Origin of the sequence: Streptomyces aurantiacus (assembly GCF_001418335.1) — a bacterium.
GTDB lineage: Bacteria > Actinomycetota > Actinomycetes > Streptomycetales > Streptomycetaceae > Streptomyces > Streptomyces aurantiacus.
Map to the genome: position 1 here is coordinate 1 of NZ_LIPP01000234.1, position 47,438 is coordinate 47,438.

The following is a 47,438-nucleotide window of genomic DNA, read 5'->3' on the forward strand; positions in this document are numbered from 1 at the left end:
GTGTGGGGGAGGGGGGCGGGCTGAGTGGTGGCGTGGACGCGTGCCGTCGGTGGGCGGGTGTTTTCATGCGCGCAGGCGTAGTCCGCGGGGGGTCGCGTGGAATCCGGCACCTTCCAGGAGGGTGCCGAACTCGGACGTCAGCGCGGAGGCGCCGTTGACCCGCTCCACCGTGACCGTGCCGAGGGAACCCGCGCGGGCGGCCGAGGCGAGCGCCTCGGCGGCCGTGCGCAGGCGTGCGTCGTGCAGGGCGGTCTCGTCCGGTGCGGAGGGCCAGGCCAGGAGTGTCTTGCCGCCGCGCTCCATGTAGAGGGTCAGCTCGCCGTCCACCAGCACGACCAGGGAACCTGCCTTGCGGCCCGGCTTGTGGCCCGCGTCGGTCGGGGGCTCGGGCCAGGGGAGGGCCGCGCCGTAGGCGTTCGCGGGATCGGCCGCGGCCAGCACGACGGCGCGGTTCGCGCTGTTCGCGCGGGTGCGGGCGGCGGGGCCTCCGGGGAAGGCGTGCGGGGCCGAGCGGGGTGAGTCGGCGTAGGGGGACGCGTAACTCCGTGGGGAGCCGGGTGGTGAGGGTGCTGAGGGTGTCGCGGCGTTCCAGGTGGTCGAGGTGTCGGGGGCGAAGGGTGGGCCTGAACCGTCGCCGCCCAGGAAATATGGGTCGTTGTCCGGCCTCATGGCATCGGGGGACGGGAAGCCCATGTCGTCGGCGAAGGGATCCGGGTGGCCGGCGGGGCCGTCGAAGGGGCCCGGCGTGCCCGGCGTGTGCGCCCCCGAGTGGCCGAGCGAGGGAGCCCCCGGGAAACCGGCGTCGGGCAGCGACTCACCCCGCTCGCGGGCGGTGGCCGCCGCGCGCAGCCGGTCCACGGCGCCGTCCATCGCGAACTGCGCGGCCCCGAGCCCCTCCACCACGTAGCCGCGGCGGGCCTGGCCGCTCTCCTCGAAGACGGACAGGATGCGGTAGACGGCGGAGAAGCCGCCTTCCACTCCCTCCGCGGCGACCGCGCCCCGGGTGACCACACCGTGCCGGTCGAGCAGGGTGCGGGCCAGGGCGTGGGCGCGCAGCGTGGCGTCGGGTTCCCGGTCGGGCAGCAGCGACCAGCGGCCCGCGACGGTCGGCGGGCCCGTGCGCGAGGTGGGACGCGCGGCGGCCGTGAGGCTTCCGTACCGCCCGCGGGGCACCGCGCGCTTCGCGCGGTGCGCGGTGGAGCCCGCGGTGCGGCCCGAGCCCAGGAGGGAGCGCATCGGGCCGAGTGTGTCGTTCGTCAGGCGGCCCGACCACGTCAGGTCCCAGACGGCGTCGGCCAGCTGGGGATCGGTGGCGTCCGGATGCGTGGTGGCCCGGACCTGGTCGGTGATCTGGCGGAAGAAGAGGCCGTAGCCACCGGAGAGGGCGTCCAGGACCGACTGGTGGAGCGCGGTCAGCTCCAGGGGATGCGCGGGAGGCAGGAGGAGCGGCGCCGCGTCCGCCAGGTACAGGGAGACCCAGCCGTCCTTGCCGGGCAGTGCGCCGGCTCCGGCCCAGACCACCTCGCCCGCGGCGGTCAGCTCGTCGAGCATCGCGGGAGCGTAGTGCGAGACGCGGGACGGCAGGACGAGCTTCTCCAGCGCCGACGCGGGCACCGAGGCGCCCTGCAACTGCTCGATGGCGCGCACGAGTCCGTCGAGTCCGCGGAGCCCGTGCCCGCTGCCCAGGTGCTGCCACTGCGGCAGGAACTGCGCGAGTGCGGCGGGCGGCACCGGCTCCAGCTCGTGGCGCAGCGCCGCGAGCGAACGGCGCCGCAGTCTGCGCAGTACCGCCGCGTCGCACCACTCCTGGCCGATCCCCGCCGGATGGAACTCGCCCTGTACGACACGGCCGCTCGCCGCCAGCCGCTGCAGGGCGCCCTCGGTGACCGCCGTACCGAGGCCGAAGCGTGCCGCCGCGGCGGTCGACGTGAACGGGCCGTGTGTACGGGCATACCGGGCGAGGAGATCGCCGAGCGGGTCCTTGACCGGCTCGGTGAAGGCCTCGGGGACGCCGACGGGCAGCGCGGTGCCGAGCGCGTCCCGCAGCCGGCCCGCGTCCTCGATCGTCGCCCAGTGGTCGGCCCCGGCGAGGCGGACCCGGATGACACGGCGGGTCGCGGCCAGCTCGCGGGCCCACTCCGGCTCGGCTCCGCGCTCGGCCAGTTCGGCGTCGGTGAGCGGGCCGAGCATCCGCAGCCGGTCCGCGACCCCCTCGGCGTCCTTGATCCGGCGGTCCTCGGTCAGCCACTGCAGCTCGCGCTCCAGCTCGGTCAGGACGTCCGCGTCCAGGAGCTCGCGCAGCTCCGCCTGGCCGAGGAGCTCGGCGAGCAGGCGCGAGTCCAGTGACAGGGCCGCGGCGCGCCGCTCGGCGAGGGGCGAGTCGCCCTCGTACAGGAACTGGGCGACGTAACCGAACAGCAGGGAACGGGCGAACGGGGACGGTGCGGGAGTCGTGACCTCGACGAGCCGTACCCTGCGGGACTCCACGTCGCCCATCAGCTCGACGAGCCCCGGTACGTCGAAGACGTCCTGGAGGCATTCGCGGATCGCCTCCAGGACGATCGGGAAGGAGCCGAACTCGCTGGCCACCTGGAGCAGCTGGGCGGCGCGCTGGCGCTGCTGCCACAGCGGGGTGCGCTTGCCCGGGCTGCGGCGCGGCAGGAGCAGGGCGCGGGCCGCGCACTCGCGGAAGCGGGACGCGAACAGCGCCGAGCCGCCGACCTGGTCGGTGACGATCTGGTTGACCTCGCCCTTGTCGAACGTGACGTCCGCCGCGCCCACTGGAGCCTGTTCGGCGTCGTACTCCGTGCCCAGCTTCACGGGTTCCTGGTCGAGCAGGTCCAGGCTCATCAGGTCGGCGTCCGGGAGGCGCAGCACGATGCCGTCGTCGGCGTGCATGACCTGCGCGTCCATGCCGTACCGCTCGGAGAGACGGGCACCGAGCGCGAGCGCCCAGGGGGCGTGGACCTGGGCACCGAAGGGGGAGTGCACGACGACCCGCCAGTCGCCCAGCTCGTCGCGGAACCGCTCGACGACGATGGTGCGGTCGTCCGGGATGTGGCCGCAGGCCTCTCGCTGCTCGGCGAGGTAGGACAGGACGTTGTCCGCCGCCCAGGCGTCCAGGCCCGCGGCGAGGAGCCGCAGCCGGGCATCGTCCTCGGGCATCGAGCCGACCTCGCGGAGGAACGCGCCCAGCGCGCGGCCCAGTTCGAGCGGGCGCCCGAGCTGGTCGCCCTTCCAGAACGGCAGCCTGCCCGGCACACCGGGCGCGGGGGAGACCAGGACACGGTCGCGGGTGATGTCCTCGATGCGCCAGGAACTGGTGCCCAGAGTGAAGACGTCCCCCGCCCGGGACTCGTAGACCATCTCCTCGTCGAGCTCGCCGACCCGGCCGCCGCCCTTCTTGGGGTCGGAGCCGGCGAGGAACACTCCGAAGAGGCCGCGGTCCGGGATCGTGCCCCCGGAGGTGACGGCGAGGCGCTGTGCGCCGGGGCGACCCGTGACCGTACCGGCGACCCGGTCCCACACCACGCGCGGGCGCAGTTCGGCGAAGGCGTCGGACGGGTATCGGCCCGCGAGCATGTCGAGCACCGCCGTGAACGCCGACTCGGGGAGTGAAGCGAACGGTGCCGCCCGGCGGACCGTGGTCAGCAGGTCGTCGTACTGCCAGGTGTCGAGCGCCGTCATCGCGACGATCTGCTGGGCCAGCACGTCCAGCGGATTCGCGGGGACGCGGAGGGACTCGATGGAGCCGGTGCGCATCCGCTCGGTGACGACGGCGGCCTGGACGAGGTCGCCCCGGTACTTGGGGAAGACCACGCCCGTGGAGACCGCCCCGACCTGGTGGCCCGCGCGGCCCACGCGCTGGAGGCCGGAGGCCACGGAGGGCGGGGACTCGACCTGGATGACGAGGTCCACCGCGCCCATGTCGATGCCCAGTTCGAGGCTGGAGGTGGCCACCACCGCGGGCAGGCGGCCCGCCTTGAGGTCCTCCTCGACGAGGGCGCGCTGCTCCTTGGAGACCGAGCCGTGGTGGGCGCGGGCGATGACCGGCGGGGCGCCCTGGGCCGCGCCCGAGCCGCCCATCAGCTCGGCCGGCGAGTGGTGCTCCTCCAGGGGCTCGCCCGTCGCCCTCTCGTACGCGATCTCGTTGAGCCGGTTGCAGAGGCGCTCCGCGAGGCGGCGGGAGTTGGCGAAGACGATCGTCGAGCGGTGGGACTGGACGAGGTCGGCGATCCTCTCCTCGACGTGCGGCCAGATAGAGGGCTTCTCCGCGCCCTCGTTGGAGTCGGCCACCGGGGAACCGCCCAGCTCGCCCAGGTCCTCGACGGGCACGACCACGGAGAGGTCGAATTCCTTGCCCGACGGGGGCTGGACGATCTGCACCTTGCGGTGTGGGGAGAGGTAGCGGGCGACCTCGTCCACCGGGCGGACGGTGGCGGAGAGACCGATCCGGCGCGCCGGGCGCGGCAGCAGTTCGTCGAGCCGCTCAAGGGTCAGGGCGAGGTGGGCGCCGCGCTTCGTGCCCGCGACCGCGTGCACCTCGTCCAGGATCACCGTCTCGATGCCCGTCAGCGCCTCGCGCGTGGCCGACGTGAGCATCAGGAACAGCGACTCCGGAGTCGTGATCAGGATGTCCGGCGGGCGGATGGCCAGCGCCCGGCGCTCGGCGGGCGGGGTGTCGCCGGAGCGGATGCCGACCTTCACCTCCGGCTCGGGCTGCCCCAGGCGCACCGCTTCCTGCCGGATGCCGGTGAGGGGGCTGCGCAGGTTTCGTTCCACGTCGACCGCGAGGGCTTTGAGCGGGGATACGTACAGGACCCGGCAGCGCTTCTTCGGGTCGGCCGGTGGCGGTGTCGAGGCCAGCTGGTCCAGGGCGGCGAGGAACGCGGCCAGGGTCTTGCCGGAACCGGTCGGGGCCACCACCAGCACGTCCGAGCCCTCGCCGATGGCCTGCCACGCGCCGGCCTGGGCCTCGGTGGGCGCGTCGAAGGCCCCCGTGAACCAGGCGCGGGTCGCGGGGGAGAAGCCGTCCAGGGCTCGGTGTGCGGAGCTGACCATGCGTCCATCCTGCACCCGGGCACTGACAATGGCGCTGACCTGCGCGGATCGGCCGCGGTCGTGGCTTGCGAGGGGGGCTACCGCTGTGATCTGTGATCTGTGACGTGATCGGTCGCTACCGGTGCGTTTGCGCCTGCCGTCGGCCTGGGTCGGGGCCGGCCCGGGGGTGTCCGTCCTCGGTCTGGCGCGGAATCGGCTTGCTAGCAATGGGGCACGAGTCGACGCGCCATCCGCTGCGGGCGGACACCCCCGGACCGTCCCCTTCGGTCGTCGGGCGGCTGCGGGGTCTCTGGGGCGACTGCGGCAGCGGGGAGGCTGCGCGTGTTCGCTGCTGTCCGGCGCGATGGCGGAGAATGAGGGCATGGCTGGTACGGGGAAGGAGCGGGCTCGGCACTGGCAGTATGCGGAGTTGCCCGGTGTCGATCTGTTGCGGGCCCGGTATGTCCGGAAGACCTTCGTCCGGCACACGCACGAGAACTTCGTCATCGCCGCCATCGCTGACGGCGTAGAGGTCTTCCATCACGGTGGTGCCGATCAGTACGCCGGGGCCGGCGCTCTCGCGCTGGTCAATCCCGACACCCCGCACACGGGGCGTGCCGGTGTTCCCGAGGGCTGGCGGTACGGGGCGGTCTACCCGTCGCCCGAACTGGTGGCGGAGATCGCCGCCGAGACCACCGTCCTTCGTGGCGCTCCCGGTTTCGTGAGCCCGGTGGTCGACGATCCGTACGCCGTGACGCTGGTCCATCAGGTGCTGCGCGCCGCCGACGAGGGCAACGCGCTCGCCGCCGACACGCTGCTGCGGGTGGCCGTGACCCGGCTGCTGAGGACGAACGGCGGAACGCTGCCGCAGCGGGTGCCGCGGACGGCCGGGGCTCAGATGGCGGCACGCGCGCGTGCGGTTCTCGAAGAGCGGATCGTACGGCCGCCCACGCTGGAACGGCTCGCCGGTGATCTCGGGACCAGTCCCTTCGCGTTGCTGCGCGCCTTCAGGGACGCCTACGGCATGCCCCCGCACGCGTGGCTCACCGACATCCGTGTGCGGCGCGCACGCCGGCTGCTGGACGCGGGAGTCCTGCCCGCTGAGGCGGCGCTCACCGTGGGGTTCACCGACCAGCCGCACCTCAATCGGCACTTCTCCCGGATCGTGGGCGTGCCTCCGGGCGCATACCAGCGCGAGCGCAAGAACGTACAAGACCCGCGGGAGACGTCCCGCCTACGGTCCGAGGCGTGGCAGAAGAAACAGCTCTCGCGGACATACGAAGTGAAGACGGCGGAAAACCCGACGCCGCCGTCGTACGGGACGCCCTCGGCGTCGGGGTGGCCGTCGGACTCTCCGGCTTCGCCTTCGGGGTGACCTCGGCGGGCAGCGGACTCACCGTGCTGCAGACCTGTGCCCTCAGCCTTCTGGTCTTCACCGGCGCCTCGCAGTTCGCCCTCGTGGGGGCGCTGGCCGGCGGGGGCAACCCGTTCACGGCCGCCGCGGGCGCGTTCTTCCTGGGAGTGCGCAACGCGTTCTACGGGTTGCGACTGTCGCAGTTGCTGGCCCTCCCGCGCGCGGTGCGCCCGTTCGCCGCTCAGTGGGTCATCGACGAGACCACGGCCGTGGCCCTCGCCCAGCCCACGCGACGCAGCGTGCGGATCGGGTTCACCGTCACGGGCCTGTCGCTCTACGTGCTGTGGAATCTGACCACGTTGCTCGGCGCGCTGGGCGCCGAGGCCATCGGCGACACCGACGCGTGGGGTCTGGACGCGGCCGGACCCGCCGTCTTCCTGGCGCTTCTCGCGCCGATGCTCAGGACCACCCTGGAACGGGCGGTCGCGGGCCTCGCGGTCCTTCTCGGGCTCGGCCTGCTGCCTGTACTACCTGCCGGTGTCCCCGTCCTGGCGGCCGCGCTGGCCGCCCCGTTCGCACTCTGGGCCGACGGTCGCCGCAGGACGCGCGCTCAGGCCGCGGACGAGCCCGACACGGCGGAGGAGAAGAGTTGAACATCTGGATCGCCATCGCGGTGACCGCCGTCGGTTGCTACGCCGTGAAACTCATCGGGCTGCTGATCCCCGCGGGCGTTCTGGAGCGGCCGCTCGTCCAGCGGCTGGCCGCCCTGCTGCCCGTCGCCCTGCTGGCCGCCCTGACGGCCCAGCAGACATTCGCCGACGGCCGCGTCCTGGTGCTGGACGCCAAGGCGGTGGGGCTCGCGGCGGCGGCCGTGGCGCTGCTTCTGCGTGCCCCCTTCCTGCTGGTCGTGGCCGCCGCCGTGCTGGTCACGGCAGGGGTGCGGGCGATGACGGGCTGAAGGCAGGGGGGAAGGGGAGGAAAAGGGCATTGAGGAGAGGGCAGGGTGAAGGCTTCAGCCGATGGGCGGCCCGTACGCCCGTAGGGTGCGCAGCGCCTCGATCGTGACGATCGGGCGTGCCTCCAGGGCGGTACCCGGTGCCCACTGGCGCCAGCGGATCGGCCAGCCGCCGTCCTCCTGCTGCTGGGCCTCCAGGAAGTCCAGGGAGCGGGTCATCTCCTCGTCGGTGAACCACGCGCGCGCGAGGGAGCCCGGGGTCTTCGCGTAGTCGTGCGGCAGATGGCGTTCCCCCGGCGCGTAACCGGGTGCCACGGGGAACGCCTCGATGTGCTCCGGATCCAGCACCGCGAGCCGCTGTTCGCGCACCAGACGGCCGAGCCGGTCGGCGGCCGCCTCCGCGCGCGGGCGGTCGGGCGCGGAGTCCAGGAAGGCTACGGCGGCCTCGATCTCGTACGGATGCGTCTTCTCCAGGGACTCCACCGCCTGCCAGCAGAAGTCGGTGGCCCGGAACAGCCAGGCGTGCCACACCTCGTTGCGGTGCAGCAGGCCCACCACGGGGCCGGTGGCGAGCAGTTCGCTGGGCGGGTCGTCCACGATCGGCACGAAGGGCGCCGACGGATAGCCCCGCTGGCTCGGGTGGATCGCCGGCAGCGCGCCGTCCTGTGTCGAGACGGAGGTCAGATAGCGGCACACGCGTTCCACCCGCTGTCCGCCACAGCGCCCGATCGAGTCCAGGACGCGCAGCGCGTGCCCGACGTGCAGGGGCTGGCTGACCGGGCCGCGCAGATCGGGTTCCAGCGCGTGGCCGTACCCGTCGTCCTCGTTGCGGTAGGCGGACAGCGCGGTCTCGACCGCGTCCGCGCCGCCGCCCAGGAAGTGGTACTCGAAACGCCGCTGCTCCAGCACGCGCGCGGTGAGCCACACGAAATGCTCGGCGCGGGCGACGGGAGTGTGCGCCGGGGGCGTCGGGGGGAGTGGGGATGCTCCTGATTCGGCCATGGGTCAGACCGTAGGACGGAAAGCGTTCTCGGCAAGCGGTCCCGGCTCGGGCCCACCCTCAGGGGCGGGATACTGGAGGCATGCGGTTGACGGTCTTCTGGGAGCGGATGGCGGATCATTTCGGTGCGGAGTACGCCGACACCTTCGCGCGCGACCACGTCATGTCGGAACTCGGCGGACGTACGGTGCAGCAGGCGCTGGACGCGGGCTGGGAGGCGAAGGACGTGTGGCGCGCGGTCTGTACGGCGGTGAACGTTCCCCCCGAATCGCGCTGAGCGACCACGAAGATCCCCGGGAACGGGTTCGATTGTCGGTGGCGTGGGCGAGACTTGGCCCGTGGCATCGACAGATGAGAGCGCGCAGGTCGGACAGCACGCATCCCCGCTCGGTACGACACCTCCCGGGCCGCCGGCCGCAGGGGCGGTCGCGAGGGGTGGTGGCATGCCGCGCTGGCTGCCGCGGGCCATGGTGCTCGCGCTCGCCCTCATCGCCTGTTTCCAACTGGGCAGTTGGGCCTTCCACCAGCTGACCGGGCTGCTGATCAACATCCTGATCGCGTTCTTCATGGCCCTCGCCATCGAGCCCGCGGTGAGCTGGATGGCCTCGTTCGGCATGCGCAGGGGACTGGCCACCGGGCTCGTGTTCCTCATCCTGCTGATCGTGAGTGCCGGCTTCATCGCCCTGCTCGGCTCGATGCTCGCCGGGCAGATCATCGACATCGTCGAGGACTTCCCGAAGTACGTCGACTCGGTGATCAGCTGGATCAACACCACCTTCCACACGGAGCTCAGCCGCGTCGACATCCAGGACAGCCTGCTGCGCTCCGACTGGCTGCGGAAGTACGTGCAGAACAGTGCGACCGGCGTCCTGGACGTGTCCGCGCAGGTGCTGGGCGGCCTCTTCCAGCTGCTGACGATCACGCTGTTCGCGTTCTACTTCGCCGCCGACGGCCCGCGGCTGCGGCGCGCGCTGTGCTCGGTGCTGCCGCCGGCCCGGCAGGCGGAGGTCCTGCGCGCGTGGGAGATCGCCGTCAGCAAGACCGGCGGGTACATCTACTCGCGCGGCCTGATGGCCCTCGTCTCCGGCCTGGCGCACTACATCCTGCTGGAGTCCCTCGGTGTGGACTACGCGCCCGTGCTCGCCGTCTGGGTGGGCCTGGTCTCGCAGTTCATCCCCACCATCGGTACGTATCTCGCGGGCGCCCTGCCGATGCTGATCGCCTTCACGGTCAACCCCTGGTACGCGCTGTGGGTGCTGGTCTTCGTCGTGATCTACCAGCAGTTCGAGAACTACGTGCTGCAGCCCAAGCTGACCGCGAAGACCGTGGACATCCATCCGGCGGTCGCCTTCGGGTCGGTCATCGCCGGCACCGCCCTGCTCGGAGCCGTCGGCGCACTGATCGCCATCCCGGTGATCGCCACACTGCAGGCCTTCCTGGGGGCGTACGTGAAGCGGTACGACGTCACGGACGACCCGCGGGTGCAAGGGCGCCCGCGGGCGCAGGGGCGCCGTGAACCGGGCTCAGGCACCCTCCTCAAGCGCATACGACGCCTGCTGCGGGGCAGCTCCCAGGGTTCCCAGGAGCCCAGACCTCCCTCCTAGACCCCTCTCCTGGACGTCCTGGCACCGTCTCGCACTGTCCGTCCGCCCCTGGAACAGCCGGGCGGCGCGGGCCGCGACACACTCCGGCCGGAGCGTGTGGTGCGCTTGACACTGAAATCGAACATCCATTCTTATGGAGGCTCCGGCGAAGCCTGAGGCGGGATGCAAGCGGGGATTTCATGCGGAAGTGCCCGAGTTATCCACAGGCTGGACGGGCGTCGGGGCGGATTGTCAGTGGCAGGCGTTAGCGTCTTTGACGTGAAGCGATCGACTCAAGCAAATCGGGTGGAACCCATGGCAGGAACCGACCGCGAGAAGGCGCTCGACGCCGCACTCGCACAAATTGAACGGCAATTCGGCAAGGGCGCGGTGATGCGCCTCGGCGAGCGGCCGAACGAGCCCATCGAGGTCATCCCCACCGGGTCGACCGCACTCGACGTCGCCCTCGGTGTCGGCGGCCTGCCGCGCGGCCGAGTGGTGGAGGTGTACGGCCCGGAGTCCTCCGGCAAGACGACCCTGACCCTGCACGCCGTGGCGAACGCGCAGAAGGCCGGCGGCCAGGTGGCCTTCATCGACGCGGAGCACGCCCTCGACCCCGAGTACGCGAAAAAGCTCGGCGTCGACATCGAGAACCTCATCCTGTCGCAGCCGGACAACGGCGAGCAGGCCCTGGAAATCGTGGACATGCTGATCCGCTCCGGCGCGCTCGACCTGATCGTCATCGACTCCGTCGCCGCCCTTGTGCCGCGTGCGGAGATCGAAGGTGAGATGGGCGACTCGCACGTGGGTCTGCAGGCCCGTCTGATGAGCCAGGCCCTGCGGAAGATCACCAGCGCGCTCAACCAGTCGAAGACCACCGCGATCTTCATCAACCAGCTCCGCGAGAAGATCGGCGTGATGTTCGGCTCCCCGGAGACCACGACCGGTGGCCGGGCCCTGAAGTTCTACGCCTCGGTGCGCCTCGACATCCGTCGTATCGAGACCCTGAAGGACGGCACCGACGCGGTCGGCAACCGCACCCGCGTCAAGGTCGTCAAGAACAAGGTGGCGCCGCCCTTCAAGCAGGCCGAGTTCGACATCCTCTACGGGCAGGGCATCAGCCGCGAGGGCGGCCTGATCGACATGGGCGTGGAGAACGGCTTCGTCCGCAAGGCCGGCGCCTGGTACACGTACGAGGGCGACCAGCTCGGTCAGGGCAAGGAGAACGCGCGCAACTTCCTGAAGGACAACCCCGACCTGGCCAACGAGATCGAGAAGAAGATCCTGGAGAAGCTGGGCGTCGGTGTGAAGCCGGAGCAGCCCACCGCCGAGCCCGGCGCGGACGCTGCGGTGTCGGTCGCTCCCGGCGAGGCCGCGAAGACGGTCCCCGCTCCCGCGGCCAAGACCGTCAAGCCCAAGGCCGCGGCGGCCAAGAGCTAGTCCGTGACACGACGAACGGACTGGGCCGAGCACGTCTACCCCGTCGCCTCCCAAGGGCAGGGCCACGGGGGAGACACCGGTGCTGCCGAAGACAGGGACAGCGCGTACGGAGACGGCGGACCGTATGGAGACGGCGGACCGTACGGCGGTGACGAGCCGTTCGGGACCGGCGCCGCGGACGCGGGCGACCAGGGGGACGACCGTCGGCCGGTCGGCGGTTCGCGACGCCGTGCCGGCAGGACCTGGGGTGACGGTCGGCGGGAGGCGCAAGGCTCGCCGGGCGGCGGCTCAGGGCGCGACACCGGCGACTGGCCGTACGGGGACGACGAAGAGCGGGACGGCGGGCCGGGGGACGAGAGCGACCCGAGCCGCGGAGGCCGTGCTCGACGGGCGCGCGGTCGGCGGCGTGGCTTCGGGGAATCGTCCGGCGGCACACAGGACGGAGGCATCCCTCCCTCGTCGAGGGCCGAGAAGGGGGAGTCTCCGGGGGACCCGGTCGAACGGGCGCGCGCGATTTGTCTGCGCCTGCTCACCGGGACCCCGCGCACGCGCAAACAGCTCGCGGACGCGTTGCGAAAGCGCGAGATCCCGGACGAGGCGGCGGACGAGGTGCTGTCCCGCTTCGAAGAGGTCGGGCTGATCAACGACGCCGCCTTCGCGGACGCGTGGGTGGAGTCCCGCCACCGCGGCCGGGGCCTCGCCCGGCAGGCGCTCGCCAGGGAACTGCGGACCAAGGGCGTGGACTCCACGCTGATCGACGAGGCGGTCGCACAGCTCGACTCCGATCAGGAGGAGGCGACCGCACGCGAGCTCGTGGCCCGCAAACTGCGTGCCACACGCGGCCTCGACCGCGACAAGCGCATACGACGCCTCGCCGGCATGCTCGCGCGCAAGGGTTACCCCCAGGGCACAGCTCTCCGCGTGGTCCGGCAGGCGCTGGAGGAAGAGGGCCAAGAGGGCGCAGAGGGCGAGGACACGGAGTTCCTCGGCGATGAGGGGCTCTGAGGGGGAAGCTGCGAGGGGGGCTGAGGGGAGCTTCGAGAGGGAAACTCTTTGGGGCTTCGGCTTCGCAGGGTTCCGAGACGGGGCTTCGAGGGCGGATGGCGCTGCGCTGCTGGTTCGCGAGGTAATCGGCTCGATGCGAGCGGCTTCGAGGTGAGCGGCTTTGAGGCGAGCGTTCAGGTCAGTCGGCTCGCGGTTGGGCGGTGCTGAGTCGGCGGTCGGCTTGGGGTGGTTGGCTCAGGGACCGCTGGGTGTGGACCCGTCAGTTCTGGGTCCGTCAGTTCCCGGTCCGACGGTTCCGGTCCGACGGTTCCGGGCTTCGGGCACGGTGGGCGCGCGGGGGCGCCCATCGCGTTCGGGCCCGGAACCGTGCTGCGGGCCGCCGCAAGGGTGGGGTGGGGTTAACCCCCTGCCCCGGACGCCGGACCACCGCAGTGCACAGATACCTGTGCACAGACGACTGTGTACGCATGGCACAGCAACCCGGCGCCGCAGGCCCCACGGAACCAGGACGCGCGTCTTCCGCACCCGAGGAGACCGGCCGCGGCCCGGTCGAGCTCTCCGACCTGGCCGCGCTCAAAGCACTCGCACAGCCCCGCCGACAGCGGATACTGCAGCACCTCACCGTGCACGGCCCGGCCACCTCCGCGACGTTGGCCCGAGCACTGGGACTCAACACCGGGGCCACCAGCTACCACCTGCGTGAACTCGCACGCTACGGCTTCGTCGAGGAGACGGATGCCCACGGGCAGGGCCGGGAGCGCTGGTGGCGGGCCGTTCCCGGCGACCGCCGCTTTCCGCCCCGCAGCCGCCAGAGCCCCGAGATGCGGCTCGTGATGGACGAGCTCAACCACCACGCCTACGCCGCCGACCTCGAACTCTTCGAGCAGCTCCAGCGGCACGCGGGCGACGAACCATGGGCCGACGCCTTCCCGTACTCACGCGGCACGATCCGGCTGACGCTCCCCGAACTCCGTACGTTCTTCGAGGAGTACATCGCCCTCCTCAACCGGTACAAGCGCCCCGAGGCCGACACCCCGGCCGGCGCCCGCACCGTACTCACCCGGTTCCTCGCCTTTCCCGCCCGGACCGACGCCGCGGGCGATCTCCCACCCGGTGCCGCCCCCGACGGCGAACCCAACGAAGACGAAGACGACAGAGACGAAGACGACAGAAAAGAGGCCGGGACGCCATGATGCTGCGCTACGCCCTGCAGACTGTCCGGCACCGCAAAGGCGGCTTCCTCGGCGCCTTCCTCGCCCTGATGTGTGCCGCCGCCCTCATCTCCGCCTGCGGCACCCTCCTCGAAACCGGGCTGCGCGGCACCATCCGTACAGAGCGGTACGCCGCCGCTCCCGTCGTGGTCTCCGCCGACCAGAACGTCCACCGAACCACCGTCAAGCACAAGAAGGGCAAGACAAAGACCAAGCACAAGGCCAAACCCATCGCTGAACGGGCCTGGTTGCCGGAAGACCTCACAGCGCGGCTCGGCGCGGTCCCCGGCACCGCTCGTGTCGTCCCCGAACTGACCTTCCTCGCTCAGCCCTTGACACCCACCGGCACAGGCGGGCGGACCGCCTACGGCCATGCCTGGGACTCCGCGGCCCTCACCCCGTACACCCTCGCCACCGGCACCCCTCCCCGAGCGGCGGGTGATCTGGTCGTGGACCGCTACCTCGCCGACCGCGCCCGGATCGAGCCGGGCGACCGCCTCACCGTCCAGTCCACGCAGAGCCCGCGCACGTATCGCGTCACCGGCATCGCGGTCCCGGCCGGAGACGGCGTACGGCACCAGACCTCCCTCTTCTTCTCGGCCGCCGAAGCCCGGCGCCTGGCCGCGCATCCCGGCAAGGTCACGGCCTTCGGCGTCGTCCCGGCCAGGGGCACCGACACCGCCACCCTCGAATCGGCCGTGACCAAGGCGCTGCACGGCACCACCGCGCAGGTCAGTGTGGGGGACGAGCGGGGCCCCGTCGAGTTCCTGGACGCGGCCGCCGCACGGATCAAGCTCGTCAGCATGGGAGGCGCGATGGGCGGTACGTCCCTCCTCGTCGCCGTCCTCGTGGTCGTCGGCACCTTCGCGCTCTCCGTCCAGCAACGGCACCGCGAACTCGCCCTGCTGCGCGCCCTCGCCGCCACCTCAGGACAGGTCCGCAAGCTCCTCGGCCGGGAGGCCCTGTTGGTCGGCGCGGCCGCAGGCGTCACCGGAGCGCTCGCCGGGCTGCCGCTGGGCGGCTGGTTGCACGGAAGGTTCGTCGACCTGGGTGCCGTTCCCGCCACGCTTCAGCACACGGTCAGCGTGTTCCCGCTGTTCGCCGCGGTCGCCGCCACCCTCGGCGGTGCCTGGGCGGCCGCGCGTGTGTCGTCCCGCCGCATCGCCCGTATTCGCCCGGCCGAGGCACTCACCGAGGCCGAGGCCGGGTCCGCGCTCACCCGACCCGCCTGGGGCCGTGTCCTCGCGGGGCTCGTGCTGCTGGCCGGAGGCACGGCTCTCGTCGCCGTACTCAGCGTGCTGCGCACCGAGCCGGCCTCGACGCCCGTGACGTTCCTGGCCGTTGTGGTCCTTGCCTCCGCCGTCGCGCTGCTCGGCCCGCTCCTGGTGAGGGCGGCCGCGGTGATCCTGGGCGGCCCGCTGCGACTCACCGGTCCGGGCGGCAGGCTCGCCACCGCCAACCTGCGCGGCAACGCCGCCCGCATGGCCTCCGTCGTCACCCCGCTCACCCTCCTCATCGGTATGACCTGCACCGTCCTCTTCGTCCAGCCGACCCTGGGGGACGCCGCCCGTGGCCAGGCCCGTGAGGGCATCCGCGCGGACTGGGTCCTCGCCGCGCAGGGTCCCGGCGTCCCGGCGAAGGCCGCACAGCAGCTCCGTACGGACCACGACGTCGCCACCGAGGTCGTCCGCACGACCGTCCGTGCCGGGCTCGCCAAGTACGCGGCGCAGGGCGTCACCCCCCAGGGGCTGACGCGCACCTGGGACCCCGATGTCACCGCCGGCTCCCTCACCGAGCTCGCCAAGGACACCGTCGCCGTCAGCGAACTGGCCGCGGACCAGCTCCACTTGAAGCCCGGCAGCACACTGAAGCTCACCCTGGGCGACGGCACGCCCGTCACCCTCACCGTCGCCGCCGTCTACGCCAAAGGGCTGGGCTTCGGTGACCTCACCATGGCCCACGACCTGATCGCCCGGCATGTCGACAACCCGCTCGCTGCCGCGGTCCTCGTCTCCACCTCCCGTTCGGAGGAAGAACTGTCGGCCGTGGTCGGGAAGTTCCCAGGGGTCCGGGTCGTCTCACCGGCCACCGCGGACTCGTTGCAGGCCGCACGGCAGCAGGCGAACGCCGAGGTCAACTACTTCGCCATGGGCCTCGTACTCGCCTTCACCGCCATCGCGGTAGTCAACACGCTCGCCATGTCGGTCTCGGCACGCGTCCGGGAGTTCGCGCTGCTGCGTCTCGCCGGCGCCACCCGCCGTCAGGTGCTGCGCATGCTGCGGACCGAGGCGCTGTCGGTTCTGCTGCTCGCCACGGTCCTGGGCAGCGGAATCGCGCTCGCCGTCCTCACGGCCTTCAGCGTCGGGATGACAGGCAGTGCGGCCCCGGCTGTCACGCCGCTGGTGTACGTCGCAGTGGTGGCCTCCGCCGGACTGCTCGCCCTCGTCGCCACCGCGCTGCCCGGCCGCGTGGCCCTCAGGGTCCGACCCGTCACGGCGGCGACGGCCAGGGAGTAGGAGGTAAGGGGCGGTACGCAATGGTGGGGGCCCCTTACGTGAAGGGGCCCCCACCGCTAGCTATGCCCAAGGAGCCGACCGGATACGCGTGACGGACGGCTCCTCTGTGTGTTTGGGCTTTGACAGCCGCAGCCGCAGCCGCAGCCGCAGCCGCAGCCGCAGCCGCAGCCGCAGCCGCAGCCGCAGCCGCAGCCGCAGATGTAGCCGCAGATGTAGCGGCAGCCACAGCCGTAGCCGCAGCCGCAGGCATCTGCAGGCGAGGCCGACAGCGAGGCCGTAGCTGCCTCGGGCGAGGCTGCCCAGGCCGTTGCCCTGGCCATGCCTAGGCCGTGTTCACCTGTTCACCGGCAGTCCGGCGGTTCGCCAGGCCTGGAAGCCGCCCACCAGGTCCGTGGCCCGGTGGAGCCCCAACTGCCGCAGGGACACGGCCGCGAGGCTCGACGCGTAGCCCTCGTTGCAGACGACCACGACGCGCAGGTCGTGGCTCGTGGCCTCGGGAGCGCGATGGCTGCCCCGGGGATCGAGCCGCCACTCCAGTTCGTTGCGCTCGACGACGAGCGCTCCGGGAATCAGACCGTCGCGCTCGCGCAGCGCCGCGTACCGGATGTCGACGAGCAGGGCGTCGCCCGATCGCGCGGCCTCGTGGGCGGCTGCCGCCGCCACCCGGTCGAGGCCCGCACGGACCCGCTCCAGCAACTCGTCGATCCCCACGGGAGGTTCGACGGTCGCAGGACGTTCGGTTGCCACGGGACGTTCGACCGTCACTGCCAGTCCACGGGACGTTCGACCTGCTCCAGGCGCAGGATCTGGCCGGTGCGGCTGTAGCGGCTGATGCGCGGCAGCGGCGGGTAGTACGCGTGAACGGAGACGGCGTGCTCCTCGGCGGACTCGTTGAGGACCTCGTGCACGTGGTGGCGGCCGAAGGCACGGCCCTTGCCGGCCGACAGACGCCGCTCGCGGTCGATCCCCTCGTTGAGTTCGAGGGTCTTCCAGCCGTCGGTGGGCAGCCGCGCGACGAGCGAGTTCTCCTTGAGCTCGCCGGACGCGGTGAGGAAAGCGCCCACCGACTCGGCGTGGTCGTGCCAGCCGGTGCCCGTGCCGGGCGGCCAGCCGATGAGCCAGGCCTCGCTGCCACCGGGCCCTTCCAGGCGTACCCACGTACGGCCCTCGGGATCGAGCGGCAGGGAGGCGATCAGCTCGGCGTCGGCGGCCGTGCGCCGCACGAAGTCCAGCAGCTCGGCCTGTGTGGGAGCACCGGCCGGCGCGGAGACCGCAGAGTCGACGGAGGCGGCAATGGAAGCCGAGGTGGAAGCGGAGATGGCGGTGGAGGTGGAAACAGAAGGTGACACAGACACGGGTACCGTCCTGACGAGCGTTCGCGTGGGTGCGCGCGGCAGTACAGGGCCTCGCGCGCGGGATGGAGAGGAATGCGAATTCAGCAGGACGGGCGACACACGCAGCCCGCATAGCGGACGAGGTCCATATGGACCCTCCGCCACAGGTGCACGCAGGTGTCGATCACGATCCGGAGTACACCATGACGGTGCGGACCGGTCAACTCGATGTCAGGGGTTGGACGCAGAGCCTCTCAGGACCTGCTCGCGGCGGCCTCCGCCGTGGCCCGGGGGCCGCCAAGAGCCGCCTCAGCGGCCTCGTACAGGTCCGCCGGGCGCACCCCGCCCAACGCGGTGACCAGGTGCCCGTCCGGACGGATCAGCAGCACCGTGTGCGCGGCCGCGCCCGGGTAGCTCTCGGCGACCAGCAGCTCCGCCCGGTGCGGCAGCGCGGTCACGGCGGCGGCCAGCCGCGGCATGATCCCGGCCGTCACCCAGTGCTTGCGTGCCCACACCACGGTGCCCGGCGCGATCAGCAGCACGAGGAGCGCCCCCCGGCCCAGCCGGTCCCGCAGCGCCACGGCGGAACCGTCCTCCGCCGTCACCCGTACATCGGCGACCGGAGCGCCCACCGCCGTGCCGACCTCGACCGAGGACTCGGCGCGTGGAGGCGCGAGCGGCGCATCGGCGTACGTGCCCGGCGCACCGAGCGCGCCGCGCCCCAGGTGACCCTCCGTGAGCAGTGCGTCATGGCCGCGGGACGACCCGGGCACCGCGGACCGCAGGCCGCCGGCACGCAACACCGGCAGGGCCTGGTCCGTGGCGCGCAGCCGGGCGGCGACGACCGCGCGCCGCTCCACCTGGTAGCTGTCGAGCAGTGCCTCGTGCGGCCCGTGGTGCCAGGCCAGGGCGAGCTTCCACGCGAGGTTGTCGGCGTCCCGCAGACCCTCGTCGAGCCCCTGGGTGCCGAGCGCGCCGAGCAGGTGCGCCGCGTCCCCGGCGAGGAAGACCCGGCCGGCCCGCCACCTGCGCGCCAGCCGGTGGTGCACCGTGTGGACGCCGGTGTCCAGCAGTTCGTACGGCGGGGTGGTGCCCCCGCTCCAGCCCGCGAGGGTCTCCCGGACGCGCGCCACGAGCAGGTCCGGTGTGACCAGGTCCTTCCCCGGTGGCAGCAGCCAGTCCATCCGCCAGAGGTCCTCGGCGAGGGGGCGCGCCGTCACTTCGGCGACCGAGGGGCCCGAGGTCCGCCACGGCGGCAGGCGGTGCAGCAACGCCTGGCCGGGCCACGGGAGCTCCGTACGCAGTGCGGCGACGGCGTGGCGTTCCACGGCGGTGCGGCCGGGGAAGCGGATGTCCTGGAGTTTGCGGACCGTCGAGCGCGGACCGTCGCAGCCGACCAGGAAGCTGCCGCGCCACCACGTGCCCTGGGGGCCCCGGGTGTGCGCCGTGACGCCCGCGGTCTCCTGCTCGACGGAGTCGAGACGGCTCTCCACGGACATCTTGACCAGGCCTTCGGCCGCGATCGCGGTCCGCAGGGCGGCGGTCAGAACGTGCTGGGGGATGTGCAGGAGCGCGGGGTCGTCCTCGCCGAACGTGATCTGCCGCATCACCTGCTTGCGCCGCATCGACCGCCATCCGGCCCAACGGAAACCGGCCTCGGCGACGGGGAAGCCCGCAAGCCGCCCGACCAGCGCGGCGGTGTCCTCACGCAGGACGGCCGTACGCGCGAGCCGCTGTTCGTCGGTCCCGGAACCCTCGTCCAGGACGACCGATGGGACCTCCTGACGCGCCAGCGCCAGGGCGAGCGTGAGTCCTACGGGCCCCGCTCCGACGATGATCACCGGGTCCACGGCGCGGTACCCCCTGCCCGGAGCGGCGTCCTGAGTGTCTTACCGGGACTTGCAGGTGGAGCGGGGTACACGATCACAGAACGTATGCAACCTACTGCCGGTGCTTGCGTCAAGTGACGGAGGCAGTGGCGATCACGCCACTGCCTCCGGCTGCTCACAACTCGTCAGTTCCGCGCTACGTGCGCCCTGTTCGCAGGGCTTGCCTACTTGGGCCCTTCCATGTGCTCACCCGGAGTGCTGAGCTCTACCACCGTGTCCGCTCCGACGACGGCGCCGGTGGACTTCTTGGCCTGACGCAGCCGGCGCTCCAGCCAGCTCGCGAAGGTCGTGAGCGAGAAGTTGATCACGATGTAGATCAACGCGACGACCGTGAAGCTGGCGATGGTGTTTGCGCCGTAGTACGAGCTCATCGAGCTGACGGATGCCATCAGGTCGGGGAAGGTGAGGACCGCGCCACCGAGCGCCGTGTCCTTCACGATCACCACGAGCTGACTGACGATCGCCGGGAGCATCGCCGTGACCGCCTGCGGCAGCAGGATGAACCGCATGACCTGGTTCTTGCGCAGACCGATGGCCGACGCGGCCTCGGCCTGTCCCCTGGGCAGCGACAGGATGCCCGCCCGGACGATCTCGGCGAGGACCGAGGAGTTGTAGAGCACCAGACCGGTGACGACCGCGTAGAGCGGACGGTCGTCCGTGCTGATGTTCGTGTACTCGGAGAACATCGCCAGGCCGAAGATCATCAGGACCAGCACCGGGATGGCGCGGAAGAACTCGACCACGACACCGGCCGGGACACGCACCCAGGCGTGGTCGGACAACCGGGCGATACCGAGGAACGCTCCGAGCGGAAGCGCGATGACCATGGAGAGCGCCGCGGCCTTGAGCGTGTTCAGCAGACCCGGCCAGAGGTACGTGCTCCAGGCCTCTCCATGGACGAAGGGCTTCCACAGCACCCACTCAAGCTGGCCCTTTTTGTCCAACTGGTCGTACATCCACCACAGCACCGCGGCGAGGACGACGACGAACAGCACCGAGATGACGACGTTGCGCCGCTTGGCCTTCGGGCCCTGGGCGTCGTAGAGGACCGAGCTCATCGTTTCACCGCCACCTTCTTGCTCACCCAGCCGAGGATCAGACCGGTCGGCAGTGTCAGACACAAGAATCCGAACCCGAAGACCGCGGAGATCAGGAGGAGCTGTGCCTCGTTCTCGATCATCTTCTTCATCAGCAGCGCGGCCTCGGTGACGCCGATGGCGGCGGCGACCGTGGTGTTCTTCGTCAATGCGATCAGGACGTTCGCCAGCGGACCGACGACCGAACGGAACGCCTGGGGCAGCACCACGAGTGTCAGCACCTGCGTGAAGTTCAGACCGAGGGCACGTGCCGCCTCGGCCTGGCCCACGGGCACCGTGTTGATGCCGGACCGCAGCGCCTCACACACGAACGCCGAGGTGTACACGATCATTCCGAGCGTCGCGAGCCGGAAGTTGGTGGTGTCGAAGTTGCTGGAGCCGAGGGTGACTCTGAACGTCTGGTTGAGGCCCAAGGATGTAAACAGAATGATCACTGTCAGCGGAATGTTCCGCACGATATTGACGTAGGCGGTACCGAAACCGCGCATCAGAGGCACTGGACCGACTCGCATGGCGGCCAGCAGAGTTCCCCAGATCAGGGAGCCGACGGCGGACGCAACGGTCAGTTGCACCGTCGTCCAGAAGGCTTCCCACAGGTTGTAACCTTCAAGAAAATCGAACACGATCTCCCGCGCTTCCGCGTGTGGGGAGGGTTCCTCCTGACCGGTGCGCCGCCCCGGAGGACGGCGCACCGGTCAGGTCGGATCCCGCTTCACTTGACGATGTTGCCGATCTTCGGGGCGGGCTCGTTCTCGTACTCGGCCGGGCCGAAGTTGGCCTCCACGGCCTTGTCCCACGACTTGTCGGAAACCATCTTCTCCAGGGCCGTGTTGATCTTGGCCTTGAGGTCGCTGCCCTTCTTGACGCCGATGCCGTAGTTCTCGTTGGTCATCTTGAAGCCGCCGAGCTTGAACTTGCCCTTGAAGTTCGCCTGCGAGGCGTAACCGGCGAGGATCGAGTCGTCCGTGGTCAGCGCGTCGATGGCACCGCTCTGCACACCGGTCAGACACGCCGAGTACGTCGGGTACTGCTGCAGCTGCGCCTTCGGGGCGAGCTTGTCCTTGACGTTCTGCGCCGAGGTCGAGCCCGTCACCGAACACAGCTTCTTGCTGTTGAGGTCCTCCGGCGACTTGATCGACTTGTCGTCGGCGCGGATCAGCACGTCCTGGTGGGCCAGGAGGTACGGGCCGGCGAAGTCGACCTTCGCCGCGCGCTCGTCGTTGATCGAGTAGGAGGCGGCGATGAAGTCGACGTCACCACGCTGGAGCATGGTCTCGCGGTCGGCGCTCTTCGCCTCCTTCCACTGGATCTGGTCCTCGCTGTAGCCGAGCTGTTTGGCGATGTACGTCGCCACGTCGACGTCGAAGCCCGTGTAGCCCTGCGGCGTCTTCTGGCCGATGCCGGGCTGGTCGAACTTGATGCCGACGGTGATCTTCTTGTTGCCGCCTCCTGAGGAGGAGCCGCTGCTGTCGTCCTTGTCGTCCGAACCGCACGCGGTGGCGGCGACAGCGAGCGCGAGGACGGCAGCCGAGGCGGCGGTGACCCTGCGAAGCTTCATGATGAGCATCCTTTGAGTGGTGAAGAAGTGCGATCCGGCGTGCGGGTGACGTAAGCGGGTGACGTGAGCCGTCAGTGGTGCAGGATCTTCGACAGGAAGTCCTTCGCCCGGTCACTGCGCGGATTGCTAAAGAACTGGTCCGGCACAGCCTCTTCGACGATGCGTCCGTCCGCCATGAAGACGACGCGGTTGGCCGCCGAACGGGCGAATCCCATCTCGTGGGTGACGACGACCATCGTCATTCCGTCACGCGCGAGCTGCTGCATCACTTCCAGGACCTCGTTGATCATCTCCGGGTCGAGAGCCGATGTCGGCTCGTCGAAGAGCATGACCTTGGGGCCCATCGCCAGCGCCCGTGCGATCGCTACACGCTGTTGCTGACCGCCGGAGAGCTGCGCCGGGTACTTGTCCGCCTGGGCGCTGACGCCCACCCGGTCGAGCAGCCCGCGCGCCTTCTCCTCCGCGGCATTCTTGTCCGACTTACGGACCTTGAGCTGGCCCAGCATCACGTTTTCGAGCACTGTCTTGTGCGCGAACAGATTGAAGGACTGGAAGACCATGCCGACGTCGGCGCGCAGGCGGGCGAGCGCCTTGCCCTCCTCGGGCAGTGGCTTTCCGTCGATCGTGATGGATCCCGACTCGATCGACTCCAGGCGGTTGATCGCGCGGCACAGGGTGGACTTTCCGGACCCAGAGGGTCCGATGACCACGACAACCTCACCACGGGCGATGGTCAGATCGATGTCCTGAAGTACATGCAACGCACCGAAGTGCTTGTTGACGTTCTTCAGTACGACCAGATCATCGGCCGCGGGTACGGCGTCCTTGGTCACCGATACTTCGGTCATCGGCCTCTTGCTCCGTCCTCCTCGGTTGCGGAGGACAGTAGTGACGCCGTACGACCAGCGTCATCACATCTGAGCGAGAATTGAGCATAACGATCCGGCAGTGCGCGGACACAATTGGTGAAGGCCATCTTGCGGGCCCACTGCTGAGTACCGGCTGCGTAACGGAAGTGGGCCGCGCCCCGAACACGCTTGACGCCGTCCGCGTCCATCGGCCTGACTGCCAGGGGACACGCGCGCGTGTGCCCTGCTCCACAGCTCTACCCACCGAGTACGTACGAACGATGAACCGAAGGGGGCCGTAATGCGACTGCTCCTGGTCGAGGACGACAACCACGTCGCCGCCGCTCTGTCCGCGGTCCTCGCACGCCACGGCTTCACTGTCACGCACGCCCGCAGCGGCGCGGAGGCCCTCCAGGCGCTCGTCCCGGAGGGCGACGGTTTCGGAGTGGTGCTCCTCGACCTCGGACTGCCCGACCAGGACGGATACGAGGTCTGCGGCAAGATCCGCAAACGGACCAGCACACCCGTGATCATGGTCACCGCGCGTGCCGACGTGCGCTCCCGGATCCACGGCCTCAACCTCGGCGCCGACGACTACGTGGTGAAGCCCTACGACACCGGCGAACTCCTCGCCCGTATCCACGCCGTCAGTCGGCGCACCGTCCCCGACGACGCGGCCGGCTCCGGGGAGGACGCGCTGCACCTCGGCTCCGTACGCATCGAACTGCCCACACGCCAGGTCAGCGTCGACGGTTCGGTGGTCCAGCTGACCCGCAAGGAGTTCGATCTGCTGGCGCTGCTCGCTCAGCGGCCCGGAGTGGTGTTCCGGCGGGAGCAGATCATCAGTGAGGTCTGGCGCACCAGCTGGGAGGGGACCGGCCGCACCCTGGAGGTGCATGTCGCGTCGCTGCGTTCCAAGCTGCGTATGCCGGCCCTGATCGAGACCGTGCGGGGCGTCGGATACCGGCTCGTCGCGCCCACCGTGTAGCGGGCCCGGGTGCGCACACGCCTTCTTCCGCTGCTCATCGTCCTGATGGCGGCCATTCTGCTCGCCCTGGGCGTCCCCCTCGCCGTGAGCCTGGCGGCGGCCCAGCAGCAGAACGTGGTCGTCGACCGGATCGACGACACGGCACGCTTCGCGTCCCTGGCCCAGTTCGTGGCCGACCGTCCGGAGGGTTCACGGGTCAACTCCCCGGAACAGCGCGGTGAGACGCTCAAGCAGGAACTCCGTGTCTACCAGGAGCTGTACGGCATCAACGTCGGCGTCTTCTACCGCGACGAGAAGGTCATGGCGCACGCGCCGGAGGACTGGTACCTCCCCAGGGACGGCGAGGTGCGCGACGCCTTCGACGAAGCGCTGCAGAGCCGCCGCAGCCACGACCCGGAGCAGGTCTGGCCGTGGCAGCAGGACCGTCTCGTCGTCGCGTCCCCCGTCATCCGGGACGGTGACGTCGTCGCGGTGGTGGTCACCGACTCGCCCACCGGACAGATGCGTTCGGAGATCCTGCACGGCTGGTACGTCATCGGGGCCGGCGAGATCGGCGCGATGCTCCTCGCGCTCGGCGCCGCGCTGCGCCTGACCGGCTGGGTGCTGCGGCCCGTACGCGTCCTCGACGCCACCACCCACGACATCGCGACCGGCCGCCTGAAGTCCAGGGTCGCGGTCGCCGGCGGGCCGCCGGAACTCAGGCGTCTGGCCCGGTCGTTCAACGAGATGGCCGACAACGTCGAGGACGTCCTGGAACAGCAGCGCGCCTTCGTCGCCGACGCCTCGCACCAGTTGCGCAACCCCCTGTCCGCCCTGCTGCTGCGCATCGAACTGCTCGCCCTGGAACTGCCCGAGGGCAACGAGGAGATCGCCTCCGTCCGTACGGAGGGCAAGCGCCTCGCCCACGTCCTCGACGACCTCCTGGACCTCGCTCTCGCCGAGCACGCCGAGGCGGACCTGCGGCTCACCGACATCGGGGAGCTCACCGCCGAGCGCGTGGCGTCCTGGGCGCCGTACGCCGACGAAAAGGGCGTACGGCTCGTCGGGACCTGCCCCGCCACGACCGCCTGGGCCGACCCCGTCGCCCTCTCCAGCGCCCTGGACGCGGTCATCGACAACGCGATCAAGTTCACGCCCGAGGGGGAGTCCGTCGAGGTCGGGGTGGCCTCCAACGGCCAGGTCTCGACGATCGTCGTCACCGACCGCGGACCCGGCCTGAGCGACGAGGAGCTGACCCGCGTCGGCGACCGCTTCTGGCGCAGCGCCGGCCACCAGAACATCAAGGGCTCGGGCCTCGGCCTGTCGATCTCCCGGGCCCTGCTCTCCGCGGGCGGCGGTTCCCTCACGTACGCGCACCACGAGCCGCACGGGCTGAAGGTAACGGTGACGGTGCCGCGGACGACGCCCGGCGCCTGAGCGGGCGTACAGAGGGCGTAGAGGGCACGGCGAGGGTTAGGACAGGGCTCGGCTCGCGACGTGGGCCCACCGTCGTACGAACCCGGACCGTACGAACCGATCGTACGAGCCGCTACGGCTTGACCGAGCGGTAGTAGTGCTGTGCGCCGCTGTGCAGTTTCAGGGGATCGGTGTAGATGGCCGTCCGCAGGTCCACACGCTGTGCGGCGTGGACCTTCTCGCCGATGCGGTCGCGGCTGTTGATCACCGTGCGGGTCATGCCCTCGGTGAGCGTCTCGTCCGTCCCCTTCCGGGCCACCAGCAGGTTCGCCACGGCCACCGTCGGTACGCCGACACGCTGAGCCGCGGGATAGGCGTCCGCCGGCATGAGAGCGGCCCGGTAGTAGCTGGACCCCGCGCCCGGCTGATGCAGCTTCGCGACCAGGTCGGCGTCGATCGGGACCAGTTCGATGTCGAAGCGCTGCGAAAGCTTGGACACGGCACGGGTCGGAAGTCCGCCCGACCAGAAGAACGCGTCGATCTTCTTCGACGCGAGCAGCTCCGTCGCGTCCGCGATGCCGACGTACACCGGTGTGACGTCCTTCTCGGGATCGAGGCCGGCCGCCGCCAGCACCTGCTCCGCTATCAGGCGCACCCCGGAACCCCGCTGCCCCACGGCGACCCGCTTGCCCTTCAGCTCCGCGATGGACTCCACGGAGGACGTGCGGGGGACGACCACGTGCACGTAGTCGTCGTACAGCCGCGCGCAGCCGCGCAGCAGGTCCGCGCCGGGACCGCCGTTCGCCTGGTACTTCTCGACCGCGTCGGCCGCCGCGATGGTGAAGTCGGCCTGTCCGGTGGCCACCCGCGCCACGTTCTCCTGCGAGCCCTCGCTCTGTTCCAGGGTCACGTCCAGGTTCGGCATGTCCTTGGCGAGCGCCTCCTCCAGCATGTCTCCGTACACCTGGTACACGCCGTTCGGTGTCCCCGTACTGAAGACGACCTTTCCGCCCGGCGAGCTCTCGCCCAGGGGCAGCAGCCACCACAGCAGCAGCCCGAAGGCCACGAAGGCGGCGGCCGAGGCCTGCAAGGCGCGGCGTCTGCCGATACGGGGGAGCACCTGGAACATGCGCGCGATCCTGCCAGCTCACCGGCCCGTATGACCAGGGCCGGCCCGGCCCGCGGCTCCGGGGCGGGACGTACTCCGGGCACCACCTACCCTTGTCACATGAGCAGCAGCGACCGGAGCCGGGCAGTGGACCTGACCAGAACGTACGAAGTGCGCACTTACGGATGTCAGATGAACGTCCACGACTCCGAGCGGCTGTCCGGGCTGCTGGAGGGCGCCGGTTACGTGCGCGCTCCCGAGGGCTCCGACGGTGACGCCGACGTCGTCGTCTTCAACACCTGCGCGGTCCGCGAGAACGCCGACAACCGGCTCTACGGGAACCTCGGCAGGCTCGCGCCCATGAAGACGAAGCGGCCCGGCATGCAGATCGCCGTCGGCGGCTGTCTCGCCCAGAAGGACCGCGACACCATCGTGAAGAGGGCGCCCTGGGTGGACGTCGTCTTCGGTACGCACAACATCGGCAAGTTGCCCGTCCTCCTGGAGCGCGCCCGCGTCCAGGAAGAGGCCCAGGTCGAGATCGCCGAGTCGCTCGAAGCGTTCCCCTCGACGCTGCCGACCCGCCGCGAGAGCGCGTACGCCGCCTGGGTCTCCATCTCCGTCGGCTGCAACAACACCTGCACCTTCTGCATCGTCCCGGCGCTGCGCGGCAAGGAGAAGGACCGCAGGACCGGCGACATCCTCGCCGAGATCGAGGCCCTCGTCGGCGAGGGCGTCTCCGAGATCACCCTGCTCGGCCAGAACGTGAACGCCTACGGTTCGGACATCGGCGACCGTGAGGCCTTCAGCAAGCTGCTGCGGGCCTGCGGGAAGATCGACGGCCTGGAGCGGGTGCGCTTCACCTCGCCGCATCCGCGCGACTTCACGGACGACGTCATCGCCGCGATGGCCGAGACCCCGAACGTCATGCCGCAGCTGCACATGCCGATGCAGTCCGGTTCGGACACCGTCCTGAAGGCGATGCGCCGCTCCTACCGCCAGGAGCGGTACCTCGGGATCATCGACAAGGTGCGCGCCGCGATCCCGCACGCGGCGATCACCACCGACATCATCGTGGGCTTCCCCGGCGAGACCGAGGAGGACTTCGAGCAGACCCTGCACGCGGTCCGCGAGGCCCGCTTCGCGCAGGCCTTCACGTTCCAGTACTCCAAGCGCCCGGGGACCCCCGCGGCCACCATGGAGGGGCAGATCCCCAAGGAGGTCGTGCAGGCGCGCTACCTGCGTCTCGCCGCCCTCCAGGAGGAGATCTCCTGGGACGAGAACAAGAAGCAGGTCGGCCGCACGCTGGAGCTGATGGTCGCCGAGGGCGAGGGCCGCAAGGACGGCGCCACGCACCGCCTCTCCGGCCGCGCCCCCGACAACCGCCTGGTGCACTTCACCAAGCCCGACGTCGAGGTCCGCCCCGGCGACGTCGTCACCGTCGAGATCACGTACGCCGCTCCGCACCACCTGCTCGCCGAGGGCGCCACCTCGGACGTGCGCCGCACGCGCGCGGGGGACGCCTGGGAGAAGCGCAACGCCGCCGAGGCCGCCAAACCCGCCGGCGTCATGCTGGGGCTGCCGACGATCGGCGCGCCCGAACCGCTGCCCGTCGCCGCGGGTGCCGGCAGCGGCTGCGGCTGCGACTGACCGCGTCACGGGCCGCAGGCGGTTTCCGGCATGCGGCGATCGGGTCGCGGGCGGCACACAGTCGTCTCGCGGGGCTACGCTGCCGATCATGCTTGTCGCTGCCGCCGTGTGCCCCTGCCCGCCCCTGATCGTGCCCGACGTCGCCGCGGGGGCCGCGCCCGAACTGGACGCGGCACGTGCCGCGTGCACGGATGCCCTCGGGGTACTGGCCGCCGCCCGCCCCGACCGGCTGGTGGTCGTGGGACCCGCCGAGGAGGACGGCCGCGGACCGCATCCCGAGGGCTCTCACGGCTCGTTCCGCGGCTTCGGCGTCGATCTCGACGTGCGGCTCGGCGGAAACAGGACCGGAACGCCTCAGAGCCCGGCCCGGCCCGCCTCCGGGCCCGACTCCGAGGCCGCCGGACGTGTGCTTCCGCCCTCGCTGGCGGTCGCCGCCTGGCTGCTCGCTCGTACGGACTGGTCGGACGCGCCCGTCGAGGGTCTCGGCGTCGGAGAACCTCTCTCCGCCGAGCGGTGCATCCAGGCCGGGGAGCGCATCGCCGCCCGGACCGAGAGGGTGGCGCTGCTGGTGATGGGCGACTCCAGCGCGTGCCGCACGCTCAAGGCACCCGGCTACCTGGACGAGCGGGCGGCGGGCTTCGACGCGGAGGTCGCCCGTGCGCTGGGCGCGGCGGACGTGGCCGCCCTCAAGGCCCTGGACGCCGAGCTGGCGTACGAACTGAAGGCCTCCGGCCGGGCCCCCTGGCAGGTGCTCGCGGGCGCGGCCCAGGGAGCGGGACTCGGGGGCGCCCTGCTGTACGAGGACGCGCCCTACGGAGTGGGGTACATGGTGGCGACCTGGTCGTAGCGAGGCCGCGTAGGCGCCGCCCCACTTGAGGGCCGCGGGGAACTGCGCGACCAGCCACGACGGACCCCCGGCCGACGAATGACCGGCCCGTCCGGGTCGACCCGGACGGGCCGGAGGCCCTGGGCGGCGGTCCTGATCCTGTCGCTGTTCTTGCCCTTGGTCTTCTTACGGGGCGCCCTCGCCGACCTTGCTGTCGGCCTCCTTCGCGGCGGAGTGCTGCTCGGGAATCTCTACGGCCTCCGCCGCGGACACGGCGTCTTCGGCGGACTCCGCCACCGCAGCCGCAGCCGCAGCCCCGGCGTCGGAGGCTCCGGCCTCGGTGTCCGCCGAGTCCTTCGCCGCCTCGGCCTCGGCCTCAGCCGCTGACTCCGTCACCTTCGGTTCGGATCCGGCCTTCGGATCGTCGGCCTTGAGATCGTCGGCCTTCGGATCGTCGGTCTGCGTCTCGGCGGGCGATACTTCCTCCGGCCCCTTGGACGTGGACTTAGGCCTCTCCTTGCGAAGAAGTCGTGCAAAAACGCCCATTTCGTCTCCATGTCTTACTCGTGTGGGCGAAATTCCGCGTCGCCCGGTGCGTCCCATTGCGTCGCCCGGGCCACCGGTCCTCGGAACCGGTGGCTGGAACCTCGCATCAGGCAACGACCCCGGCCCTGTGCCGTCACGTAGTTCGTTCGAGAAGTGGTCCCGAGGTTTGCGAGACTGTGACGGTGAGTAGAGCAGCTCCCGCTCCGCGGGTCATCGCCGTCGTGGGTCCCACCGCGGCCGGAAAGTCCGATCTCGGCGTTCACCTGGCCCAGCGCCTCGGCGGTGAGGTCGTCAACGCAGACTCGATGCAGCTCTACCGGGGGATGGACATCGGCACCGCCAAACTGACGCCCGAGGAACGCGGCGGAGTCCCCCACCACCTGCTGGACATCTGGGACGTGACGGTGACGGCGAGCGTCGCCGAGTACCAGCGGCTCGCGCGCGACCGTATCGACGCTCTGCTCGCGGAGGGCCGCTGGCCGATCCTCGTCGGCGGCTCCGGCCTGTACGTCCGCGGCGCCGTCGACAACCTGGAGTTTCCCGGTACGGACCCCGAGGTGCGGGCCCGCCTGGAGGAGGAGCTCACCCTGAAGGGCTCCGGCGCCCTGCACGCCCGGCTGGCCGTCGCCGACCCCGAGGCGGCTCACGCCATCCTGTCGAGCAACGGCCGCCGCATCGTCCGGGCCCTTGAGGTCATCGAGATCACCGGCAGGCCCTTCACCGCCAACCTCCCGGGCCACGACTCCGTCTACGACACTCTGCAGATCGGTGTCGACGTGGCGCGTCCCGAGCTCGACGAGCGCATCGCCCGCCGCGTCGACCGGATGTGGGAGTCGGGCCTCGGCGAGGAAGTGCGCGCACTGGAGGCGCGCGGGTTGCGCGAAGGGCGTACGGCGTCCCGCGCCCTCGGCTACCAGCAGATGCTCGCGGCGTTCGCCGGAGAGCGGACCGAGGAGGCGGCGCGGGCGGAGACGGTACGCGCCACCAAACGCTTCGCGCGCCGTCAGGATTCCTGGTTCAGGCGCGATCCACGGGTGCATTGGCTCAGTGGGGCCGCGGCGGATCTCACAGAACTTCCGCAGCTCGCGCTGGCGTTGGTCGAACGACCGGTTACAGCCTGATCACGTCCTGGCATCGGGACGCTCCGGCCGTCATCCGGGCCTCCGGGGCCGTGCCATCATCGAGCTTCGATCGACCAAGTGGAGTCCGAGTCGGGAGGGCGCGTGGCGATGGAGGCCGGCCCTCGTGACACCGCACACGGCGCGGAGCAGAGCACCGTCACCGGCGGGGCGCACGACACCGCGCAGGACCAGCAGGACCCCGACGGGGACCGGCTGAGTCCGGACGGACCCGACGACACCACCGGTGGTGTGACCGCCGACGGACCGGAGCCCGACGAGATGTTCGCGGGGCCCGAGGTCGAGGTCGAGCTGCGTCCGCAGCGCCGCATGCGCATCTGGCAGCTCGCTCCCATCGTGAGCCTCGCCGCGGTCGGTTCCCTGATGTTCGCCTTCCCGCTGGCCTTCGACTTCGGCGACAGCGGAGCGATGATCGCCATGCTGGGTCTGCTGATCTGCTGCTGCGCTGCCGGCTGGGGCATGATGGCCGCCCGCCGCGTGGGTTACACGTGGCCCGGCCTGCCGCAGCGCGGTTCCGGCCGTCGCCCGGACTGGCGGGTCGTGATCGCGTACGCCGTGGTCGTCGGCGCGGTCGCGGTGCTCGCCGTGTGGCGCGTGGCCCGACTGCGCTGAGGCGGCCAGGTCCCTCGGCCAGATCCGTCGGCCCGTCCGGCCCCTCTTGACCCGGTCCGCCATCGCGCGGTCCGTCTGCCGGACTGGCCGGCCGGGCTGTCGTAGCGACCCCTTACGATCGAGGGATGAGCACGCGGATCGCCTTCCTCAAGGGGCACGGGACCGAGAACGACTTCGTGATCATCCCGGATCCCGAGAACACCATCGACCTGCCCCCGGCCACCGCCGCCGCCCTGTGCGACCGCCGCGCGGGCATCGGCGGGGACGGCCTGCTGCACGTCGTGCGGTCCGCGGCGCACCCCGAGGCCCGGTCGATGGCGGCCGAAGCGGAATGGTTCATGGACTACCGCAACGGCGACGGCTCGATCGCGGAGATGTGCGGCAACGGATTGCGTGTGTTCGCCCGCTACCTCCAGCGTGCCGGACACGTGGCCGAAGGCGATATGGCGGTCGCCACGCGCGCAGGCGTGAAGACGGTGCACATCGCCAAGGAGGGTGACATCACGGTCGGCATGGGCAAGGCGCTCCTTCCCGAGGGGGACGTCACCGTGACCGTCGGAGAGCGCAGCTGGCCCGCACGCAACGTGAACATGGGCAACCCCCACGCCGTCGCCTTCGTGGAGGACCTCGGCCACGCCGGAGATCTGTACGCCGCGCCGCCGTTCAGCCCGCCGACCGCGTACCCGGACGGCGTGAACGTGGAGTTCGTCGTCGACCGTGGCCTTCGTCACGTCGCTCTGCGTGTCCATGAGCGGGGCTCCGGCGAGACCCGCTCGTGCGGCACGGGCGCGTGCGCCGTGGCCGTGGCGGCGGCGCGCAGGGACGGCGCCGACCCCGCGGTGACCGGTACCCCGGCGACCTACACCGTCGATGTGCCCGGCGGCCGGCTCATGATCACCGAGCGGCCGGACGGCGAGATCGAGATGACCGGGCCCGCGGTGATCGTCGCAGAGGGTGAGATCGACACCGAATGGCTCGAAACCATGACCCCCTGAACCTTCGCTCGAATGGGTGATCCGTTTCACGCTCGGCTAGAGGCGGTCGGTCGGGCGTGGTGGGCTCGGTAGCATCAAGGACCGGCCCGGACGGGGGAACGACGCAAATCCCCAGAGCCGCGTACGCCATGGGGCGCCCCGTCCGCCGGTCAACGCAGCCGGAGGTGCCCATGAGTGCGGAGGCCACGAACCCCGCGACGCCCGGCCCCATCACGCCCGCGGTACAGCGCAGGCGGGGCCGCCCCCGGATCGATCTGCGGCGCCTCGGCCGGGCTGCTCTCCTGGGGCCCGCGGCCCGTGACCGGCATCCCGACGCGATCGGCCATGTGGTCGAGGCCCACCGTGCCCACCACCCCGACGCCGACCTGGACCCGCTGCGCCGCGCGTACGTCCTCGCCGAGTCCTCGCACCGCGGCCAGATGCGCAAGAGCGGCGAGCCGTACATCACGCATCCGCTCGCCGTGACACTGATCCTCGCCGAACTCGGCGCGGAGACCACCACGTTGACCGCGTCCCTGCTCCACGACACCGTCGAGGACACGGAAGTGACGCTCGACCAGGTGCGTGCGGAGTTCGGCGAGGAGGTCCGCTACCTCGTCGACGGCGTGACGAAGCTGGAGAAGGTCGACTACGGAGCGGCCGCCGAGCCCGAGACGTTCCGCAAGATGCTTGTCGCCACCGGCAGTGACGTACGCGTCATGTCGATCAAACTCGCCGACCGGCTGCACAACATGCGCACCCTCGGAGTCATGCGCCCCGAGAAGCAGGAGCGCATCGCCAAGGTGACCAAGGACGTCCTGATCCCGCTCGCCGAACGCCTGGGCGTCCAGGCGCTGAAGACCGAGCTGGAGGACCTCGTCTTCGCGATCCTGCGACCCGAGGAATACGCCCACACCCGCGAACTCGTCGACACGAACGCCGCGCGCACCGACGATCCCCTCGCCGAGATCGCCGAAGAGGTGCGCGGGGTCCTGCGCGAGGCCGGGCTGCAGGCGGAAGTCCTCATCAGGCCGCGGCACTTCGTCTCCGTGCACCGCGTCTCGCGCAAGCGGGGCGAACTGCGCGGCGCCGACTTCGGGCGCCTGCTGGTCCTCGTGAACGAGGACGCCGACTGCTACGGCGTCCTCGGCGAACTGCACACCTGTCTCACGCCGGTGGTCTCGGAGTTCAAGGACTTCATCGCCGTTCCCAAGTTCAACCTGTACCAGTCGCTGCACACCGCGGTGGCCCGCCCCGACGGCCAGGTCGCCGAAGTCCTCATCCGTACGCACCAGATGCACAAGGCCGCCGAAGCCGGCGTCATCGCGCTCGGCAATCCCTACACCTCCCCGGCGGAGGAGCAGACGGACGGCGACGGCTCCCGCCCCGTCGACGGCGAGCGCGCCGACCCCACCCGTCCCGGCTGGCTGTCCCGCCTCCTCGACTGGCAGGAGGCCGCGCCGGACCCCGACACGTTCTGGTCCACGCTCCGCGAAGACCTCGCCCAGGACCGGGAGATCACCGTATTCCGCCCCGACGGCGGCACGCTCGGACTGCCCGCGGGCGCCAGCTGCGTGGACGCCGCGTACGCCCAGTACGGCGAGGACGCGCACGCCTGTATCGGCGTCCGCGTCAACGGCCGCCTGGCGAGACTGAGCACCGTCCTGAGCGACGGCGACACCGTTCAGCTGCTCATGGGCCAGGACCCGGCCTCGGAGCCCTCCAGGGAGTGGCTGGAGCACGCGCACACTCCCGTGGCGCGGATCGCCATCACCCGCTGGCTGGCCGCGCATCCCGCGTCGGCCGCCCCGCCCGAGGCACCCGCCGAGACCCGCCGTCCCGCCGCGGACGGGCCGGCCGCACGCCCGGCCGCCGCGGACGTCGTCGTCGACCGGCCCGGCGCGACCGTACGCCTCGCGGGCTGTTGTACGCCGGTACCGCCCGATGCGATCACCGGGTTCTCCGTACGCGGGGGAGCGGTGACCGTGCACCGCGTCGAGTGCGCCGCGGTGGGACGGATGAAGAGCATGGGGCGTGCGGAGGTCGAGGTGCGCTGGGGCGACACCACCGAGTGCCGTGTCACGCTCTTCGCCGAGTCCTTCGGGCGGCCCCACCTCCTCGCCGACCTCACCGAAGCCATCGCACTGGAGGGCGTCGCCATCGTCTCGGCGACCGTCGAACCGCCCAGCCAGCAGCGCGTCCGCCACACCTACACGCTCCAGCTCCCGGACGCCGCGCACCTGCCCGCGCTCATGCGGGCGATGCGCAACGTACCGGGAGTCTTCGACGTGAGCCGCGCCCACCATCAGCCGACGACCGGCTTCTAAGGGCGCGGGCAAGGGCACAGTCTTCGGCTTCTTCGGGCGCGGGCCGCGGCGCAGGTCTTTGGCCTTCAAGGGGCGCGGGGAACTGCGCGACCAGCCACGACGAACCCTCCCCCGGCAACCGACCGTCGGCGGACGGGGTCACGCAAGGGAGCCCGTTCGGGTGGCTCCGGCGCGAGCCGTCACCGCGGAGCGGACCCGCGCTGATAGCCGTGGTCCATGCTGCGCACCCGCACCACCCTCCGCACCCGGACACCGGACCTGAAGACCTCCCGACGGCTCCGGACGGCGTTCCTCGCCTCCGCGGTATCCGTCTGCCTGATCGCCGCGAGCGCCCCCACGCCGGCACCGCTCGGTATCGGCGACCGCCTCTTCCCGCACCTGGGAAACCCCGGGTACGACGTCACGGCGTACGACCTGGCCTTCACCTATCCCGGCAGCAACAGCAAGCCGTTGCCGGCCGTCACCACCATCGACGCCCGCACGACAGCAGGGTGGCTGGAGCAGTTCAATCTTGACTACTCGCACGGGACAGTTCGATCCGTCGAGGTCGACGGCGTTCCCGCGGAGTTCCGGAGCGCCGGCGAGGACCTGGTCGTCACTCCCGCGAAACCCCTGCGCTTCGGCGACCGGATGCGGATCACCGTCCGGCACGACAGCGACCCGGTGTCCACGAAGGACCAGCAGAGCGGCTGGGTGCGGACCGAGGACGGGCTCGCGATGGCCAACCAGGCCGACGCAGGACACCGCGTCTTTCCCAGCAACGACCACCCCTCGGACAAGGCGATGTTCACCGTCCGGGTCACCGCGCCCGACGGCTACACGGCCGTCGCCAACGGACTCCCCGTGGCGAAGACCCGCCGCGCCGCCGGCACCACCTGGACGTATCGCACCGAGCACCCCATGGCCACCGAGCTGGCCCAGGTGTCCATCGGCCGTTCCTCCGTGCTGCACCGGAGCGGCCCCGGCGGCCTGCCCGTACGCGACGTGGTGCCCACCAAGGACCGCGAGAGGCTGGAACCGTGGCTCAAGAAGACGCCCGACCAGATCGCCTGGATGCAGAAGCACGTCGGTGACTACCCCTTCGAGACGTACGGACTGCTGATCGCCGAGGCGCGGACCGGGTTCGAGCTGGAGACGCAGACGCTCTCCCTCTTCGAGAAAGACCTCTTCACCCGGTCCGAGTACCCGAAGTGGTACGTCGAGTCGATCATGGTGCACGAACTGGCCCACCAGTGGTTCGGCAACAGCGTCTCCCCGCGTACCTGGTCCGACCTGTGGCTCAGCGAAGGGCACGCCACCTGGTACGAGGCCCTCTACGCCGAGGAGAAGGCCGGCAGGCCCATGGAGGCGCGGATGAAGGCCGCCTACCGGGCGTCCGACACCTGGCGCGGGGCCGGGGGGCCGCCCGCCGCTCCGAAGGAGGCCGAGCCCGGCGAGAAGCTCAGCATCTTCCGGCCGACCGTCTACGACGGCAGCGCCCTCGTCCTGTACGCGCTGCGCGAGGAGATCGGCCGGTCCGCCTTCGAGCAGCTGCAGCGCGCCTGGGTGAGCGCTCACCACGACGGTGTCGCCGACACGGCGGACTTCGTGCGCCTCGCCTCGGGCATCGCCGGCCGTGATCTGAGCGGCTTCTTCAAGGCATGGCTCTACGGGGAGAAGACCCCGCCCATGCCGGGGCACGCCGACTGGCGCAGTGCGCAGCCCGCCGGGAAGAGCGCGAAGCGCGCCCGGTAACCCCCGGGAATTCGAGTGACGAGACGGGGCGTGCCGTGCGAACATCTTCACGTCGACGACGCAACAGGTCGACGGCACGGCGCTCCGGCCCCGGGCGGGAATCTCCCGGCGGCCCCGGACGTTCTGCCCAGTGACGGGCGACGAGTCCGCCACCATCGGTACCCCATCGACGTAAGGACCCAATGACCTCCTCTTCTTCCACCTCCCAGGACACGCAGGACATGCAGGACACGCAGAGCCTCGCGAAGAACAACCCCGACGGTCTTCGGGCCGATGCCCTGATGGAAGAGGACGTCGCCTGGAGCCACGAGATCGACGGAGACCGGGACGGCGACCAGTTCGACCGCTCCGAGCGTGCGGCCCTGCGCCGCGTCGCGGGCCTCTCCACCGAACTGGAGGACGTCACCGAGGTCGAGTACCGACAGCTCCGCCTGGAGCGCGTGGTACTCGTCGGTGTGTGGACCTCGGGGACCGCGACCGACGCGGACAACTCGCTGGCCGAGCTGGCCGCCCTCGCGGAGACCGCGGGAGCGCTCGTGCTCGACGGCGTCGTCCAGCGCCGGGACAAGCCCGACGCGGCCACGTACATCGGTTCCGGCAAGGCCAACGAACTGCGGGACGTCGTGCTGGAGACCGGCGCGGACACTGTCATCTGTGACGGTGAACTCTCGCCGGGCCAGCTCATCCACCTCGAAGACGTCGTCAAGGTCAAGGTCATCGACCGGACGGCCCTGATCCTCGACATCTTCGCCCAGCACGCCAAGTCCCGGGAGGGCAAGGCCCAGGTCGCCCTCGCGCAGATGCAGTACATGCTGCCGAGGCTCCGCGGCTGGGGTCAGTCGCTGTCCCGTCAGATGGGCGGCGGCTCGGGCGGCGGCCTCGCCACCCGTGGTCCCGGTGAGACCAAGATCGAGACCGACCGGCGTCGGATCCGCGAGAAGATGGCGAAGATGCGCCGGGAGATCGCGGACATGAAGACCGGCCGCGACATCAAGCGTCAGGAGCGCCGTCGCAACAAGGTGCCCTCGGTCGCGATCGCCGGCTACACCAACGCCGGCAAGTCCTCGCTGCTCAACCGCCTCACGGGCGCCGGAGTGCTCGTCGAGAACTCGCTGTTCGCGACCCTCGACCCGACCGTGCGCCGCGCCGAGACGCCGAGCGGGCGGCTGTACACGCTGGCGGACACCGTCGGCTTCGTACGGCACCTGCCGCACCACCTCGTCGAGGCGTTCCGCTCCACGATGGAGGAGGTCGGCGACTCCGACCTGATCCTGCACGTGGTGGACGGTTCGCACCCGGCGCCGGAGGAGCAGCTGGCCGCCGTGCGCGAGGTCGTCCGCGACGTGGGCGCCACCAAGGTGCCCGAGATCGTGGTGATCAACAAGGCGGACGCGGCCGACCCGCTGGTGCTCCAGCGGCTGATGCGGAACGAGAAGCGCTCCATCGCGGTCTCGGCCCGTACCGGCCAGGGCATCCAGGAACTGCTCGCGCTCATCGACGTCGAACTGCCCCACCCCTCGGTGGAGCTTGAGGCGCTCGTGCCGTACACGCTCGGCCGGCTGGTCGCGCGTGCCCACGCCGACGGCGAGGTCCTCTCCGAGGAGCACACCCCGGAGGGCACCCTGCTCAAGGCGCGGGTGCACGAGGAACTGGCGGCGGAGCTCGCTCCGTACGCCCCGGTTCCCGCGGCCTGATCCACGGCGCCAGGCGGATCCACGGATCGATCCACGGGTTTACGGAACGAAGGCACGTCCCCTCCGGCAGGGGACGTGCCTTCGTCGTGTCATGTCGCCTCGCCGGATCGGGTGCGAAGAACGCGGCGAACGGGGAAAACGCGAAGAACTACTGAGTCGCGAACTTCTTGCTCACCGCGTCGTAGATCCCCTTGGCCTCGGTGCCCAGGTGAGGGCCCGCCAGCCAGCCCGCCGTCACCGGGCCGATCGAGGTGTTGGAGACCAGCGCGGGACTGCCGTCCGAGCCGGTCGCGACCCAGCCGCCGCCCGAGGAACCACCGGTCATGGTGCACCCGATGCGGTACATCGTCGGATCGGACTTGGCGATCGAGAGCCGGCCCGGCTCGTCCGTGCACCGGTGCATGGTCTCCCCGTCGAACGGCTTCGCCGCCGGGTAACCGGTCGCGGTGATGTCCCCCACCTCGGAGACGGCCGGAGCGTCGAAGTCCACCGGGAGCGCCGAACCGGTCATCTCCTCCAGGGACTTGCCGTCGCTGCCCTTCTCCGGAGTGACATGGATGACGGCGAAGTCGTACGAGGCACCCTCGCCGCCCGTCGCGCCGCCCTGCTCGATCCACTGGTCCGAGGTCTGTGCCCAGTCGCCCCACCAGACACCGTACGGAGCGACCTCCTCCTTGGTGGCGGCCGGGATCTCCGTCGCCGACATGGCGGCGTCGTTGTACGAGGGCACGAAGGCGATGTTGCGGTACCAGCCGCCCTTCTTGCCCGCGTGCACGCAGTGGCCCGCGGTCCACACGAGGTTGGACTTGCCCGGATGGGCCGGGTCCTCGACCACGGTCGCCGAACAGACCATCGTGCCCTCGGGGGAATCGAAGAACACCTTGCCCGCCTCGGGCGCGTTCTCGTGGTAGCCCGCCGGAACGGCCGTCGCCTCCACGGGTGCCGGCTCGGGGTCGGTCACGCCCTGGTCGCCCGAGAGGTCGTTCTCGTCGACGCCCTTGCCCTGGTCGGGGTCCTCGGCCTCGCGCATGCGGTCCGGGTCCCACAGGTCCTTGATGACCGGGTTGATGTAGTCACCGGCCTCGCGCAGCCAGTCGTCCTGGTCCCAGTCCTTCCAGGCACCGCCCTTCCACTTGTCGATGTCGATCCCGTGCTCCTTGAGCCTGTCCTTGATGTCGTCCGGGATCTGGATCTTGCCGTCGCCGGCCGCCGCGGTCGACGTCTCGGCGCCCGCGTCGGTGTCCTCACCGGAGCCGCAGGCGGTGGCGGTCAGCGCCAGCGCGGTGGCCAGGCCGGCCGCGGCCAGCAGGGGGGAGATTCTGCGGCGAGGGCTCCCCTCTCGGCGAGCGGCGAAGAGCGGGCGTATCGGTCGCATGGTGTGACTCCCCCTGGAGGTGAACGAACAACTCTGTGCCGCCATTTCGGGGCTGCGTACGGATCCGGGGACCCGGGCGTGCCCGACGTGGACCGTGGGTGCTGATCAGCGAGCACCGCCGAACGGCACCACAGACTATGCCGTTGCTGTGGGGGACTTCCGACGAACCCGCAACGGTTCCGTCACGGCAAAGATCTTCGTACCGCCGTCGCCCCGCTCGTTCATCGCCGTCCATCGCCGTCCATCGCCGTTGGTACGTACGGGTGGCATTCCGGCCGCGTTCATCCCCTGCCGCCGCCACCTCGCCTGTCTCCGGGCCTCGTCACCGGCGGTGCACCTGTCTTGATCGCGTCCTCCACCTCCGCTCCCTCTGCCGTGATCGCCCGATTGTCGGTGCCGCCCCGTAGGGTGGTCGGGCTATGACAGAGTCCTCACTCCCCGAACTCCTGCATGCCGCCGTCACAGCCGTCGGCGGTACGGAGCGCACCGGCCAGGTGACCATGGCCGAATCCGTCGCGCAGGCCATCGATGACGGTTCCCATCTGCTGGTCCAGGCCGGCACCGGCACCGGTAAGTCGCTCGGCTATCTGGTTCCCGCGCTGGCGCACGGGGGGCGGGTCGTCGTGGCGACGGCCACCCTGGCGCTCCAGCGGCAGCTCGTGGAGCGGGACCTGCCGCGCACGGTGGACGCGCTGCATCCGCTGCTGCGCCGCCGCCCCGAGTTCGCCATGCTCAAGGGCCGGTCGAACTACCTGTGCCTGCACCGTCTCCACGAGGGAGCGCCCCAGGACGAGGAGGAGGGCCTCTTCGACCAGTTCGAGGCGGCCGCGCCCACCAGCAAGCTGGGCCAGGACCTGCTGCGGCTGCGGGAGTGGTCGGACGAGACCGAGACGGGCGACCGTGACAACCTCACCCCGGGCGTCTCGGACCGGGCCTGGTCGCAGATCTCCGTCTCCTCCAGGGAATGCCTGGGCGCCTCGAAGTGCGCCTACGGAGCGGAGTGCTTCGCCGAGATGGCCCGTGAGCGGGCCAAGCTCGCCGAGGTCGTCGTCACCAACCACGCGCTTCTGGCGATCGACGCCATCGAAGGCGCTCCCGTTCTGCCGCAGCACGAGGTGCTGATCGTCGACGAGGCCCACGAACTGGTCTCCCGGGTCACCGGAGTCGCGACCGGCGAGCTCACCCCGGGCCAGGTCAACCGCGCCGTGCGCCGAGCGTCGAAGCTGGTCAACGAGAAGGCGGCCGATCAGCTCCAGACGGCAGCCGAGGGTTTCGAGCGCGTGATGGAGCTGGCCCTGCCCGGCCGCCTCGAAGAGGTCCCGGAGGACCTCGGCTACGCGCTGATGGCCCTGCGGGACGCCGCCCGCACGGTGATCTCCGGGATCGGGGCGACGCGCGACAAGTCCGTCACCGACGAGGACGCGGTCCGTAAGCAGGCGCTCGCCTCCGTGGAGAGCGTGCACGACGTGGCGGAGCGCATCAGCAACGGCTCGGAGTGGGACGTCGTCTGGTACGAGCGGCACGACCGCTTCGGGGCGTCCCTGCGGGTCGCGCCGATGTCCGTGTCCGGCCTGCTGCGCGAGAAGCTCTTCACGGACCGCTCAGTCGTCCTGGCCTCGGCCACCCTGAAACTCGGCGGCGATTTCAACGGCGTGGGCGCCTCGCTGGGCCTGGCGCCCGAAGGCACCGAGGGGGAGGACATCCCGCCCTGGAAGGGCATCGACGTCGGCTCGCCCTTCGACTACGGCAAGCAGGGCATCCTGTACGTCGCGAAACACCTGGCCAGACCTGCCCGGGACAGCGACCGCGGGGACATGCTCGACGAGCTCACCGAGCTGATCCAGGCGGCCGGCGGCCGTACGCTCGGCCTGTTCTCCTCGATGCGGGCCGCCCAGCTCGCCGCGGAGGAGCTGCGCTCCCGGGTCCCGGAGTTCCCCATCCTGCTCCAGGGCGAGGAAACGCTCGGCGAGCTGATCAAGAACTTCGCGGCGGACCCGAAGACCTGCCTGTTCGGCACGCTCTCGCTCTGGCAGGGCGTGGACGTGCCGGGTGCCAGCTGCCAGCTGGTCGTCATGGACAAGATCCCCTTCCCACGCCCCGACGATCCGCTGATGAGCGCGCGCCAGAAGGCAGTGGAGGACGCCGGGGGCAACGGCTTCATGGCGGTCGCGGCCACTCATGCGGCGCTGCTCATGGCCCAGGGCGCCGGCCGCCTCGTACGGGCGACGGAGGATCGGGGCGTGGTCGCCGTGCTGGACCAGCGTCTCGCCACCGCGCGCTACGGCAACTACCTCAAGGCGTCACTGCCCGACTTCTGGTACACGACGGACCGTAACCAGGTACGGCGCTCACTGGCCGCCATCGACGAGAAGGCACGGAAGGCCGAAGAGGCTTAGTCGCTGTCGCTGTCGCCAATGGCCGCCTCCGACGTTGGTCGGAGGCGGCCCATGACGCGCGCCGAAGGCGGGACAGTGCGGGACAGCACAGGGCCCCGGAACCGGCGCAGGAGTTCCGGGGCCCGGTCAGGGGAAGATCCTCAGATCCGCCGGAGCACTGCCACGACCTTCCCGAGGATGGTGGCCTCGTCGCCGGGAATGGGCTGGTACGCGGAGTTGTGCGGCAGCAGCCACACATGCCCGTCCTCGCGCTTGAAGCGCTTGACCGTGGCCTCACCCTCCAGCATGGCCGCCACGATGTCGCCGTTCTCCGCGACGGGCTGGCGGCGGACGGTCACCCAGTCGCCGTCGCAGATCGCGGCCTCGATCATCGAGTCACCGACGACCTTCAGCACGAACAGCTCGCCGTCGCCGACCAGCTGCCTGGGCAGCGGGAACACGTCCTCGACCGACTCCTCGGCGAGGATCGGACCACCGGCGGCGATCCGGCCGACCAGCGGGACGTACGACGCCGCCGGCTTGCCGGCCGTGTCGGTGGGCTGCGCCGTGGACTGGTCAGAGCCGCGGACCTCGTAGGCCCTGGGGCGGTGTGGATCGCGGCGCAGGAAGCCCTTGCGCTCCAGCGCCATCAGCTGATGGGCGACCGAGGAGGTACTGGAAAGGCCGACGGCCTGCCCGATCTCCCTCATGGACGGCGGGTAGCCGCGCCGCTGCACTGAGTCCCTGATGACCTCGATGACCCGGCGTTGCCGGTCGGTGAGTCCGGAGCTGTCCGCCCGGATGCCTGGAGGTCGGCCCGGCAGGGAGCGTGCGGGCTTCGTCCCCTCCGGGCTCGCGGTTTCATTCATGGCATGCACCGGCTCAAATCGGCCCTGGGAGCGGTCCTGGGCAGTGATGGTGGCACTGTCTGCGGTGGTGGTCACGTCGGCCCCTCTCGTTCGTCTCCCTGCTGGACAACGGTAGTTGCTTTCGAAAGGTTGCGCCAAACACACGTTCGAGTGAAAAAACGCAGATGGCCTGTCGTGATCACGCGTCTGGGTGTATAGCTGCGGACTGCTCGGGGCGGAGAAAGACGCCCGTCGCCGCACTTCTTCGTGCCCTTCGCCGCCGATGCCGTGGCCTTGTGGGTCGGAGCGGGGCGAAGGTCAGTCTGCCATCAGGTGCCCCGTGGATCGGGAACCGGGCCCCCGTGGCTGTGGCGCCCACCGTATCCCCGTACGCTCCTGGCCGGAATGGCCACGCGGCACATGCCAATACGGGCGCGACACGCGAGACGGGTGCGAATTTCCGTACAGGCCCCACATGTAGTGGTTGGATTGTCCCAGTGGCCCAGAAGTTGTGGTCCCCGGTCTTCCAAGCCCTTGGTCATCACCTATGCTTGGGACTGCTTCGAGGGGCTCAAAGAGCCTGTCGAGGCCATCGAGTCGTGCTGTGCGAGGAGGGTTGGAACCGATGTACTGCCCCTTCTGCAGGCACCCCGACAGCCGTGTCGTCGACAGCCGTACGACGGACGACGGTACGTCGATCCGCAGGCGCCGCCAGTGTCCCGGCTGCGCCCGTCGGTTCACGACCGTGGAGACGTGCTCCCTCATGGTGGTGAAGCGGTCCGGAGTCACCGAGCCCTTCAGCCGTACGAAGGTCATCAACGGTGTGCGCAAGGCATGCCAGGGGCGGCCTGCCACGGAGGACGCGCTCGCTCAGCTCGGCCAGCGGGTCGAGGAGGCGGTGCGGGCCACCGGAAGCGCCGAACTGACCACCCACGACGTGGGACTGGCCATCCTCGGCCCGCTGCAGGAACTCGACCACGTCGCTTACCTGCGGTTCGCGTCCGTGTACCGGGCGTTCGACTCGATGGAGGACTTCGAGGCCGCCATCACGGAACTCAGGGAAGAGACGCAGGACCCCGCCACGGCCGACGAAGACGTGCGCGAGGGGTGCCAAGGAAGTGACCGCGGGTCCGGCGAGGCTGTCGAAGGCCCCGTACCCGCCAGCGCCGCCGACTGACGAGAGGGGCCGGCTCCCGGCCCTGCCGATCGGCGGCGACCACACAGACCTGTTGCGAGCGGACGCCTACGCGGTGCGCGCAACACCAGACACATAACCGTGCCCCGGGAAGAACGAGGCACTTCAGGGCGTTTTAGCCTGATACAGGGAGGCGGCATGACAGAGACGGCGAGCGGTCCGGCACGAGGTTCCCGCGCGAAGGGCACCAAGGCCACCAAGGGACTGCGTATCGAGCGCATTCACACCACCCCCGGCGTGCACCCGTACGACGAGGTGGCCTGGGAGCGCCGTGACGTCGTCATGACCAATTGGCGCGACGGCTCGGTCAACTTCGAGCAGCGTGGCGTCGAGTTCCCCGACTTCTGGTCGTTGAACGCGGTCAACATCGTCACCAGCAAGTACTTCCGGGGTGCCGTGGGCACCCCGCAGCGCGAGGTGAGCCTCAAGCAGCTCATCGACCGCATCGTGAAGACGTACCGGAAGGCGGGCGAGGATCACAAGTACTTCGTCTCGCCCGCCGACGCCGAGATCTTCGAGCACGAGCTGGCGTACGCCCTCCTGCACCAGATCTTCAGCTTCAACTCGCCGGTGTGGTTCAACGTCGGCACACCCCAGCCGCAGCAGGTCTCCGCCTGCTTCATCCTGGCCGTCGACGACTCCATGGAGTCGATCCTCGACTGGTACAAGGAAGAGGGCATGATCTTCAAGGGGGGCTCGGGTGCCGGCCTGAACCTCTCCCGGATCCGCTCCTCCAAGGAACTGCTCTCCTCGGGCGGCAACGCCTCGGGTCCGGTCTCCTTCATGCGCGGTGCCGACGCCTCCGCGGGAACGATCAAGTCGGGCGGCGCCACGCGCCGCGCCGCCAAGATGGTCATCCTCGACGTCGACCACCCCGACATCGAGGACTTCATCCAGACCAAGGTGAAGGAAGAGGAGAAGATCCGCGCCCTGCGCGACGCGGGCTTCGACATGGACCTGGGCGGCGACGACATCACGTCCGTCCAGTACCAGAACGCCAACAACTCGGTCCGCGTGAACGACACGTTCATGAAGGCCGTCGAGAACGGCGAGAAGTTCGGCCTGACGTCCCGCATGACCGGCGAGGTCATCGAGGAGGTCGAGGCCAAGGAACTGTTCCGCAAGATGGCCGAGGCCGCCTGGGCCTGCGCCGATCCGGGCATCCAGTACGACGACACGATCAACCGCTGGCACACGTGCCCGGAGTCCGGCCGTATCAACGGCTCGAACCCGTGCAGCGAGTACATGCACCTGGACAACACGTCCTGCAACCTCGCCTCGCTGAACCTGATGAAGTTCCTGAAGGACGACGGCCTCGGCCACCAGTCCTTCGACGCCGAGCGCTTCTCCAAGGTCGTCGAACTCGTCATCACGGCGATGGACATCTCCATCTGCTTCGCGGACTTCCCGACCCAGAAGATCGGCGACAACACCCGCGCCTTCCGCCAGCTGGGCATCGGCTACGCCAACCTCGGCGCCCTGCTGATGGCGACCGGCCACGCGTACGACTCCGACGGCGGCCGTTCCCTCGCCGGCGCCATCACGTCGCTGATGACCGGCACCTCGTACAGGCGCTCCGCGGAGCTCGCCGCGGTCGTCGGCCCGTACGACGGCTACGCCCGCAACGCGCAGCCGCACCAGCGCGTCATGAAGCAGCACTCCGACGCCAACGCCGTGGCCCCCCGTGTGGACGACCTGGACACGCCGATCTGGGCCGCCGCCACGGAGTCCTGGCAGGACGTGCTGCGCCTCGGTGAGAAGAACGGCTTCCGCAACGCGCAGGCCTCGGTCATCGCCCCGACCGGCACCATCGGTCTCGCGATGTCCTGCGACACCACAGGCCTTGAGCCCGACCTCGCGCTGGTCAAGTTCAAGAAGCTGGTCGGCGGCGGCTCGATGCAGATCGTCAACGGCACCGTCCCGCAGGCCCTGCGCCGCCTGGGTTACCAGGAGGAGCAGATCGAGGCGATCGTCGCCCACATCGCCGACCACGGCAATGTGATCGACGCGCCGAGCCTCAAGCAGGAGCACTACGAGGTCTTCGACTGCGCCATGGGCGAGCGTTCCATCTCCGCGATGGGCCACGTCCGCATGATGGCCGCGATCCAGCCGTGGATCTCCGGCGCGCTCTCCAAGACGGTCAACCTGCCGGAGACGGCGACCGTCGAGGACGTCGAAGAGGTCTACTACGAGGCGTGGAAGATGGGCGTCAAGGCGCTCGCGATCTACCGCGACAACTGCAAGGTCGGCCAGCCCCTCTCCGCGAAGACCAAGGACAAGTCCGCGACCGACGCCGTCACGGCCAAGGCCGAGGACACCATCCGTACCGCGGTCGAGAAGGTCGTCGAGTACCGTCCCGTCCGCAAGCGTCTCCCCAAGGGCCGGCCCGGCATCACCACGTCCTTCACGGTCGGTGGCGCCGAGGGCTACATGACCGCCAACTCCTACCCGGACGACGGTCTCGGCGAGGTCTTCCTGAAGATGTCCAAGCAGGGATCCACCCTCGCCGGCATGATGGACGCCTTCTCGATCGCCGTCTCCGTGGGTCTGCAGTACGGGGTGCCCCTGGAGACGTACGTCTCGAAGTTCACCAACATGCGCTTCGAGCCGGCTGGCATGACGGACGACCCGGACGTGCGGATGGCGCAGTCGATCGTCGACTACATCTTCCGTCGCCTGGCGCTCGACTTCCTGCCCTTCGAGACGCGCTCCGCGCTCGGCATCCACTCGGCCGACGAGCGGCAGCGGCACCTGGAGACCGGCTCGTACGAGCCGAGCGACGACGAGGTCGACGTCGAGGGGCTGGCCCAGTCCGCGCCCCGCGCGCAGGAACTGAAGGCCGTCGTTACCCCGAAGGCCGAGGTCGAAGCGGTCAAGCCCGCTCCGCTGCAGGCCCACACCAGTGCCGAACTGGTGGAGATGCAGCTGGGTATCCAGGCGGACGCACCGCTGTGCTTCTCCTGCGGTACGAAGATGCAGCGGGCCGGGTCCTGCTACATCTGCGAGGGCTGCGGCTCGACGAGCGGCTGCAGCTGACGGCAGGCACCGTCGCGGCCGGTAGGCCAGTAAACCGGTCGGGAACGGGTGCCGCGTGCACGTGTTCAACGGGAAGGGGCGGTACGGCCGGTGGCCGTACCGCCCCTTCCCCATGCGCGGGTCAGGACTCCTCGGGCTTGCCCATGATCCTCGCGAAGGTCGCCGGGTCCGCGTCGTAGCCCCGGAAGGACGGACGGAAAGTCCACTCCCCGGAGTCGTCGCGTACGAACTCCGCGACCGTCGTGGCCGTGGATCCGAGGACAGCGCCGAAGTCGTCCTCGGCCAGGACGGTGTAGCCCTCGCGGATCCGCAGGGCAGGGTTGCGCACGCCGACGAACGTGCGCCGTCCGGTGCGCTGTTGAATGGCGACACCGACCATCACGCGCGTGTAGCGCTTGTTGAGGCGGGTCAGCTCCAGGGTCATCACCTCGTCCCAGCCGAGGCCCTTGCCGTCCTTGCTGTCCCTGTTGAGGTAGATGGTGCCGTCCGGCGAGCGGCTGTCGAAGTGCACCACGTAGTCGGGGTTCTCCTGGGTGTCCGTCGCGAGATAGGTGGCGGCGACGATATCGAGATCGATGGCCGGTTCACCGGTGGCACCGGGATCCCACTTCACCGAGACCTCGACCTTGCTGATGCCCTTGTTGAGGCCGTTCACCGCACATCCCTTCTGGTCCCCCTGCATCGGCCGCCTCAACTGCCGGGCAGCTGAGGCACGTTGTCCATGGTGCCACGTGCGGTGGGCGCCCGGGCGGACGCAGTGTGCCCGAGCGTGACCGGCGCCACGTTCCT

37 protein-coding genes are annotated in these 47,438 nt (G+C 70.4%); 22 read left to right on the forward strand and 15 right to left on the reverse strand.

Annotated features, from left to right (window positions below):
- Positions 1-63: 63 nt before the first annotated feature.
- Positions 64-5,061 (reverse strand): ATP-dependent helicase, encoded by a 4,998-nt coding sequence (locus tag AOK01_RS28085; RefSeq protein ID WP_055516546.1) that lies wholly within the window; start codon positions 5,059-5,061, stop codon positions 64-66.
- 361 nt (positions 5,062-5,422) lie between these two features.
- Between AOK01_RS28085 and AOK01_RS28090 the strand changes: the two genes are divergently transcribed.
- The 3 genes from AOK01_RS28090 to AOK01_RS28095 are packed head-to-tail and all read left to right on the forward strand — an operon-like array spanning position 5,423 to position 7,352.
- Positions 5,423-6,415 carry an AraC family transcriptional regulator gene (locus AOK01_RS28090; protein ID WP_055516596.1) on the forward strand — a complete coding sequence of 331 codons (993 nt, stop codon included), beginning with the start codon at positions 5,423-5,425 and terminating at the stop codon, positions 6,413-6,415.
- Positions 6,316-7,047 carry an AzlC family ABC transporter permease gene (locus AOK01_RS41745; RefSeq protein ID WP_245702445.1) on the forward strand — a complete coding sequence of 244 codons (732 nt, stop codon included), beginning with the start codon at positions 6,316-6,318 and terminating at the stop codon, positions 7,045-7,047. Before AOK01_RS28090 ends, AOK01_RS41745 begins: the two co-directional genes overlap by 100 nt.
- Positions 7,044-7,352 (forward strand): AzlD domain-containing protein, encoded by a 309-nt coding sequence (locus AOK01_RS28095; protein ID WP_055516548.1) that lies wholly within the window; start codon positions 7,044-7,046, stop codon positions 7,350-7,352. Before AOK01_RS41745 ends, AOK01_RS28095 begins: the two co-directional genes overlap by 4 nt.
- Positions 7,353-7,406: 54 nt before the next feature.
- Here the strand turns inward: AOK01_RS28095 and AOK01_RS28100 are convergent, their stop codons facing one another.
- On the reverse strand, positions 7,407-8,351 hold the full coding sequence (locus tag AOK01_RS28100) for a hypothetical protein (RefSeq protein WP_055516550.1): 945 nt from the start codon (positions 8,349-8,351) through the stop codon (positions 7,407-7,409).
- An 80-nt stretch (positions 8,352-8,431) separates the two neighbouring features.
- Here AOK01_RS28100 and AOK01_RS28105 point away from each other — a divergent pair, with 80 nt between their 5' ends.
- The 6 genes from AOK01_RS28105 to AOK01_RS28130 all read left to right on the forward strand — a co-directional run bounded on the left by AOK01_RS28105 (position 8,432) and on the right by AOK01_RS28130 (position 16,104).
- On the forward strand, positions 8,432-8,626 hold the full coding sequence (locus AOK01_RS28105; RefSeq protein WP_055516551.1) for a DUF3046 domain-containing protein: 195 nt from the start codon (positions 8,432-8,434) through the stop codon (positions 8,624-8,626).
- A gap of 61 nt (positions 8,627-8,687) precedes the next feature.
- Positions 8,688-9,953, forward strand: a complete 1,266-nt coding sequence (locus AOK01_RS28110; RefSeq protein WP_079103824.1) for an AI-2E family transporter — start codon at positions 8,688-8,690, stop codon at positions 9,951-9,953.
- 294 nt (positions 9,954-10,247) lie between these two features.
- Positions 10,248-11,372, forward strand: coding sequence for a recombinase RecA (gene recA / locus AOK01_RS28115; RefSeq protein WP_055516554.1), 1,125 nt, complete (start codon positions 10,248-10,250; stop codon positions 11,370-11,372).
- Positions 11,373-11,375: 3 nt separating this feature from the next.
- A complete protein-coding gene (gene recX / locus AOK01_RS28120; RefSeq protein WP_055516556.1) occupies positions 11,376-12,377 on the forward strand; it encodes a recombination regulator RecX in 1,002 nt (333 codons plus the stop codon).
- A gap of 467 nt (positions 12,378-12,844) precedes the next feature.
- Positions 12,845-13,570: a winged helix-turn-helix domain-containing protein gene (locus AOK01_RS28125; RefSeq protein WP_055516558.1), complete on the forward strand. Its 726-nt coding sequence runs from the start codon at positions 12,845-12,847 to the stop codon at positions 13,568-13,570.
- Positions 13,567-16,104, forward strand: a complete 2,538-nt coding sequence (locus AOK01_RS28130; RefSeq protein WP_055516560.1) for an ABC transporter permease — start codon at positions 13,567-13,569, stop codon at positions 16,102-16,104. The genes AOK01_RS28125 and AOK01_RS28130 overlap by 4 nt, the downstream gene beginning before the upstream one ends.
- A gap of 333 nt (positions 16,105-16,437) precedes the next feature.
- Here the strand turns inward: AOK01_RS28130 and AOK01_RS28135 are convergent, their stop codons facing one another.
- The 8 genes from AOK01_RS28135 to AOK01_RS28165 form a co-directional block, all read right to left on the reverse strand.
- Entirely contained in the window at positions 16,438-16,851 is a 414-nt protein-coding gene (locus AOK01_RS28135; protein WP_245702444.1) for a rhodanese-like domain-containing protein, read from the reverse strand.
- A 14-nt stretch (positions 16,852-16,865) separates the two neighbouring features.
- Complete coding sequence (locus tag AOK01_RS28140) at positions 16,866-17,399, reverse strand: cupin domain-containing protein (protein ID WP_107099937.1); 534 nt, start codon at positions 17,397-17,399, stop codon at positions 16,866-16,868.
- Between the two features lie 140 nt (positions 17,400-17,539).
- Positions 17,540-17,626: a putative leader peptide gene (locus AOK01_RS46640; protein WP_356162854.1), complete on the reverse strand. Its 87-nt coding sequence runs from the start codon at positions 17,624-17,626 to the stop codon at positions 17,540-17,542.
- A 66-nt stretch (positions 17,627-17,692) separates the two neighbouring features.
- The gene (locus AOK01_RS28145) at positions 17,693-19,288 is read right to left on the reverse strand and encodes an FAD-dependent monooxygenase (protein ID WP_055516561.1); all 1,596 of its coding nucleotides are present in this window, start codon (positions 19,286-19,288) and stop codon (positions 17,693-17,695) included.
- Positions 19,289-19,491: 203 nt separating this feature from the next.
- Positions 19,492-20,385 (reverse strand): amino acid ABC transporter permease, encoded by an 894-nt coding sequence (locus AOK01_RS28150; protein WP_055516563.1) that lies wholly within the window; start codon positions 20,383-20,385, stop codon positions 19,492-19,494.
- Positions 20,382-21,047, reverse strand: coding sequence for an amino acid ABC transporter permease (locus tag AOK01_RS28155; RefSeq protein ID WP_055516564.1), 666 nt, complete (start codon positions 21,045-21,047; stop codon positions 20,382-20,384). The genes AOK01_RS28150 and AOK01_RS28155 overlap by 4 nt, the downstream gene beginning before the upstream one ends.
- An 89-nt stretch (positions 21,048-21,136) precedes the next feature.
- Positions 21,137-21,982: a glutamate ABC transporter substrate-binding protein gene (locus AOK01_RS28160; RefSeq protein ID WP_055516566.1), complete on the reverse strand. Its 846-nt coding sequence runs from the start codon at positions 21,980-21,982 to the stop codon at positions 21,137-21,139.
- Between the two features lie 71 nt (positions 21,983-22,053).
- Complete coding sequence (locus AOK01_RS28165; protein WP_055516568.1) at positions 22,054-22,830, reverse strand: amino acid ABC transporter ATP-binding protein; 777 nt, start codon at positions 22,828-22,830, stop codon at positions 22,054-22,056.
- A 301-nt stretch (positions 22,831-23,131) separates the two neighbouring features.
- Between AOK01_RS28165 and AOK01_RS28170 the strand changes: the two genes are divergently transcribed.
- Entirely contained in the window at positions 23,132-23,818 is a 687-nt protein-coding gene (locus tag AOK01_RS28170) for a response regulator transcription factor (protein ID WP_055516570.1), read from the forward strand.
- A gap of 9 nt (positions 23,819-23,827) precedes the next feature.
- On the forward strand, positions 23,828-25,234 hold the full coding sequence (locus AOK01_RS28175; protein ID WP_055516572.1) for a sensor histidine kinase: 1,407 nt from the start codon (positions 23,828-23,830) through the stop codon (positions 25,232-25,234).
- A gap of 112 nt (positions 25,235-25,346) precedes the next feature.
- Here AOK01_RS28175 and AOK01_RS28180 read toward each other — a convergent pair whose 3' ends face one another.
- Positions 25,347-26,342, reverse strand: a complete 996-nt coding sequence (locus AOK01_RS28180; RefSeq protein ID WP_055516573.1) for a TAXI family TRAP transporter solute-binding subunit — start codon at positions 26,340-26,342, stop codon at positions 25,347-25,349.
- Between the two features lie 99 nt (positions 26,343-26,441).
- On the opposite strand from AOK01_RS28180, the gene miaB reads away from it, so the two are divergent.
- A complete protein-coding gene (miaB, locus tag AOK01_RS28185; protein ID WP_079103823.1) occupies positions 26,442-27,968 on the forward strand; it encodes a tRNA (N6-isopentenyl adenosine(37)-C2)-methylthiotransferase MiaB in 1,527 nt (508 codons plus the stop codon).
- 88 nt (positions 27,969-28,056) lie between these two features.
- A complete protein-coding gene (locus tag AOK01_RS28190) occupies positions 28,057-28,815 on the forward strand; it encodes a class III extradiol dioxygenase subunit B-like domain-containing protein (protein ID WP_055516577.1) in 759 nt (252 codons plus the stop codon).
- Between the two features lie 165 nt (positions 28,816-28,980).
- Here AOK01_RS28190 and AOK01_RS28195 read toward each other — a convergent pair whose 3' ends face one another.
- Entirely contained in the window at positions 28,981-29,340 is a 360-nt protein-coding gene (locus AOK01_RS28195) for a hypothetical protein (RefSeq protein WP_055516579.1), read from the reverse strand.
- Positions 29,341-29,522: 182 nt separating this feature from the next.
- Between AOK01_RS28195 and miaA the strand changes: the two genes are divergently transcribed.
- From miaA to hflX, 6 genes are all read left to right on the forward strand, one after another.
- Positions 29,523-30,461, forward strand: coding sequence for a tRNA (adenosine(37)-N6)-dimethylallyltransferase MiaA (miaA, locus tag AOK01_RS28200; RefSeq protein WP_055516601.1), 939 nt, complete (start codon positions 29,523-29,525; stop codon positions 30,459-30,461).
- Between the two features lie 108 nt (positions 30,462-30,569).
- Complete coding sequence (locus AOK01_RS28205) at positions 30,570-31,091, forward strand: hypothetical protein (RefSeq protein WP_055516580.1); 522 nt, start codon at positions 30,570-30,572, stop codon at positions 31,089-31,091.
- Between the two features lie 125 nt (positions 31,092-31,216).
- On the forward strand, positions 31,217-32,086 hold the full coding sequence (gene dapF, locus AOK01_RS28210; RefSeq protein WP_055516582.1) for a diaminopimelate epimerase: 870 nt from the start codon (positions 31,217-31,219) through the stop codon (positions 32,084-32,086).
- 170 nt (positions 32,087-32,256) lie between these two features.
- Positions 32,257-34,392 carry a RelA/SpoT family protein gene (locus tag AOK01_RS28215; RefSeq protein WP_055516583.1) on the forward strand — a complete coding sequence of 712 codons (2,136 nt, stop codon included), beginning with the start codon at positions 32,257-32,259 and terminating at the stop codon, positions 34,390-34,392.
- Between the two features lie 216 nt (positions 34,393-34,608).
- Entirely contained in the window at positions 34,609-36,126 is a 1,518-nt protein-coding gene (locus AOK01_RS28220; RefSeq protein ID WP_055516585.1) for a M1 family metallopeptidase, read from the forward strand.
- 182 nt (positions 36,127-36,308) lie between these two features.
- Complete coding sequence (gene hflX, locus AOK01_RS28225; protein WP_055516587.1) at positions 36,309-37,820, forward strand: GTPase HflX; 1,512 nt, start codon at positions 36,309-36,311, stop codon at positions 37,818-37,820.
- A gap of 148 nt (positions 37,821-37,968) precedes the next feature.
- Here the strand turns inward: hflX and AOK01_RS28230 are convergent, their stop codons facing one another.
- Positions 37,969-39,195, reverse strand: coding sequence for a trypsin-like serine peptidase (locus AOK01_RS28230; RefSeq protein WP_055516588.1), 1,227 nt, complete (start codon positions 39,193-39,195; stop codon positions 37,969-37,971).
- A gap of 419 nt (positions 39,196-39,614) precedes the next feature.
- On the opposite strand from AOK01_RS28230, the gene AOK01_RS28235 reads away from it, so the two are divergent.
- Complete coding sequence (locus AOK01_RS28235) at positions 39,615-41,591, forward strand: ATP-dependent DNA helicase (protein WP_055516589.1); 1,977 nt, start codon at positions 39,615-39,617, stop codon at positions 41,589-41,591.
- Positions 41,592-41,731: 140 nt separating this feature from the next.
- Here AOK01_RS28235 and lexA read toward each other — a convergent pair whose 3' ends face one another.
- A complete protein-coding gene (gene lexA / locus AOK01_RS28240; RefSeq protein WP_055516591.1) occupies positions 41,732-42,514 on the reverse strand; it encodes a transcriptional repressor LexA in 783 nt (260 codons plus the stop codon).
- A gap of 529 nt (positions 42,515-43,043) precedes the next feature.
- Here lexA and nrdR point away from each other — a divergent pair.
- Positions 43,044-43,595: a transcriptional regulator NrdR gene (gene nrdR / locus AOK01_RS28245; protein ID WP_055516593.1), complete on the forward strand. Its 552-nt coding sequence runs from the start codon at positions 43,044-43,046 to the stop codon at positions 43,593-43,595.
- 156 nt (positions 43,596-43,751) lie between these two features.
- Entirely contained in the window at positions 43,752-46,649 is a 2,898-nt protein-coding gene (locus AOK01_RS28250; protein ID WP_055516595.1) for a vitamin B12-dependent ribonucleotide reductase, read from the forward strand.
- A gap of 121 nt (positions 46,650-46,770) precedes the next feature.
- Here AOK01_RS28250 and AOK01_RS28255 read toward each other — a convergent pair whose 3' ends face one another.
- On the reverse strand, positions 46,771-47,304 hold the full coding sequence (locus AOK01_RS28255; protein WP_055516603.1) for a TerD family protein: 534 nt from the start codon (positions 47,302-47,304) through the stop codon (positions 46,771-46,773).
- Positions 47,305-47,438: the final 134 nt, after the last annotated feature.

Bases quoted from the DNA above. Each gene is read 5' to 3' on its own strand.
- AOK01_RS28150 (WP_055516563.1), bottom strand. From the start codon at position 20,385: ATGAGCTCGGTCCTCTACGACGCCCAGGGCCCGAAGGCCAAGCGGCGC.
- AOK01_RS28125 (WP_055516558.1), top strand. From the start codon at position 12,845: ATGGCACAGCAACCCGGCGCCGCAGGCCCCACGGAACCAGGACGCGCG.
- AOK01_RS28170 (WP_055516570.1), top strand. From the start codon at position 23,132: ATGCGACTGCTCCTGGTCGAGGACGACAACCACGTCGCCGCCGCTCTG.
- AOK01_RS28180 (WP_055516573.1), bottom strand. From the start codon at position 26,342: ATGTTCCAGGTGCTCCCCCGTATCGGCAGACGCCGCGCCTTGCAGGCC.
- AOK01_RS28100 (WP_055516550.1), bottom strand. From the start codon at position 8,351: ATGGCCGAATCAGGAGCATCCCCACTCCCCCCGACGCCCCCGGCGCAC.
- AOK01_RS28195 (WP_055516579.1), bottom strand. From the start codon at position 29,340: ATGGGCGTTTTTGCACGACTTCTTCGCAAGGAGAGGCCTAAGTCCACG.
- AOK01_RS28090 (WP_055516596.1), top strand. From the start codon at position 5,423: ATGGCTGGTACGGGGAAGGAGCGGGCTCGGCACTGGCAGTATGCGGAG.
- AOK01_RS28205 (WP_055516580.1), top strand. From the start codon at position 30,570: ATGGAGGCCGGCCCTCGTGACACCGCACACGGCGCGGAGCAGAGCACC.
- AOK01_RS28160 (WP_055516566.1), bottom strand. From the start codon at position 21,982: ATGAAGCTTCGCAGGGTCACCGCCGCCTCGGCTGCCGTCCTCGCGCTC.
- AOK01_RS28215 (WP_055516583.1), top strand. From the start codon at position 32,257: ATGAGTGCGGAGGCCACGAACCCCGCGACGCCCGGCCCCATCACGCCC.
- hflX (WP_055516587.1), top strand. From the start codon at position 36,309: ATGACCTCCTCTTCTTCCACCTCCCAGGACACGCAGGACATGCAGGAC.
- dapF (WP_055516582.1), top strand. From the start codon at position 31,217: ATGAGCACGCGGATCGCCTTCCTCAAGGGGCACGGGACCGAGAACGAC.
- miaB (WP_079103823.1), top strand. From the start codon at position 26,442: ATGAGCAGCAGCGACCGGAGCCGGGCAGTGGACCTGACCAGAACGTAC.
- nrdR (WP_055516593.1), top strand. From the start codon at position 43,044: ATGTACTGCCCCTTCTGCAGGCACCCCGACAGCCGTGTCGTCGACAGC.
- AOK01_RS28130 (WP_055516560.1), top strand. From the start codon at position 13,567: ATGATGCTGCGCTACGCCCTGCAGACTGTCCGGCACCGCAAAGGCGGC.
- AOK01_RS28105 (WP_055516551.1), top strand. From the start codon at position 8,432: ATGCGGTTGACGGTCTTCTGGGAGCGGATGGCGGATCATTTCGGTGCG.
- AOK01_RS28235 (WP_055516589.1), top strand. From the start codon at position 39,615: ATGACAGAGTCCTCACTCCCCGAACTCCTGCATGCCGCCGTCACAGCC.
- recA (WP_055516554.1), top strand. From the start codon at position 10,248: ATGGCAGGAACCGACCGCGAGAAGGCGCTCGACGCCGCACTCGCACAA.
- AOK01_RS28165 (WP_055516568.1), bottom strand. From the start codon at position 22,830: ATGACCGAAGTATCGGTGACCAAGGACGCCGTACCCGCGGCCGATGAT.
- AOK01_RS28085 (WP_055516546.1), bottom strand. From the start codon at position 5,061: ATGGTCAGCTCCGCACACCGAGCCCTGGACGGCTTCTCCCCCGCGACC.
- AOK01_RS28190 (WP_055516577.1), top strand. From the start codon at position 28,057: ATGCTTGTCGCTGCCGCCGTGTGCCCCTGCCCGCCCCTGATCGTGCCC.
- AOK01_RS28220 (WP_055516585.1), top strand. From the start codon at position 34,609: ATGCTGCGCACCCGCACCACCCTCCGCACCCGGACACCGGACCTGAAG.
- AOK01_RS28250 (WP_055516595.1), top strand. From the start codon at position 43,752: ATGACAGAGACGGCGAGCGGTCCGGCACGAGGTTCCCGCGCGAAGGGC.
- AOK01_RS28230 (WP_055516588.1), bottom strand. From the start codon at position 39,195: ATGCGACCGATACGCCCGCTCTTCGCCGCTCGCCGAGAGGGGAGCCCT.